Source organism: Kitasatospora sp. NPDC086009, assembly GCF_044540385.1.
In the GTDB taxonomy this organism is placed as follows: Bacteria; Actinomycetota; Actinomycetes; order Streptomycetales; family Streptomycetaceae; genus Kitasatospora.
In genome coordinates, this window is record NZ_JBITSA010000012.1 from 181696 (window position 1) to 239366 (window position 57671).

45 protein-coding genes (1 of these 45 running past the window's edge) are annotated in these 57671 nt (G+C 74.3%); 16 read left to right on the forward strand and 29 right to left on the reverse strand.

Going from position 1 to position 57671, the window contains the following annotated elements:
* Positions 1-202 precede the first annotated feature (202 nt).
* Both ACIF6L_RS25835 and ACIF6L_RS25840 read right to left on the reverse strand, forming a co-directional pair.
* Positions 203-1357, reverse strand: a complete 1155-nt coding sequence (locus ACIF6L_RS25835) for a hypothetical protein (protein ID WP_396488816.1) — start codon at positions 1355-1357, stop codon at positions 203-205.
* A 173-nt stretch (positions 1358-1530) separates the two neighbouring features.
* Entirely contained in the window at positions 1531-2907 is a 1377-nt protein-coding gene (locus tag ACIF6L_RS25840) for a transcriptional regulator (RefSeq protein WP_329489213.1), read from the reverse strand.
* 306 nt (positions 2908-3213) lie between these two features.
* Between ACIF6L_RS25840 and ACIF6L_RS25845 the strand changes: the two genes are divergently transcribed.
* Positions 3214-3921 carry a bifunctional DNA primase/polymerase gene (locus tag ACIF6L_RS25845; protein ID WP_380382238.1) on the forward strand — a complete coding sequence of 236 codons (708 nt, stop codon included), beginning with the start codon at positions 3214-3216 and terminating at the stop codon, positions 3919-3921.
* 576 nt (positions 3922-4497) lie between these two features.
* On the opposite strand, the gene ACIF6L_RS25850 is transcribed toward ACIF6L_RS25845, so the two are convergent.
* Positions 4498-5190 (reverse strand): metal-dependent transcriptional regulator, encoded by a 693-nt coding sequence (locus ACIF6L_RS25850; protein ID WP_396488818.1) that lies wholly within the window; start codon positions 5188-5190, stop codon positions 4498-4500.
* 220 nt (positions 5191-5410) lie between these two features.
* Between ACIF6L_RS25850 and ACIF6L_RS25855 the strand changes: the two genes are divergently transcribed.
* From ACIF6L_RS25855 to ACIF6L_RS25865, 3 genes are all read left to right on the forward strand, one after another.
* Complete coding sequence (locus tag ACIF6L_RS25855; RefSeq protein ID WP_396488819.1) at positions 5411-6175, forward strand: sugar isomerase domain-containing protein; 765 nt, start codon at positions 5411-5413, stop codon at positions 6173-6175.
* A gap of 175 nt (positions 6176-6350) precedes the next feature.
* Positions 6351-7286: a DUF4231 domain-containing protein gene (locus ACIF6L_RS25860; protein ID WP_359835561.1), complete on the forward strand. Its 936-nt coding sequence runs from the start codon at positions 6351-6353 to the stop codon at positions 7284-7286.
* 56 nt (positions 7287-7342) lie between these two features.
* On the forward strand, positions 7343-8287 hold the full coding sequence (locus ACIF6L_RS25865; protein ID WP_396488938.1) for an alpha/beta fold hydrolase: 945 nt from the start codon (positions 7343-7345) through the stop codon (positions 8285-8287).
* 45 nt (positions 8288-8332) lie between these two features.
* Here the strand turns inward: ACIF6L_RS25865 and ACIF6L_RS25870 are convergent, their stop codons facing one another.
* From ACIF6L_RS25870 to pdxH, 12 genes are all read right to left on the reverse strand, one after another.
* Entirely contained in the window at positions 8333-9301 is a 969-nt protein-coding gene (locus ACIF6L_RS25870) for a 2-hydroxyacid dehydrogenase (protein WP_396488821.1), read from the reverse strand.
* Between the two features lie 48 nt (positions 9302-9349).
* Positions 9350-13342: an FxSxx-COOH system tetratricopeptide repeat protein gene (gene fxsT, locus ACIF6L_RS25875; protein WP_396488823.1), complete on the reverse strand. Its 3993-nt coding sequence runs from the start codon at positions 13340-13342 to the stop codon at positions 9350-9352.
* A gap of 150 nt (positions 13343-13492) precedes the next feature.
* Positions 13493-14860 (reverse strand): TIR-like protein FxsC, encoded by a 1368-nt coding sequence (locus ACIF6L_RS25880; RefSeq protein ID WP_396488825.1) that lies wholly within the window; start codon positions 14858-14860, stop codon positions 13493-13495.
* Between the two features lie 209 nt (positions 14861-15069).
* Positions 15070-15780, reverse strand: coding sequence for an aminoglycoside N(3)-acetyltransferase (locus ACIF6L_RS25885; protein ID WP_396488827.1), 711 nt, complete (start codon positions 15778-15780; stop codon positions 15070-15072).
* Between the two features lie 134 nt (positions 15781-15914).
* A complete protein-coding gene (locus ACIF6L_RS25890) occupies positions 15915-18302 on the reverse strand; it encodes an FxsB family cyclophane-forming radical SAM/SPASM peptide maturase (protein WP_396488829.1) in 2388 nt (795 codons plus the stop codon).
* Between the two features lie 61 nt (positions 18303-18363).
* Entirely contained in the window at positions 18364-18549 is a 186-nt protein-coding gene (fxsA, locus tag ACIF6L_RS25895; protein ID WP_329489205.1) for an FxSxx-COOH cyclophane-containing RiPP peptide, read from the reverse strand.
* A 467-nt stretch (positions 18550-19016) separates the two neighbouring features.
* Complete coding sequence (locus ACIF6L_RS25900; protein ID WP_396488831.1) at positions 19017-20054, reverse strand: aKG-HExxH-type peptide beta-hydroxylase; 1038 nt, start codon at positions 20052-20054, stop codon at positions 19017-19019.
* A 3-nt stretch (positions 20055-20057) separates the two neighbouring features.
* Complete coding sequence (locus ACIF6L_RS25905) at positions 20058-21230, reverse strand: FxsB family cyclophane-forming radical SAM/SPASM peptide maturase (protein WP_396488833.1); 1173 nt, start codon at positions 21228-21230, stop codon at positions 20058-20060.
* Between the two features lie 44 nt (positions 21231-21274).
* Entirely contained in the window at positions 21275-25288 is a 4014-nt protein-coding gene (gene fxsT / locus ACIF6L_RS25910; protein ID WP_359803796.1) for an FxSxx-COOH system tetratricopeptide repeat protein, read from the reverse strand.
* Complete coding sequence (locus ACIF6L_RS25915) at positions 25278-26615, reverse strand: TIR-like protein FxsC (protein ID WP_352291451.1); 1338 nt, start codon at positions 26613-26615, stop codon at positions 25278-25280. Before ACIF6L_RS25915 ends, fxsT (ACIF6L_RS25910) begins: the two co-directional genes overlap by 11 nt.
* A 106-nt stretch (positions 26616-26721) precedes the next feature.
* On the reverse strand, positions 26722-26907 hold the full coding sequence (gene fxsA / locus ACIF6L_RS25920) for an FxSxx-COOH cyclophane-containing RiPP peptide (RefSeq protein ID WP_396488836.1): 186 nt from the start codon (positions 26905-26907) through the stop codon (positions 26722-26724).
* Positions 26908-27108: 201 nt separating this feature from the next.
* Positions 27109-27741: a pyridoxamine 5'-phosphate oxidase gene (gene pdxH, locus ACIF6L_RS25925; protein ID WP_329492207.1), complete on the reverse strand. Its 633-nt coding sequence runs from the start codon at positions 27739-27741 to the stop codon at positions 27109-27111.
* A 416-nt stretch (positions 27742-28157) separates the two neighbouring features.
* Here pdxH and ACIF6L_RS25930 point away from each other — a divergent pair, with 416 nt between their 5' ends.
* Together ACIF6L_RS25930 and serC are read left to right on the forward strand one after the other, a co-directional pair.
* Positions 28158-29258 (forward strand): citrate synthase 2, encoded by a 1101-nt coding sequence (locus tag ACIF6L_RS25930; RefSeq protein ID WP_329489199.1) that lies wholly within the window; start codon positions 28158-28160, stop codon positions 29256-29258.
* A 133-nt stretch (positions 29259-29391) separates the two neighbouring features.
* Positions 29392-30510, forward strand: a complete 1119-nt coding sequence (serC, locus tag ACIF6L_RS25935; protein ID WP_329489198.1) for a phosphoserine transaminase — start codon at positions 29392-29394, stop codon at positions 30508-30510.
* A gap of 209 nt (positions 30511-30719) precedes the next feature.
* On the opposite strand, the gene ACIF6L_RS25940 is transcribed toward serC, so the two are convergent.
* A complete protein-coding gene (locus ACIF6L_RS25940; RefSeq protein ID WP_329489197.1) occupies positions 30720-31487 on the reverse strand; it encodes an SDR family oxidoreductase in 768 nt (255 codons plus the stop codon).
* 84 nt (positions 31488-31571) lie between these two features.
* On the opposite strand from ACIF6L_RS25940, the gene ACIF6L_RS25945 reads away from it, so the two are divergent.
* Positions 31572-32222 (forward strand): TetR/AcrR family transcriptional regulator, encoded by a 651-nt coding sequence (locus ACIF6L_RS25945; protein ID WP_359803798.1) that lies wholly within the window; start codon positions 31572-31574, stop codon positions 32220-32222.
* Between the two features lie 62 nt (positions 32223-32284).
* On the opposite strand, the gene thpR is transcribed toward ACIF6L_RS25945, so the two are convergent.
* Positions 32285-32872 (reverse strand): RNA 2',3'-cyclic phosphodiesterase, encoded by a 588-nt coding sequence (thpR, locus tag ACIF6L_RS25950; protein ID WP_396488839.1) that lies wholly within the window; start codon positions 32870-32872, stop codon positions 32285-32287.
* A 45-nt stretch (positions 32873-32917) separates the two neighbouring features.
* Between thpR and ACIF6L_RS25955 the strand changes: the two genes are divergently transcribed.
* Positions 32918-33436 carry a GNAT family N-acetyltransferase gene (locus ACIF6L_RS25955; RefSeq protein WP_396488841.1) on the forward strand — a complete coding sequence of 173 codons (519 nt, stop codon included), beginning with the start codon at positions 32918-32920 and terminating at the stop codon, positions 33434-33436.
* Between the two features lie 48 nt (positions 33437-33484).
* Here the strand turns inward: ACIF6L_RS25955 and ACIF6L_RS25960 are convergent, their stop codons facing one another.
* From ACIF6L_RS25960 to ACIF6L_RS25990, 7 genes are all read right to left on the reverse strand, one after another.
* Positions 33485-34987 (reverse strand): MFS transporter, encoded by a 1503-nt coding sequence (locus ACIF6L_RS25960; protein ID WP_352291454.1) that lies wholly within the window; start codon positions 34985-34987, stop codon positions 33485-33487.
* A gap of 134 nt (positions 34988-35121) precedes the next feature.
* On the reverse strand, positions 35122-35556 hold the full coding sequence (locus ACIF6L_RS25965) for a MarR family transcriptional regulator (protein WP_329489192.1): 435 nt from the start codon (positions 35554-35556) through the stop codon (positions 35122-35124).
* A 41-nt stretch (positions 35557-35597) separates the two neighbouring features.
* Positions 35598-37418, reverse strand: coding sequence for a hypothetical protein (locus tag ACIF6L_RS25970; RefSeq protein WP_396488843.1), 1821 nt, complete (start codon positions 37416-37418; stop codon positions 35598-35600).
* 66 nt (positions 37419-37484) lie between these two features.
* Positions 37485-38321: a nucleic acid/nucleotide deaminase domain-containing protein gene (locus ACIF6L_RS25975; RefSeq protein ID WP_396488845.1), complete on the reverse strand. Its 837-nt coding sequence runs from the start codon at positions 38319-38321 to the stop codon at positions 37485-37487.
* A 16-nt stretch (positions 38322-38337) separates the two neighbouring features.
* Entirely contained in the window at positions 38338-38898 is a 561-nt protein-coding gene (locus ACIF6L_RS25980; protein WP_329489189.1) for an SUKH-4 family immunity protein, read from the reverse strand.
* 36 nt (positions 38899-38934) lie between these two features.
* Positions 38935-39924 carry a nucleic acid/nucleotide deaminase domain-containing protein gene (locus tag ACIF6L_RS25985; protein WP_359803803.1) on the reverse strand — a complete coding sequence of 330 codons (990 nt, stop codon included), beginning with the start codon at positions 39922-39924 and terminating at the stop codon, positions 38935-38937.
* Positions 39921-40643 carry a WXG100 family type VII secretion target gene (locus tag ACIF6L_RS25990; RefSeq protein WP_329489187.1) on the reverse strand — a complete coding sequence of 241 codons (723 nt, stop codon included), beginning with the start codon at positions 40641-40643 and terminating at the stop codon, positions 39921-39923. Before ACIF6L_RS25990 ends, ACIF6L_RS25985 begins: the two co-directional genes overlap by 4 nt.
* Before the next feature lie 246 nt (positions 40644-40889).
* On the opposite strand from ACIF6L_RS25990, the gene ACIF6L_RS25995 reads away from it, so the two are divergent.
* Together ACIF6L_RS25995 and ACIF6L_RS26000 are read left to right on the forward strand one after the other, a co-directional pair.
* Complete coding sequence (locus tag ACIF6L_RS25995; RefSeq protein WP_396488848.1) at positions 40890-41303, forward strand: VOC family protein; 414 nt, start codon at positions 40890-40892, stop codon at positions 41301-41303.
* A gap of 373 nt (positions 41304-41676) precedes the next feature.
* Positions 41677-42459: an MHYT domain-containing protein gene (locus ACIF6L_RS26000; RefSeq protein WP_396488850.1), complete on the forward strand. Its 783-nt coding sequence runs from the start codon at positions 41677-41679 to the stop codon at positions 42457-42459.
* 80 nt (positions 42460-42539) lie between these two features.
* On the opposite strand, the gene ACIF6L_RS26005 is transcribed toward ACIF6L_RS26000, so the two are convergent.
* A complete protein-coding gene (locus ACIF6L_RS26005) occupies positions 42540-44252 on the reverse strand; it encodes a hydrogenase maturation protein (RefSeq protein WP_359803804.1) in 1713 nt (570 codons plus the stop codon).
* Positions 44253-44438: 186 nt separating this feature from the next.
* A complete protein-coding gene (locus ACIF6L_RS26010) occupies positions 44439-45362 on the reverse strand; it encodes a DUF4231 domain-containing protein (RefSeq protein ID WP_329489183.1) in 924 nt (307 codons plus the stop codon).
* 131 nt (positions 45363-45493) lie between these two features.
* Between ACIF6L_RS26010 and ACIF6L_RS26015 the strand changes: the two genes are divergently transcribed.
* A complete protein-coding gene (locus tag ACIF6L_RS26015; protein ID WP_329489182.1) occupies positions 45494-45943 on the forward strand; it encodes a VOC family protein in 450 nt (149 codons plus the stop codon).
* Between the two features lie 76 nt (positions 45944-46019).
* On the opposite strand, the gene ACIF6L_RS26020 is transcribed toward ACIF6L_RS26015, so the two are convergent.
* Positions 46020-47480 (reverse strand): NCS2 family permease, encoded by a 1461-nt coding sequence (locus ACIF6L_RS26020; protein WP_359803806.1) that lies wholly within the window; start codon positions 47478-47480, stop codon positions 46020-46022.
* Between the two features lie 314 nt (positions 47481-47794).
* On the opposite strand from ACIF6L_RS26020, the gene ACIF6L_RS26025 reads away from it, so the two are divergent.
* Genes ACIF6L_RS26025 through ACIF6L_RS26035 form a run of 3 tightly spaced genes read left to right on the forward strand, consistent with a single transcriptional unit; the run spans position 47795 to position 51062 of the window.
* A complete protein-coding gene (locus ACIF6L_RS26025) occupies positions 47795-48097 on the forward strand; it encodes a DUF2530 domain-containing protein (protein WP_359803807.1) in 303 nt (100 codons plus the stop codon).
* A gap of 52 nt (positions 48098-48149) precedes the next feature.
* Complete coding sequence (locus ACIF6L_RS26030; protein WP_396488854.1) at positions 48150-50642, forward strand: HAD-IC family P-type ATPase; 2493 nt, start codon at positions 48150-48152, stop codon at positions 50640-50642.
* Between the two features lie 18 nt (positions 50643-50660).
* Entirely contained in the window at positions 50661-51062 is a 402-nt protein-coding gene (locus ACIF6L_RS26035; protein ID WP_329489178.1) for a hypothetical protein, read from the forward strand.
* Here the strand turns inward: ACIF6L_RS26035 and ACIF6L_RS26040 are convergent.
* A complete protein-coding gene (locus ACIF6L_RS26040) occupies positions 51007-54312 on the reverse strand; it encodes a sacsin N-terminal ATP-binding-like domain-containing protein (protein WP_396488856.1) in 3306 nt (1101 codons plus the stop codon). The two genes, ACIF6L_RS26035 and ACIF6L_RS26040, sit on opposite strands and share 56 nt — an antisense overlap.
* Before the next feature lie 183 nt (positions 54313-54495).
* Positions 54496-55374, reverse strand: coding sequence for a DUF3027 domain-containing protein (locus tag ACIF6L_RS26045; RefSeq protein ID WP_359803867.1), 879 nt, complete (start codon positions 55372-55374; stop codon positions 54496-54498).
* Positions 55375-55928: 554 nt separating this feature from the next.
* On the opposite strand from ACIF6L_RS26045, the gene ACIF6L_RS26050 reads away from it, so the two are divergent.
* A complete protein-coding gene (locus ACIF6L_RS26050; protein ID WP_396488941.1) occupies positions 55929-57293 on the forward strand; it encodes an MFS transporter in 1365 nt (454 codons plus the stop codon).
* Between the two features lie 93 nt (positions 57294-57386).
* A protein-coding gene (locus ACIF6L_RS26055) for a hypothetical protein (RefSeq protein ID WP_329489176.1) crosses the window boundary here: on the forward strand, positions 57387-57671 show its 5' portion. Its footprint extends 249 nt past the window's final position; only the first 285 of its 534 coding nucleotides appear in the window; the start codon lies at positions 57387-57389; its stop codon lies off the right edge, out of view.

The following is a 57671-nucleotide window of genomic DNA, read 5'->3' on the forward strand; positions in this document are numbered from 1 at the left end:
GGCGGCCCCTCCCCCCGCGGGGTTGGGTGGCCGCCCGCGGGGGGCCCCCGGGGCGCGGCCCGCCGCCCCCCCCGCCCCCCCGGGGGCGGGGGGGGGGCGCGCCCGGGCCCCGGGGCCCGCCCCCGCCGCATGTCCGGGCCGGCCCCGCCGGGGGGCGGGCCCCGTCGCCGTCAGAGGCCGCCGCCGTCAGAGGTCGCCGCCGTCAGAGGTCGCCGTCGCCGCGGGTCGGCAGGCCGGTCTGGCCGGCGATGGTGTTCCACAGGCCGGAGGCCTGCTTCTTCGCGAGGGTGGCGGTCCCGCTGGCCTGGACCGCGTTCTTGTAGTGCTGGTTGTCGATCTTCTTGGGGTCGCAGGCGCTCTGCGCGTCGGCGGCCCAGGCCGCGTACTCGTCGTCCGCGGTCGCCGAGGCCTGCCAGGCCGCGTTGAGCTGCTCGACCAACTGCGGGCCGCCGGGCAGCTTGTCCGTCTTGAGCGCGGCGAGCTTGGTCTGCAGCTCCCGGCGCTTGCCCGCGGCCTCGGTCAGGGCCTGCTGGGACTCGGGGAGCTTGTCGCACTTCTGCACCGCGGCGACCGCGCCGATCACCGCCTGGCGGCTGTCGTTGGCGGTGCCCAGCAGGTCGGAGAGGGGCTGGGCCTGGGCCTTGACTTCGGGGCTGACGGCAGCCGCCGAACCGCTCGCGGGCGGCGGGCTGCCGGCCGTGCTGCTGCCGGTGGCCGCCGGGGCGGCCTTCTTCCCCGGGTCCGCCGTGTCGTCGTCCCCGTTCATCAGCACGACGACCAGGAGGCCGGCGGCCACGCAGCCGGCCACCACCCCGCCGATGATCAGCTTGCCGGACGACCGCCCGCCACCGCGGTTGCCGGCCTGGGTCGGGAAGTCCTGCCCGGGGTACCCCTGCTGCGGGGCCGGGTACTCCGGCGGGGCCTGCTGGTAGGCCGGGTAGCCGTGGTCAGGCTGCTGCGGATAGCCGGGGGCGGGCTGCTGGTGCCCGGGCCGCGCCGGGTAGCCGGCCGCCTGCGGGTCCCCCGAGGGGTAGGGCGGCAGGTACTGCGTCTCCGGCGCCTGGGCGGCCTGCGGAGCGCCGTTCCACGGGGCGCCCTGGGCGGGCAGCGGCTGGCCGCCCCACGAGGCGCCCTGGGCCGGCAGCCCGTGCCCACCGCCGCCGAGGTACTCCGGCTGCCCGGAGGGCTGTCCGGGCGGCTGCTGCTGCCCCTGGAGCCCGGCCGGCGGCTGCTGGCCGGGCATCGGGGGCGGCAGCTGGCCCTGGGCGTCCGGCCCCGGGGGCTGACTCGGCTCGGGACGGAAGAGATCGTCCAGGTTGAAGTCACCCGAGTTGGGGTACGAGCGGCGCTGGCTCAACGCGATTCCTCACCTGTGCACGACCGCGCGCTGACGGCGGACCACATCTCGTCGGTTCTTGGGGGCATCACAGTTCCTTGGACGTCGCGCCCACGCTACCGGTTCACCGAACCGGGTGACCACGTGGGCGGTCCATCCCTCACCGGCCCCTCACGCGCCGCTCCCCGCCCCGGTCAGGCGGCCTCCGCCTCGGCCCGCGCCTGGAACTCGCGGACCACCCGCTGCTCCCGGTACGGCTCCAGCCGCCGCCGGAACTCGTCCAGGTACTCGACGCCCCGGTTGGACCGCAGCCCGCTCAGCAGCCGGACCGCCTGCGCGCCCGTCTCGCAGGCGCGCTCCAGGTCCCGCTGCTGCAACTGGGCCGTGGCCAGCAGCACCAGGTCCACCGCGCGGCGCCGCACCCTGGTCGGCGGGTGCAGGTCGAGCGCCCGGCGGGCGTAGTGCTCGGCCTGGCCGGCCTGCTCCAAGTCCCGGTGGCAGTGGGCCAGCTCGTCCGCCAGGTAGGCGTCGTCGAAGTGGACGATCCAGTCCGGGTCGTCCTCCGGACGGCGCCGCTCCATCGCCTCCAGCGCCTTGGCGGCCACCGCCTCGCAGGAGCGGGCGTCGCCGAGCAGGGCGTGGCCGCGGGCCTCGGCCGCGTAGAACATCGCCATCGCCGTCGGAGTGGCCACCGAACGGGCGCCCTCCTGCGCGGCGCGGGCGAGTTGGGCGATCTCCCGCGGGTTGCCGAGCGTCGCCGCCAGGTGGCTCATCGAGGCAGCCAGCACGTACCCGCCGTAGCCGCGGTCGTCGGCCGCCTGGGCGAGGCGCAGCGCCTGGATGTAGTAGCGCTGGGCCAGCCCCGGCTGCCCGGTGTCCACCGCCATGTAGCCGGCCAGCTCCGTCAACCGGGCGACCGCCGCGAAGAGTTGCCGCCCGGTCTCCTCCCGGTAGGCGCCGCCGAGCAGGCCGGAGACCACGCTGTTGAGGTAGTGGACGACCACCGGGCGGACGTGCCCGCTGCCGAACCGGTGGTCCAGGTCGACCAGCATCGCCGTGGTCGCCTTGATGGCGGCGACGTCCGTCGGACCGACCCGCGGGCCGCCGGTACGCGCCACCACCGGGTCGGGCGGGGTGATCAGCCAGTCACGGCTGGGTTCGACCAGGGCGGAGGCCGCCACCGTCGCCCCGGTGAGGAAGTCCCGCCGGCCGACGTCGCTGCGCCAGAGCTCGCAGACCTGCTCCAGCGCGGCGTTGAGCGTCGGCGCGAACTGCAGCCCGATCCCGGAGCTGAGGTTCTTGCCGTCGGCCATGCCGATCTCCTCGACCGACACGCCCCGGCCGAGCTTGCGCCCGAGCGCTTCGGCGATCACCGCCGGCGCCTGCCCGCGCGGCTGCTGGCCACGGAGCCAGCGCGCGACGGAGGTCTTGTCGTACCGCAGGTCCAGGCCGTGTTCGGCCCCGCAGAGGTTGACCCTCCGCGCCAGGCCGGCGTTCGAGCAGCTGGCCTCCTGGATCAGCTGCTGCAGACGCTCGTTGGGCTGTCGTGCGACAAGTGGTCTCGCGGCCATTGGCTTCGCCTCCCCACACCCTCCGGTCCCGGCCGGCGGGCGACGATTCTGCTGATCTGTTGCCGACTGTCCGACCGTCCAAGGAATCTGACACCAGGTTAGCGATCAGCAACGCCACCGGGATACCCACGGTGACGATCCCCACCCCCCACGCGCCCTGGTAAATGCTCCCGTGCGCCCCCACTGCGCCCACCGTCGCCCGCCCCAACTCGGTTGCCTCACCGGTTCGGGTGACAATCGGTGCCGCCGGGCAGACCCGCTCGCGCCGGGCCGTAACCAGCCTCACGCACGGTAGTTGAGCAGCGCGTGGAAGACATCCCAGACTCCCCCGACCAGGGCGGCGACGCCGGCCTCCCTCCGCTGCTCATCGAAGCCGTCAGCTATGCCGAGAACCGCCACTGGGAGGTCGCCCCGGGAGCCTGGCTGATCGACGGCGACGGGCCGGCCCGCTGCTCCTGCGGCGACGGCCGCTGCCCGCTGCCCGGTGCGCACCCGATCGACGCGGACTGGGCCCGCAAGGCGAGCGCCGGTCCGGGTGCGGTGCGGCGCTGGTGGACCGAGCGCCCCGACGCCTCGATCCTGCTGCCCACCGGCCGGTCCTTCGACGTCCTGGACGTGCCGGAGGTGGCCGGCTGTCTCGCGCTGGCCCGGATGGAGCGGATGGACCTCCAGCTCGGCCCGGTGGTGGCCGTCCCGGCCGCGCCCGGCCGGGACGGGCGGCGGCTGCACTTCCTGGTACTGCCCGGGGTGGCGGCCAAGCTGCCGGAGATGCTGCGCCGGCTCGGCTGGCCGCCGGGCCGGCTGGACCTGGTGGCCCGCGGCGAGGGCGACTGGACGGTGGCCCCGCCGTCCCGGGTCGGTCCGAGCGGCTTCGCGCAGTGGGCCCGCTCGCCGTCCGCGCTGAACCGCTGGCTGCCCGACGCCGCGGAGCTGATCAGCCCGCTGGCGTACGCGTGCGGCCGCGAGGCGCCCTCGGTCCGCCCCCGGCCGGCCCAGCCGGCGGCGGTGCGCTGAGGCCCGCCAACCGCCCGGACCCGCGCCCGGACCCGCGCCCCGGGCCGGGACGGGCCGGTGATCGGGCCGGTGATCGGCCGAATGATTCACCACCCCGTGGACAGCCGCCCTACGCCTATCGGGTGAGGGCGTGCGATGCGCGACACCCCGCGCGCGACTGACGGGCCTTGCCCCCCACCGGAGGCGGGGCCCGTCAGACGCATGTGCGGATAAGGCTTCGATGTACCCGCTGGTCAACGGCGAAAGCCCCTCGTACGAGTGACAACGCTCAAGGATTGCCATGATCTGCCGAGGGGAGGAATTCCACCGTGAGGGGACGCCGGAAGGGTCGCTCGGACGGGGAAGCCGGGTGAGGCGGTCGGGAGGGAGCGGAGGGGAACCGGGAGGGGAGCGGGAGGGAACAGGAGGGGAGCGGGAGGGGCCGTGGCACCGGCCGGGTTCGGGGAGGCCGGTGCCGCGGGAGCGGGAGGGACGGGGAGGGCGAGCAGGGCCCGGTGCTTCGGGAGCACCGGGCCCTGCTCATCGCTTCGCGTCGCACGGCCGGCGAGGCCGTCACGGCCGCGCACCGCGCCGTGGTCAGGGCTGCGCGACGAAGACGTGCGCCGCGATCTCCTTGCCCAGCTCGGCCGCGTTGTCGCCGCTGCCCACCAGCACCCCGCCGACCCCGGCGGAGACCCGCACCGTGGAGCCCGGCCGGATCCCGGCCCGGCGCAGCGTGCGCATCAGCTCGCCGTCGGTCTGGATCGGCTCGCCGATCCGGCGGACCACCACGTCGGCGCCGCCGTCACCCGGCCGCACCGAGTCCAGCGGCACGAGCGCGGCGTCGAAGCCCTCGCCCTCGGCCTTGGCGTCCCCCAGCTCGTCCAGCCCGGGGATCGGGTTCCCGTACGGGGACTGGGTGGGGTGGCCGAGCATGGCGAGCACCTTGCGCTCGACCGTCTCGCTCATCACGTGCTCCCAGCGACAGGCCTCCTCGTGCACCTGTTCCCACTCCAGCCCGATCACGTCGACCAGCAGGCACTCCGCGATGCGGTGCTTGCGCATCACCCGCACCGCGAGCCGGCGCCCCTCCTCGGTGAGTTCGAGGTGGCGGTCGCCCGCGACCTGCAGCAGCCCGTCCCGCTCCATTCGCCCGACCGTCTGGCTGACCGTGGGGCCGCTCTGCTCCAGGCGCTCGGCGATCCGGGCGCGCATCGGGGTGATGCCCTCCTCCTCCAGTTCCAGGATGGTGCGAAGGTACATCTCAGTGGTGTCGATCAGCCCAGACATCGCCGCTGGCTCCGTTCCTCGGTGTCCTCATCGCCAATTCTGACGTACCGGGCAGGCAACCGGGCCCGCGCAGGGGCTCCGGGGGCGGGTTTTCGTTCCTGTTGACAGCGGCACCGGTGAGGCAGCACCGTGCTCGCCGTAGCTTTCTCCATCGGCGGCCCGGTCGGCGGGCCGTCCCACCCGGCCGGCGGCCCCCACCGGCAGAGAGCGAAGGCAACAGATGAGCGACCTGGTCGGCCGGTACTTCGACGCCGCGATCGAGCACCTGCGGCGGGTCCGCGCCGAGGAGGCCGGGACCATCGAGGCGGCCGCCGCGCTGCTCGCCGGGGCGGTCCGCGAGGGGCGCCGGATCTTCACCTTCGGCTCCGGCCACTCCTCGCTGGCCGCCCAGGACGTGGTCTACCGGGCCGGCGGACTCGTCCCGGTCAACCTGCTGGACGTCCCCGGGATGGCCGGGGTGACGGTGATGCCGGCCCCGCTGGCCAGCGCGCTGGAGCGGGTCTCCGGACTGGCCACCACCACCCTGGACCTCACCCCCGCCACCGCCGGGGACCTGCTGTTCGTCATCTCGCTCTCCGGCCGCCAGGTGATGCCGGTCGAGCTGGCCCAGTACGCCCGGTCCCGCGGCCTGAAGGTGGTGGGGGTGACCTCGCTGGCGTACCCGGCGGAGGTCCCGTCGGCGCACCCGTCGGGCACCTATCTGAAGGACCACTGCGACGTCGTGCTGGACAACAAGATCGCGGTCGGGGACGGCGAGCTGACCCACCCGGCGGCCGAGACCACCTTCGGCCCGGTCTCCACCATCGTCACCAGCGCGCTGATGCAGGCCGTGGTCGCCTCGGCGGTCGGCTGGCTGGCCGACGCGGCGGCCGCCGGCGACGGCGCCGCCCCGCCGCTGTTCCGCTCCGGCAACGTGCCCGGCGGCACCGAGTGGAACGCCAAGCAGATGGCCGACAACGCGGAGCGGATCTTCTACACCTACTGAGCCGCCCGGCCCGGCCGCCCCGGACCCTCACGATATGGGACAACCTCCGGCGGCATCCCGGCCAATGCGGCCGGGCCCGGCCCCGGCCGGGCGTGCCGGGCGGGCGGGCTGGGCAGGAGGACGGTGCGACCGGAGCGACGGGTGGGGGCCGAGGATGGCGTCGGGTGCGGATCCGATGGGGTGGGCGCGCGAGGAGGACCTGCTGCCCGAGCTGTTCCGGGTCGCCGACACCGCCTCGCTGCGGGGCCAGCGGCGGTCGGTCCTGCTCTCCGCCTGGGAGCTGGCGCTGCTGGTGGCCGCCGCCGCCGCGGGCTCGGCCGACGGCGAGCCCTGGGCCTGGCCGGCCGCCGTCGCCTACCTCGGCGCGATCGTCCTCGCCCTGGTGATCAGCCGGCAGAACCCGCAGGGCCTCTGGTACGAGGGCCGGGCCGCCGCCGAGTCGGTGAAGACGCTCGCCTGGAAGTTCGCCGTCCGGGCCGACGCGTACCAGCCGCCGCCGCGCAGCCTGCCGGACGCCGAGGGCCTGTACCGGTTCCAGCTCGGCCGGGTGCTGAACGCCTTCCGGGGCAGCGGCGCTCTCGGCCCGGCCGCCGGGGGCGCCGACCCGGACGGCGGCGACGGCACCGGGGTCACCGAGGCGATGCGCGGCCTGCGCGGCCAGCCGCTGGCGGTGCGCCGCGAGGTGTACCTGCGGCAGCGGATCCAGGTGCAGCACGGCTGGTACCGCGCCAAGGCCCGCTACTGCGCCCGGGCCGGCTTCTGGACCGGCGTGCTGGGCGTGGTGCTGCCGCTGCTCGGCCTGGTGCTGGCCGTCCTGCGGGCGATGGGCTGGTTCCGCTACGACGCGCTCGGCACGGTCTCCGCGGTGGCCGCCTCGGTCACCGCCTGGGCCCAGCTGCGCCAGTACCGGCCGCTGGCCGCCGCCTACCGCCTGGCCGCCGACGAACTGGAGCTGATCCGCCGCCAGCTGGCCGGGCTGGACGTCGCCTCGGCCGACGCGGAGGAGATCTGGGCCCGGCTGGCCCGCGACGCCGAGGACGCGGTGTCCCGGGAGCACACCACCTGGCAGGCCCGCCGCGAGGTGCGCGGGACGACCGACCGGGACCACTGACAGGGGCCAAGCAGAGCCCGGACCGGAGCCTGAGGAGGCCGCGCGTGTCATTACGGATGGTCAAGGCGGCCGACGGCCGTGCCCTCGCCGTCGAGACCGTGGGCGACCCGCGCGGCCGGCCGGTGTTCCTGATGCACGGCATGCCCGGCAGCCGGGTCGGCCCGCACCCCCGCAGCACCGTGCTCTACCGGCTGGGGGTCCGGCTGATCTCCTACGACCGGCCCGGGTACGGGGACTCCACCCGGCTGCGCGGCCGCCGGGTGAGCGCGGCCGCCGCCGACGTGCGGACCATCGCGGACTCCCTCGGGCTCAGCCGGTTCGCGGTGCTCGGCCGCTCCGGCGGCGGACCGCACGCGCTGGCCTGCGCGGCGCTGCTGGCCGAGCGGGTCAGCCGGGTGGCCGTCCTGGTCGGCCTCGCCCCCAGGAACGCGACCGGCCTGGACTGGTACGGCGGGATGACCCCCTCCAACGTGCGGGCGTACCGGGAGGCCGAGCGCGGGCACAACCGGATGGCCGACACCATGCGGTTCCGCTCCGAGCAGATCCGGGCCGACCCGGGCCGGCTGCTGCGGGGTCTGCGGCCGGAACTGCCGCCCACCGACCGCGAGGTGGTCGCCGACACCGGGCTGCGCCGGATGCTGCAGAGCAACTACCGCGAGGCCTTCCGGCACGGCGCGGACGGCTGGATCGACGACGTGCTGGCGTTCACCGCCGACTGGGGCTTCAAGGTGGAGGACATCACCGTGCCCACCTGGCTCTGGCACGGCGCCGACGACCAGTTCTCCCCGGTCGACCACTCGCGCTGGCTGGGCGACCACATCCCCGGCGCCTCGCTCTTCCTGGAGCCCGGCGCCGCGCACTTCGGCGCCTTCCGGGTGATGACCGCCGCGCTGGCCTGGGCGGCGGGCCAGACCTCCACCGGGCTGCCCTCCACCGGGCTGCCGCCCTCCTCCGGGCTGCCCTCGGCCGGCCTGCCGCCGGGCGGCCCGCTCAGGCCCTGACGCGGCCTCCCGGCGCCCCGGGAGCCCGCGGGAGACCGGAGCCGTTCAGACCCCGACCGGGGTGACCGGTTCGCCGCCCGCCAGCACCGCCAGCACGTTCTCCACCGCCAGGCCGCCCATCGCCTGCCTGGTCCGCACGGTCGCGCTGCCCAGGTGCGGGGCCAGCACCGCCCGCTCCTGGGCGAGCAGCGCGGCGGGCACCGCCGGCTCGCGCTCGAAGTTGTCCACCGCCGCGGCGAACAGCGCGCCCGACTCCAGCGCGGCGGCCAGCGCCTCCTCGTCCACCACCCCGGCGGTCATCGAGACCACCACCGCGCCGGGCGGCAGCAGCGCCAGCCGCCGGCCGTCCAGCAGGTGCCGGGTGGCGGGGCCGAGCGGGCAGGTGACCACCAGCACGGTGGACCGCGCCAGCAGCTCATCCAGCGGCAGCCACTCGGCGCCCTCGGCCTGCTCCGGGGGCAGTTCGCGGCGGTTGTGGTAGCCGACCGGCATGTCGAACGCGCGGGCCCGGCGGGCCACCGCCTGCCCGATCCGGCCCATGCCGAGGACACCCAGCGGGGTACCGGCCAGCTCCAGGCCGAGCAGGAAGTTCGGCGCCCAGGCCCACGGCCGGCCGGACCGCAGCAGCCGCTCGCCCTCGCCGAGCCGGCGGGTGGCGGCCAGCAGCAGCGCCCAGGCCATGTCGGCGGTGGCGGCGGTGAGCACCCCGGGGGTGTTGCTGACCGCGACGCCCCGCTCGGCGCAGGCGGCGAGGTCGACGTTGTGGTGGCCGACCGCGTGGTTGGCGACGATCCGCAGGCCCGGCCCGGCCGCGTCCAGGAAGGCGCCGTCCACCACGTCGTCCAGCGTGGTGATCACCGCCGACCGGCCGCGGACGGCGGCCAGCAGCTCTTCGCGGGCCATCGGCAGGTCCGAGTCGTGCCGCGTCACGGTGTGCCGTGCGGTGAGCCGCTCGATCACCCCGGGAGCGAGGCGTCGGGTGACCAGGACCGGGGGCGGGGGCTGCTCGCTCATAGGGCCCGAAGCATACGCTCCGGGCCCTATGAGCGAGCAGCGCTCTGGTCACACCGGCTGCGGTTCCAGGTCCCGGTTGATCCGCTTCCAGCCGCGGGCCGCGACGGTGTTGGGGTGTTCCTCGCCGAACTGGCGGATCAGCTCGGCGATCGCCCGGGCGCGCAGGTCGGCGGCCTGCCCGTGCCGGCCGGCGGCCCGCAGGGTGACGGCCAGGTTGGCCTCGCAGGCCACCGCGTCCGGGTGGCGGGGCGTGTAGCGCTCGCACAGTCCGGCGTAGGCGCGGCGGCCCAGCTCCTCGGCGAGTCCGACCTGGCCGGCGTCCCCGTGGGCGTTGGCCAGGTTGATCATCGCGTTGAGGGTGTACGGGTGCTCCGGGCCGACCGAGCGGGTGAGCCCGTCCACGGTGTCCCGGCCGCGCTCGATCGCCCCCGGGACGTCGCCGCTGCCCCGCAGGTAGATGCCGAGGTTGTTGGCGCAGGCCAGGGTGAACGGGTGCTCCTCGCCGAACAGCCGGCGGTGGCCCTCGTACACGGTGGTGCAGAGGTCGCGGGCGGCCTCCTTGTCGCCGGAGGCGCTGTGGTCGGCGGCCAGGTTGAGCGCGCAGGCCAGCGCGTCGGGCGCGTCGGCGCCGTACCGCTCCAGGTAGCGCTCGTAGGTCTCCTTGGTGATCCGCCGGGCCTCGGCCAGCTGACCGGTCCGGCGCAGCGAGACGGCCAGCGACTTGGCGTTGCGCAGGTTCTCCGGGAGGTCCGGGTCCAGCACGTCGCCGAGGTCGTTGGTGACCTCCTGGAGCAGCTCCACCGAGCCCCGGTAGTCGCCGAGTTCGCGCAGGTCCCGGGCGAGGTTGGACTTGGTGGAGAGGGTGTAGGGGTGGCGCGGGCCGAGCACCGCGGTGCGCCGGTCCAGGGTCTCCTGGTCAAGTTCGCGGGCGGCCTCGCTGTCGCCGACCAGCCGGTAGTCGATGGCCAGGTTGTTCGCCATCGAGAGGGTGCGCGGGTTGTCGTCGCCGAACAGCTCCCGGAACTGGTCCAGGATCTCGCGGTCCAGGTCGAGCGCCTCCTGGAACCGGCCGAGGGCCCGGCGGTCGGCGCCGAGCGAGCCCGCGGTCATCAGGGTGTAGGGGTGGTGCTCGCCGAGCAGGGCCCGCTGGCGCTCCAGGGTGGACTCGTCCAGCGCCAGCGCGTCGGCGTAGTTGCCCTGCGAGCGGAGCACGTTGGCGAGCTGGAAGCGCAGCAGCAGGGTCTGCCGGTCGTCCTCGCCGAGCTTGCCGGTCCACTCCGCGTCCAGCGCGTGGCCGAGGTCCCGGGCGCGGTCCAGCTCGCCGCGCTTCCAGAGGTAGCGGACGCGGTCGATGAGCAGCTGCCGGGTGTCCGCCTCGTCGCAGTTGTGCGCCCTGGAGGGCGACAGGTGCGGCCAGATCTCGTCGAAGGCCGGCCAGTTCGCCGGGTCGTCGGTGTCCCCGAGGACGGGCCGGGCGCCGGTGAGGATGCGGTGCACCTCGTGGACGGCGACCTCCTGCTCGTCCTCGGTCATCTCGGCCCGGATCACCGCCTGGACCAGCCGGTGCACCTGGAAGCTGTTGGTGCCGGCGTCGACCTTGGCGAGCGCGTACCGGCCGATCGCCTGGATCACCTTGCCCAGCATGAACTTGTCGCTGAGGTCGGCGTCGTACTGCACCAGCGCGCGGATCATCTGGTCGCTGTAGAACAGGTTCATCGAGATCGGCTCCGGCGCGAAGAACGCGCAGAGCTGGAGCAGCCGGACCGCCGCCGGGGACTGCGTGCGCAGCCGGCCGATCGAGACGTTCCAGGTCGCGCCGACCGGCGTCGGGTAGTCGGCCGGACGGGCACCCGCCAGCGCGCGGGCGGCCTCGGCCTGCAGCTGGGTGACGTAGGTGTCCACCGGCGTGCCGGTGGTGTCCAGCCAGGCGGCGGCGACCTCGACGGCCAGCGGCAGGTCTCCGACCGCCTCGGCCACCCGGTCGGCGTCCGAGCGGGAGAGCCCGCGGGCGCGGCGGCAGAGGTGCTCGACGCTCTCGCCGCGGGTGAAGACGTCGACCTCCAGCGCCTCCGCGTGCCCGGACCAGGCCTGGTTGCGGGAGGTGACCAGGATGTGGCCGGAGCCGCCGGGGAAGAACCGGCGGATCTCGGCGGGTTCGTCGGCGTTGTCGAAGATCAGCAGCCAGCGCGAGGTGGGCACCCCGCGGCGCAGCGCCTCCCGGGCCGCCTCGGCGGCCTCGGTCACCGAGTCGCCGACCCGCAGACCCAGCCGGCGGGCCAGGTCGGCCAGCGCCGGGGCGACCAGCTCGGTCTGTTCCGCGTCGATCCACCAGACCAGGTCGTAGTCGGACATGAAGCGGTGCGCGTACTCCAGCGCCACCTGGGTCTTGCCGACGCCGCCGAGCCCGTACAGCGTCTGCGGGGTGGGCAGCACGGCGGCCATCCCGCCGCGCAGCTGGTTGCGCAGCTGCTCCAGGACGGCGGCCCGCCCGGTGAAGGAGGGGTTGCGCGGCGGCACGTCCCAGACCTGCGGCTTGCTGCCGGGGAAGCGCGGGCCCGTCCCGGTGGTCTCGGCGAGCGGCACGTCGGCCCGGCCGAGGGCGCGCAGCAGCGTCTGCACGGACTGCGTCTCGTCCCGTCCGACCAGGTCGACCGGGTTGCGGTTGCTGAACGGCGCGGTGAGCCGGACGTCGCCGACCCGGACCGGGACGAGCTGGCGCCGGGTACCGGACGGATCGGAGCTGACCACCGACTCCCAGAGCGCGCGGGCCTGCGGCGAGCGCTGGTAGGCGGGCGAGAGCACGGCGACCGTGCGGTAGGCGGCGTCGATGCCGCGCTCGGTCTCCTGGCGCGGGTCGGAGCCGGCGCTCAGGTCCCGGGGCAGCACCCGGAAGCCGGCCCGGGTCAGCACCGACTCGATCCAGTCCGCCCACATCCGGTCCTCGGGGACGTAGGAGAGGTAGAGGTCGGCCGGGACGGACGGACGGCGCCGGGTGAAGGCGTCGACGTAGCGCAGCCGGACCTCCTCGTCGACCGTCGGCAGCGAGGTGACCCGGCCGTTGGTGATCTCGCCGGTCAGCCGTTCGCAGGCGGCCAGCATCGAGGTCTGGGTACCGCCCTGGTCACCGAAGGTCGCCAGGATCTCCTCGTAGGCGTAGAACGGCCGGTACGGGATCTCCACCGAGCCCCAGTAGTGGGCCAGTTCCTCGCCGGACAGACCGGCCGGCAGGCCGTCGAAGCGGATCCGGGCCAGCGCCCGGCCGGCGTCCGCCTTCTCCTTCTCGCCCTCGTCGATGCGCATCGGCACCGGCAGGATCCGGATGCCGCGCTCGCGGTAGCGGTCGTGGATGTGCTGGGCGATCCGGGAGGCGCCGTCGATGGACTGGTCGCTCAGGGTGAAGCAGACCACCAGGTCGTCGGGCATCTGGACGGTGCAGATCTCGGCGATGTCGGACAGGCCGGTACGGGAGTCGATCAGTACGTAGTCGTAGCGCTTGCTCATGTCGGCCTTGAGCGCGTCGAAGAACTGCCCGCCGTCGAAGCGGTCGTAGAAGATGTCCCAGTCCAGGTGGGTGACGGCCTCGGAGTAGTCCCGGTTGAACTGGCCGGCGGAGAGGAAGTCCAGGCTCCCGCCGCCGGGGAACAGCGGCCAGGAGAGCGAGAGCGCGTGCGGGTGCACCCGGGCGAAGTCGAGGTGCCAGCCCTCCTCGTGCTCGACCGGCCGCAGCGCCTCCTCCCGGTACTCGGCGATCAGGTCCATCATCCCGGTGGTGCCGGCCAGCACCGCCGGGTCGAGGAACGGGTGGAAGAACTTGGCCAGGCCCGGCGCCTCCAGGTCCCAGTCCACGGTGAGCACCCGGAAGCCGTTGGCCGCCAGGATCCAGGCGGTGTTGGCGAGCGCCATGGTGCGCCCGGTGCCGCCCTTGTAGGAGTAGAAGGTGATGACCCGGCCCTGCCGGTCCTGCTCCGCCTCGCGCTGGGCGGCGAGTTCGGCCGCGGTCAGGCCGCCGATGCGGAGGTTCCTGGTGCGGTTCTCGCTCATGCGCCCACCTCGCTGCCCTCGGCGGTCGCTTCGCGAGACGCGCCGCCCCCGATGATTCGCTCGCTGCGCTCGCTCATACGCCCACCCCGCCGCACTCGACAGCCGCCTCGCGAGACGCGCCGCCCCCGATGATTCGCTCGCTGCGCTCGCTCATGTGATTCCTCCCCCGGGCGGCGTCCCGTGGTCCGGGCGGTCGCCTAAGTCGCTGGCTGAGTGGTCGTCGTCGCCGAAGGAAGCGGGGACCGGCCCGTCCCGGCCGCGTCCCTGGCGGAAGGCGTCGCGCAGATTGGGCCGCGGTGGTGCCGGTTCGTCGGGCTCGGTCCTGGTCCGGCCCTCGAACGCGTACTTGGCCTTCATCGCGGCCCGCGGCAGCGCGTCGTCGAACTCCTCCAGACTGCCCAGCCCGGGGGTCCCGCCGACGGCGCCGAGGAAGCTCGGCCGGGCCGACCGGTGGGTGATCCGCAGTATCTGGTCGCTGAGTTCGCCCATCTCCCGGTGCCGCTCCACGCAGTCCGGGTCGTCCTGGTTCCACGGCTCCAGGACGCTCACCCAGGTGGAGTCCGAGCGGTCGAAGCGGCGGACCAGCTCGCGCCGCCGCTCGTCCTGGAGCGCCCAGCGGTCCAGCAGCAGCAGGCCGGGGGCGCTGGGTTCACTGCCCGCGATGATCGCCTCGGCCTCGTCGTCGAACTCGTGCACGGTGGCCTGGAACCCCAGCTGCCGGGCGAGGCGGACGGCGTGCTCGGCGAGCGGGCGGGTGGCGGCGGGCCGGTAGGGGTGCCAGTCGGTCCGCTTGGCACCGTAGTAGTCGGGGTTGCGGTCGCCCGGCAGCTCGCCCCGGTGGTAGGAGAGCACGGAGATCCGCAGCTGCTTGGTGGGCGCGGTGACGTCGAACGCGCTGGGCAGGGAGTTGAAGTCCAGTCGGCGCCCGACCGGGATCACCGTCTCCTCCGCCACCTCCACGATCCGCCGGGCCAGCCGGTGCACGGCGAGCTCGTAGGCGGAGCGGAAGTAGGTGAGCTTCATCAGCGCGTAGAGGCCCTCGGTGGCGTAGTCCGGCCCGAAACTGGTGTGGTTGAACTGGAGTTCGCTCGCCACCCGGGGCAGCCGGTAGCGGCTCATCGGCGCCCAGAGCACCGGGACGATCCCGCTGGTCCGCTCCGAGTCGAGGTTCGCCGGGTACACGGGGCGGCGGGTGAAGGAGTGCCACTCCTGGCCGCACGGAACGCTGTTGAAGTAGCGCGGCGAGTACAGCGGCACGAAGACCCGGCAGGTGGCCAGCTCCTCGGAGAGCCGCTCGGCCCACAACTCCCCCTGGTGCATGGACTCGTCCATGAAACCGACCGGGACTCCCGCCGGCACCGTGGTGAGCTGGAGCACCGCCTCGCAGAGGTCCCGGTACAGCTGCCGCACCCAGTGGTTGGGATCCCCCGCACCGCGTGCCCCCGATCTCGGGGTGTGGGCGTAACTGAGGAAGAAGTACGGCCGGGCGGCGTCCTCGTCCCAGCCATGGTCGTTCACACGCGCCTCCCCCTGGCCCGCCGGCAACCTCTTTACCGCGAGTCCCCGTACGCGGGGCTTCAGTGTAGGAACGACTGCGGGACTAATGGAATAGCACCTCGCCCCGCACGAATTGACATGACCGAAACGAACCGGGTGCGACGGCGGCCCGGCCCGGGGGCGGCGCCACGGCGCGCCCGGCGGTCAGGGCCGCCGCTCAGGTCCGCCGCTCAGGCGCGGGTGCGGCGGAGGATCCGCTCGGCGAGGTCGACGGCCTCCCGAACCGGGACGAGCCGGCACGGCGCGCCGCCGATCTCGCCCGCCGTCACGCCCTCGGCCTCGCGGAGGACCTGTGCGCCCAGCGCGCCGAAGTGGAGGTCGTCGAGCTCGGGGGCCTTGAAGGAGATCCAGCCTTCCGCGCCGCGGCAGCGGTACTCGCGCAGCGGGACGTCGGGCATCCGCAGGTCCGCCAGGTGGAAGGCGGTGAAGTTGGCCATCGGGACGCCCAGCATCAGCACCCGGGCGTCGAGGTCGTAGAGCCGGCCGAGGGGGGAGTCCGGGCCCAGGTGGCAGTCGTACGGGTGCCGTTCGGTGATCCGCCGGGCGTGCCGGCCGATGGCGGCCCAGGAGGTCTGGGGGTGGCGGCTGCGGTGGGCGTCCCGGTGGGTGCGGATCGCCTCCGAGAGGGCTCCCATGGTCGGGGAGCAGGGGGTGGTGGCCGGGTCGAAGGGCGGCATCAGGGCGCGGTAGGCGGCGACCTCGGCGGGCGAGAGGCCGGCGGTGGCGGTGGCGTGGATGCGGGAGGTGGCCGAGTTCTCGGGGGTGGCCGTGTACCCGACCAGGGTGCCGCGGTCGCCGACCGCCGCCAGCAGCGCCGCCACCACCGCCGCGGCCCCGCCCGTCACCGGGCCGAGCGACCGCAGCGACGCCTGGACGTGCACGACCGCGCCGGGGCGGACCCCGAGGGCCGTGACGTGCTCGGTCAGCCGGGCCTCGGTGAGGGCACGGAGTTCGGTGAGGATGACGGCTCCCCGGGGGTGAGGGCGGCGGACGGTGGACGCGGGTGGGGGGAGGCTCAGCCGCCGGCCATCGCGCGCTCCTCCCGGGCCAGCCTGGCCGCCCGCTCGGCGGCGTCGGGCAGCGCCAGCGCGAGCCAGGGGGCGACCGCCTCCCGCATGCCGTCCGCGAAGCGCAGGCCGAGCGCGGTCAGCGAGCCGGACCCGGCCAGCCGTTCGACCGCCTCCGCGGTGTACTGCCGCCAGAGCGCGAACTGCAGCCGCGCCCGGTCGGCGGCCTCACCCGGCAGGCCGTCGTACGCGAGCGTGCGGGTGCCCCAGTACTCGGTGACGGCCAGATGGGCGTAGGTGCCCTGGAAGAGGCCTTCGAGCGGCCTCGGGTCGGGCCGCCAGGGGGCGAGGTACAGCGTGTGATCGTTCCGGTCGTACAGGTCCAGCAGGTCCAGCACCGCGCCGAGCTTCACGTGCTGGAACTCGTGCGCGAGCAGCAGGGCGAGGGTCGGCGCGGTGGCGGGCCGGGCGATGGCGACCACCCCGAACGCCTGCCGGGCAGCCGAACTGACGTCCCGCCCGGCCGGGCCCGGGCGCAGCGGGGTGATCGCCGTCAGCCCCACCCGGATGCCGTCCGCGTACCCCGGCAGGTCGTGCCCGAGCAGCTCCCAGGCCTCGCGCAGCGCACCGGTCCAGTGGAGCAGTTCGCCGTCCGGCAGCCGCTCCGCCACGGCGTGGTCGTGGCTGTCGCGCAGCGGGTCGACGTCCTCCAGCGCGACGGTCCACCCCCCGGCCAGCCGGATCCGCCGCAGCGGCTCGTCCAGGGCCGTGCGCACCGACCCGTCGGCCGCCCGGACGGTGAACCCGTCGGCCCGGCCGGTGACGACCGCCTCCCCGTCGGGGAGGGCGATCCGCCCGAGCGTCGGCAGGTGCAGCCACCCGCCGCGCACCGGTACGGCGACGGCGTCGCCCCGCCCGGCCCGCACCGCCGCGGCGGCGGCCAGGCCCGCCAGCGGGCCCAGCCCGGTCCCCAGGTCGCCGGCCAGCTGCCGGGCGGCCCAGGCGCGGGCGTACGGGTGGGCGAGCACGGTGTCGACGGCGGCCGGAGCGGCGGCGTCCAGCTCGGACAGCAGCGCCCACGCCTCCAGCCGCCCCTGGCCCGAGGCGTCCCAGGCGGCGGCCAGCATCGCCCGGGTGAGGGCGAGCTGGGAGCGGCCCAGCGCGCGCACGGTGTCCGCGCCGCCGTATCCGCGGGCGAGTTCGTCGAGCTGCGCCGGGGCGAGCGCCGCCGGCACGACCGGTGCGGCGACCTGGGCCGGCAGGGCGACCGGCCCGCTGCGCGCCGTGATGCCGTTGATGAGCGTCATGAGGTCCCCGCAGTAGACGGAGGGGTTGTCGAAGCCGCCGCCACCATCGTGGCCCCGATAGCGGTGGGCGTACAGGCCGCCTCCGCAGGTGCGCACGACGGGACAGCCGCGGCAGGTGGCGGCGAGCCCGGCCAGGCCGGACTGGCGGGCGACGATGCCGGGGTGCCGGGCGACGTCGTCGAGGCTGTGCGCGAACACGTCGAAGCCGGTCGCGGGGGCGCCGTCGAACGCGGTCTTGAGGCTGTCGACCTGCTCGAAGGTGCCGTCGGTCTCCAGCACGACCAGGTCGGACGGCTCCAGGCCGAGCGACTCGGTGAGGCTGGTGAACCCGCGCAGCGTCCGGTGCACCGACTCGAAGGTGCGGACGGCGAAGCGCCGCCCGTCGGCCTCCCAGTGGTCGTGCACGGCGAGCAGCCAGTCGGCGTACGGGTGCTCGCCCCGGCCGGCGGGGCGTTTCGGCGGATCGTCCCAGGTGGCGTGCGGCAGCAGGAAGTCGACCGCGGGGGGCTGGAGTTCGGCCAGCGCGCGGTAGACGGCCACCGGGTCGTTCTCGACATCGATGGTGCAGAGCAGTCCGGCGAAGAGGTGCTGGAACTCCGGTTCGCGCAGCAGTGCCACGGCCCGCAGCACCTGGGGGTGGCTGCTGCGCCCGTCGGCGAACCGGCGGTGCCGGTCGTTGGCGGCCCGGTCGCCGTCCAGCGAGATGCCCACCCCGACGCCCAACTCGGCGAACAGGGCGCAGAATTCACGGTTCAGCAGGACGCCGTTGGTGTGGATGCGCAGGTCGAGGGCGCACCCGGGCGGGAGCGCCGCCCGGAGCGCCTCGGCCACCCCGCGCAGCCGGTCCGGGCCGGCGAGCAGGGGTTCTCCCCCGTGCAGGACGACCCGGACGCCGGGCAGCCGGTGCGCGGCCGCGTGCGCGCCGATCCGTTCGGCGGCCTTGGCCAGGACCTCGTCGCCGATGACCTTCGGCCGGGTGCGCCAACTGGTGTCCGCGTGCTCGTAGACGTAGCAGTGGTCGCAGGCGAGGTCGCAGCGGCTGTGCACCTTGACCACGAATTGCGAGAAAGGCAGCGGAATTCGCTTCATCGTAGATCTGGTGAATTCGGGCCCGGTCGGACGGAAATCCGGTCCGGCATTCCCGGACCGGTCAGATCGAGGAATTGAAGGCGGCGACCGCGACGCGACCGGCTTCCGCGCCGGGCAGGGCGCGCTGCAGTCGGGCGGCGAGCTCCTCCGCGCCGAGGGCGGCGAGCGCGGCGAGCGAGGGGCCTCGGTCCAGGTCCTGGGGGTCCGTCAGCTCGGTGCCTGGCCTGGTGCTGATTACCGGTGTCATATTCGTTCCTTAGGCGCGGTTAGGACCTGCCGGGGGTGGGTAAGCCACCCGATTGCGACCAATGTAGTGCCAGCGCGACGTCCGCGCGGCACCTTGCGGTCTCAAGTTGGTCTCCACGCCCGGTCGACGCCCTGTGGCGGCGCCCGGAGCCTCAAGAATTCACCCGTCCGGCGGTCGCGCACTTCGCCGTGGCGCGCGCCGAAGCGTTCCCTCGGCCCTTGCGGCGACTCGGCGGCCCCGGTTCCTCGCCGCCCCCGCCCACCGGCGCGCCCGGCGGGTCGCCCGCGACCCGGACCCCGGTAGGCCCCGGCGCGGCCCACGCGGGGCACGGCTCCCGGGGAACCCCGCGACGGGCCGTCCGAACGCCTGAGCGTTCGTCAATAACATTTCCCTTGTTCATTCTTACGGCAATCATCAATACCGCGTGGCAGACCGGCGCCCCGCCGTGGCGCGGGGCGACCCGCACGCTATCGAGGACCGCCCAATTCGCGTACGGTGCGCACGAGTTCCTCGGTGAACTCGCGGCCGTGCCCGGTGAGTTCCGCGCTGTCCAGCAGGGTGGCGCCCGCGGTCAGGGCGTGGCCGCGCCACCGGGTGAACTCCCCGGCGGCGCGGCGCGCGTCCCCCGCGCCGGCGGCCAGCTCGGCGCACCAGAAGTCCACCACCCCGAGGTGCGCGTAGGTGCCCTGCAGCAGGGCGCCGACCGGGCGCGGGTCGGGGCGCCAGGGAGCGTGGTGGACGGCGGCACCGTTGGGGTGGTGCAGCGGCACGAGGTCGAGCAGCGCGCCGAGTTGGAGGTGCAGGAACTCGTGTGCCAGGGCGAGCGCGAGCAGCACCGGATCCCCCGGTCGCGAGGCCGCCACCGCGCCGAACGCCCGGCGGGCGGCGGCGCTGACCGCCTCGCCGCCCGGGGCCGGGCGCAGCGGGACGATCGTGGTGACGCAGGCCGCGACGGCCTCCGCGTACGGCCGGTGGCGGCGCACCAGGACCTGCCAGGCGAGGGCCAGTTCGGTGCGCCAGTGGGCGAGTTCCCGCTCGTCGAGGGGCCCGGCCGGCGGCCGGCCGTAGTCCACCTGGCGCGGACCGGCGTGGTCGATCGCCGGCGTCCACCGCAGCCCGTCGCACTCCAGCCGGAGCGGCTCGCCCGGCGCGGCCCGGAGGAACTCCGCCAGCCCGTCCAGGCGGACGGTCTCACCCGCCACGCGGGCGCGCAGCCGGTCGGCCGCCCAGGCGTCCAGCTCCGGCCGCAACAGCACCTCTTCCCACCGCGCCCGGTCGGCCCGTTGCGACGTCCGGAGCTCGGCGTAGGCCGCCTGGTAGGCGGTGTCCTCGGGCGCCGCCCGCCGCAGGGCCAGGAGCAGCAGCGCGCGTTTGCTCAGCTGTCCGGCGCGCAGCAGCCGGACGGCCTCCGGCCCGCCGCGCGCGGCCGCGATCGCCCGGAAGGTCGCCCGGTCCACCCCGTGCCGGGGCAGTCCGTCCGTCGTCCGCCCACCCGTACCCGCCACCGGTCATCCTCCTCGCGTCGCAGCGGCCGTGTCCGCCCGCAGCCTCCCCGCGATGTGGCGGATCAGCCGGTCCAGGTCCGCGCAGTACACGGACGGGTGAGCGAAGCCGCCCCCGGCATCCGGCCCGGGGTAGCGGTGCGCGTACAGGCCGCCTCCGCACACGCGGACCAGCGGGCAGGCCGCGCAGACCGGCCCGAGCCCGGCGAGGCCGCGCTGGCGGCCCCGGAACGCCGGGTGGGCGGCGGCCTCGCCGAAACCGTGCCGGAACACGTCCAGCCCCGTCCCGGCGGCGCCGTCGGCCACCACCTTGAGGCTGTCGGCCTGTTCGATCGTGCCGTCCGTCTCGACCACCACGAGGTCCACGGGGGCCAGCCCGACCGCCTCGCTGGCCGCACGGCCGCCGAGCAGCAGCACCGCCAGCTCCTCGAAGAGCCGTACCCCGGTCTCCCGCCGCGAGGCGCCGTACCAGCGGTCGAAGGCGGCGATCAGCCACTCCCCGTACGGCGCCGCGTCCTCGCCCGAGGGCGGGCGGGTCGGCAGCGACCGCCGCACCCCGGCCGGCTGGGCCGCCCAGGTCCCGTGCGGCAGCAGCAGATCGACGCGCGGCGGCGCGAACTCCAGCAGCGCCTCGTAGGTGGCGACCGGATCGGCGGCGAGGTCCACCACGCAGAGCAGCCCGGCGAACAGCTCCCGGTGCCGGTCCGAACCCAGCAGCCGCAGCGCCCGGGCCGTCCGCTCCCAGCTGCCGCCGCCGGACGGCAGCCGCCGGTGCCGGTCGTGGTCGGGGGCGGCGCCGTCCAGCGACACCCCGACGGCGACCCGGTGCCGGTGCAGCACCTCCAGCAGCGCCGGCTCGTCCAGCAGCCGAAGTCCGTTGGTCTGCAGGCTGAACCGCACCCTCGGCGCGACTCCGGCCAACTCCGCCAGCAGCGCGTCCAGATGGCCGGCCCCGACGAGCAGCGGCTCACCGCCGTGCAGGATCACCCCGACCTCGTCGAGCCCGCACCCGGCCGCGTGCTCGGCGATCCGCCGGGCCACCCGGCGGACCGTCGCCAGCTCCATCCGGCGCGGCCGCCGGCGCCAACTCTGGTCCGCCGCCTCGTACATGTAGCAGTAGTCGCAGGCCAGGTTGCACCGGCTGTGGACCTTGAGCAGGAACTGGCGGAACGGCACCATGCCCGCGAGCCTAGTCCGCCGCGGACCGGCCGCCGCGGTGGAGTTCACACCGACGGCGGCTCGATGTCGGAGTCCAGCCGCAGCCCCGCCTTGACCGCCACCGTGGTCGGATGCTCCTCGCCGAGCGTCTGCCGGGCCCGGCGGATGCAGTCGCCGCGCAGCTGGGCCGCGCGCTCGCCCTCCCCCGCCGCGGCCAGCGACAGCGCCAGGTTGGAGTTGACCCCGATCGAGTCGTAGTGGTCCGGCCCGAGGGTCTCGGCCATCAGCGGCGCCGCCTGCTCCTCGAAGGCCAGCGCGGCCGCCGGCTCCCCGGACAGGACGAGGTCGTTGGCGTGGTTCATCATCGCGATCGGTATGTACAGGTGCTGGTCGCCGAGGACGGCCCGGAACTGCGCCAGGGTGCGCCCGGACAGCTCCCGCGCCTGCGCCGTCCGGCCGGCCAGCCGCAGGTAGACGGAGAGGTTGTTGGCACCGGCCAGCGTGACCGGGTGGTCCTCGCCCAGGTAGTCCCGGTAGCGGGCGAGGGCGCGCTCGGCGAGCTGGATGGCCCGGTCGGTGTCGCCGAGCGCGCTGAGGTCGCTGGCCAGGTTGGTGGCGGCCGCCAGGGTGTCGGGGTGCTCGGCGCCGTTGATGTCCAGGTAGCGCTGGTAGATGTCCTCGTCGATCTCCAGCGCCTCGTTGTACCGGCCGGCCCGGCGCAGCGCCACGGCGAGGTTCTTGCGGGCGCGCAGGGTGTCGGTGTGGCCGTCGCCGATGGTCTGCTGGTAGATCCGGACGGTCTCCTCCAGCAGGTCCAGGGCCTCCCGCAGCCGCCCGGTCTCGCGCAGGTCGCGGGCGTAGTTGGAGGCGGAGGACAGCGCGTAGAGGCTGTGCGCCCCGAGGGCGTCGCGCTGCTGGAGGTAGTTGCTGCGGTGGCGCTCCAGGGCGGCCCGGCGGTCGCCGGCGAGGTAGTCGGAGACCGCCAGGTTGTTGGTGATCATGAGGGTGCGCGGGTGGTCCGGGCCGAGGGTTCGGCGGGCCGCGTCCAGGGTCCTGCGGTCGCGCGCCCTGGCCTCCTCGTACCGGCCGAGGAACCGCAGGTCGGCGCCGAGGCTGTTGGCGACGGCGAGGGTGTGCGAGTGCTCGGGGCCGAGCGTGGCGGTGAAGCGGTCCAGGATGTCCTGGTCCATCGCGTACGCCTCGTGCAGGGCGCCCTGGGAGCGGCGGATGTTGCTGAGCTGGGTGCGCAGCATCAGGGTCTGGGCGTCGTTCTCGGCGTCGAAGCCGGCGCCGCCGTAGTCCTCCTGGCGCCAGATCTCCAGGGTGCGCTCGGCGAGGTCGCGGCCGGACTCGTGCAGGCTGCGCTTCCACTGGTAGCGGACCGAGTCGATGATCCACTGCCGGACGTCCTCGTCACCGCTGCCGGCCGCGCCGGAGGGCCACAGGTGCGGCAGGAGTTCGGCGTACTGCGGCCAGTTCGCGGGGATGTCCGGGTCACCGGGGTTCGCGGTGGCGAGGGCGGCGTGCACCACCGCCCGCAGCCCGGTCCGCTGATCCTCGTCGACCTGGTCCCGCAGGACGGCCTGGACCAGCCGGTGCACGGTGATGGTCTCGCTGCCCTGGTCGGTGCGGGCCAGGCCGAACCGGTTGATGGCGCGCAGGAACTCGCCGATCGCCAGCTTGTCGCGGGGCGCGCGCGGCGGCAGCCGCAGCGCGTGGGTGACGGCCCGGCTGTAGAGCAGCCGCATCGGGATGGCGTCGGGCCCGAAGAACGCGCAGATCTCCAGGATCTGGGCGGCGGGGCCGTTCATCCGGCGCAGCTCCTCGACCGAGATCCGCCAGGTGGCGGCGGCCGAGTGCGGGTACTCGGCGGTGCGCAGCCGGGTGCGCTCCAGCATCTCGGTGAGCTCTTCGTCGAGCAGTTCCAGGTAGGTGGCGATCGGCATCGAGGTCTCCTGCAGCCAGACCGCGGCCTGGCCGACGGCGAGCGGCAGGTCGCCGAGCCGGTGCGCGACCTGGTCGGCGTCGTCCGGGGCGAGGCCGCCGTTGAAGCGGCGCAGCAGCCGGACGCTCTCCTCCCGGGTGAAGACGTCGACCTCGACCAGGCCGGCGTGCTTGGACCAGCCCTGGTTGCGCGAGGTGATCAGCACGTGCCCGCCGGAGGAGCCGGCCGGCAGCCAGGGCGCCAGCTCCTCGGGGGTGCCGGCGTTGTCGTAGACCAGCAGCCAGCGGCGGTACGGCTCGCCGCGGCGCAGCGCGTCCAGCACCGCGACGGCGGTGTGGGCGACGTCGTCGCTGCTCTGCACGCCGATCCGGGGGGCGAGTTCGGCGAGCTTCTGCGGGATGTTGGCGGGCTCCTCGGCGGGCACCCACCAGATCACGTCGTAGGCGGCCTTGAAGCGGTGCGCGTACTCGGCGGCGATCTGCGACTTGCCGGCGCCGCCGAAGCCGTAGAGCACCTGGCTGAGCACCGCGCCGGGGCCGCCGGTGAAGCGGTTGCGGAGCAGCTCCAGCAGCCGGCCGCGCCCGGTGAAGGAGGCGTTGCGCGAGGGCGCCTCCTGGATCTTGGGCGCGGTGCCGGGGAAGCGCGAGGGGGCGGCGTGCTCCCCGCTGTCCCCGTCCGGCCGGCTGCTGCTGCCCGGCGGCGGCCCGAGCTCGCTGTACAGCTGGGACTCGGCGAGCACGGCCGAGGAGCGGACCAGGTCGGGGACGGCCGGGCCGACGAACGGGCGGGGCACCGGCTCGTCCGAGTCCTGCAGCCGCAGCGCCACCAGGGCCGGCGAGCCGGAGCTCAGTTCGCGCCCGCTGAGGAGCTGCCAGGCCTCGGCCGCGCGGGGCAGCGCGGTGTACTCGGGCGAGAGCAGCGCGAGCAGCCGGCCCTGGCCGTCCAGCGGCCCGGCGGCCTCCGGCGGACGGCCGCCGGGGTAGGGCTCGGCGGCGTTGTGCAGGGAGGTCTGGTAGCCGAAGCCGGTGAGGGTGGCGGCGGCCCACTCGGCCCACATCCGGTCCTCGGGGGCGTAGCTGACGAAGACCTGGCGGGGCATGGTGCGGGTGGAGCGCAGGTAGGCGCCGTACAGCCGGCGGCGGGCGTCCCCGGTGAGCGGGCGCAGCGTGCGGACCCGGCCGTCGGTGATCCACCCGGCCAGCCGTTCGAAGGCGTTGAGCAGGCTGCGCGCCTCCTGCGGCCGGTCGGCGACGGTGGCGGGCACCTCCTCGTAGGCGTAGAAGGGCTTGTACGGGACTTCGACGTCGCTCCAGTAGGCGGCCCGCCGCTCGGCCCCCAGCCAGCGGCCGAGGTAGGGCGCGAACGCCTCGCGGGCGTAGTCCCGGCCCGCTTCGAGCCGCTCCTGCTCGGCGTCCTCGACCCGCATCGGCACCGGCAGGACGCGGATGGCCCGCTCCTCGGCCTCGGCGATCGTGCGGGCCGCGTCCACGCCGCCGCGGATGTTCTGCGCGCTGAAGGTGAAGCAGTCGACGACGGAGTCGGGCATCAGGACGGTGCAGATGCCCGAGGTGTCGCTGACCCCGGTGCGGCTGTCGATCAGCACGTAGTCGTAGGCCCGGGCCCAGCGGTCGCGCAGTTCGCGCAGGAACTCGCCGCCCCGGATGTCCCGGCCGTGGTAGAAACTGCGCCAGTTGAAGCTGGTGACGGCGGCGGGGTAGGCGGCGTTCTGCCGCCCGGCCGGCAGGAAGTCGAGGCGGCCGCCGGGCGGCAGGTCGAGCGCCAGGCCGCAGATGTAGCCGCCCAGCCGGCCCGGTTCGTCCAGCCAGTCGGCGGGGGCGAGCCCGCCCGGACCGGCGGCGGTGGGCAGCGCCTGCTTGACGTACGCCCGCAGCAGGTCGATCAGGCCGTCGGTGGCGTGCAGTTCGGGGTCGACCAGCAGCGGGTGGTAGTAGCGGTGCAGGCCGGGCGCCTCCAGGTCCCAGTCGACCACCAGGACGCGCAGGCCGCGGCTGGCCAGGATCCAGCCGACGTTGGCCAGGGCCATGGTCCGGCCGGTGCCGCCCTTGAACGAGTAGAAGGTGACGACCGACCCCGGTCCGGTCCGCTCCGGGTCAGTTCCGGGCTCAGTGAACATCGTCCTGTTCCCTCCTCGACGGCACCGCCGCGCCGTCCGGGCTGCGGCGCGGTCCTGGCGGCCCGGCCGGAATGGCCAGCCCGGGCATCGCCGGGGCGGCGTCCTCGCCGTCGGGGCCGAAGCCGAAGGCGGCGCCGTCGACATCGTCCCCCCAATCGAAGTTGTCGTCCATGAGCTTGTTCTGAGCGACCGTCACCATGATGGTGAGGTCCGTGTCAAAGCTCTCCCGGCCCACCGCGACGCGGAACAAGTGCTCCAGGTCGCTCCGGCGCAACCAGTTGCGCCGGAACACGCTGCGCACGCCGGTCCACAGCGCGTCGCGCTCCGGCCCGGCCGGCGGGTCGTCCGTACCGGCCGGCACCATCACGCCGGTGACCGGGTGGTTCTGGTCGTCGTACTCGCGCAGCGCCGGCCGGTAGACCTCGCCGCCGGCCATCCACGGGTCCACCAGCAGCACGCTGACCTGGTTGTCCTCACGGGCCCGGTCGAGCTTCTCGCCGAGGCCGGGCCCGACCTCCTCCAGGGTGGTGGTGTGCCCGGCGGAGGTGATCACCTGCTGGGCGCGGACCGCCAGCGACGGCTGCGTCGGCGGGTGGTAGGGCGCCCACTGCCACGGCTTGGCCCCGTACCAGCCGCCGCGGGACGAGCCGCCCGCCTCGGCGGCGGCGGCGTCGGAGGAGCGGCCGGCGGCGATGAACAGCCGGACCATCCCGGCGGTGGGCGCGGGCCGCATCGACGGCACCACCGGGAAGTAGCCGCGGACGGCGCCGAGGTCGAACTCGGGCAGCTCGCCCAGCCGCCGGGCGGCCGCGTCCCGGATCCGCTCGGCGACCACCCGGACCACCCGCCGGTAGTCGGGGCCGAGGGGGTCGGTGCGCAGCAGGTCGCGCAGGCCCGAACGGGCGTAGGCGTCGCCCATGCCCTGCTGGACGAACTGGATCTTCCGCACCTCGTCCGGCAGCTCCCCCGGCAGGGTCTCCCAGAGCACCGGGATCAGGGCCGGGACGACCTCGCCGGCCAGCTCCTCGTGCCGGCGGACCCGCCCGCGGAACGCCGTCCACTCCTTGCCGCAGTAGAGGCTGGCGAAGTAGGCCGGGGAGTAGAGCGCGACCATGGCCCGGCAGCGGGCCAGCATCTGGGCGAGCTGCTGCTCCCAGTTGTCGCCCAGGCGCAGCCGCTCGGTGTCGCGGTAGGCGAGCTCCTCGGCGCCGGCGGCGGGCTCGATCCGGCCGAGCTCGTCCCGCAGGTCGTTGAAGAACTGGTCGACGAAGGCGTCCCCGGCCTCGTAGTCCCGCCGGGCGTAACTGAAGAAGAAGTACGGCCGCACTGATCCCCCCGGGCCCGACGGTGCCGCGACTGCGCTGCTGTCCTCCCCAGCATGTCGCGAACTCCGCGGTCGCGCCCGGGAGTCGGCGAAGCTCGTGGCTCCGGGACTACAGGGCCGACTGGAAGGCCGCGACCGGCTCCGCGCCGGGGGCCAGGACGTCCGCGACCACCCGGCGCAGCAGGTCGCCGAGGACGGTGTCGGGCAGGGCGTCGATCTCGTCCAGCGGCAGGGCGGTGACGTCGACCAGGTCAGAGCCGAGTCCAACGGCGGTTCCCGCACCGGTGACGCCCATCAGTCCCTCACTCGATCTGCTCGGCCCAGCGGGCTGGTGGCCCCGGGGAGTCGACCCGGTCCGCGACGCGCATACTACACCCGCGCATGACGGGCCATCAGCTGTGCTGCGCCGCCGCGCCAGGCCCTTTCCCGGCCGGGGCGGGGTCGACGACACCCAGCGCGGCGGCCACGACGGCGGCGTCGGCCCGCCCCCCGGCGGTCAGGGGCAGAGCCGCTCGACCCGCCAGCCGGTCGGCGCCGACGGGTCGGCGAGGAAGCGGAGCCGGTCGTGCAGCCGGTTCTCCCGGCCCTGCCAGAACTCCACGCTCTCCGGGACCACCCGGTACCCGCCCCAGAACGGCGGGACCGGCACCCCCTCGCCCTCCGGGTAGCGGCGCTCCAGCTCCGCGTACCGCTGCTCCAGCACCTCGCGGCTGCCGACCGGGCTGGACTGCTCGCTGGCCCAGGCGCCGAGCTGGGAGCCGTGCGGTCGAGTGCGGAAGTAGGCGGCGGTCTCGTCCCGGCCGACCTTCTCCACCCGGCCCTGCACGATCACCTGGCGGGCCAGCGCCACCCAGGGGAAGAGCAGGGCCGCCTGCGGGTTGACGGCCAGCTCGGTGCCCTTGCGGGAGCCGTAGTTGGTGAAGAACACGAAGCCGCGCCGGTCGAAGCCCTTCAGCAGCACCGTGCGCGAGCTCGGCCGCCCCCCGGCGTCGGCGGTGGAGAGCACCATCGCGTTGGGTTCCACCACGCCGGCGTCGTCCGCCTCGTGGAACCAGCGGGTGAACTGGGTGACCGGGTCGGCCGCGAGCTGCCCCTCGACCAGGCCCTCGTGGGTGTAGTGCTTGCGCATCACGGTGAGGTCCGGCCCGGGCCGGGCCTCCTCGGCCAGGATCCGGGAGGCGGGGCTCGGGGGCGTCGACTGGGCGCGTTCCGGGGTCTGCACGTCAACATCATCCCGTACGACAAGCAACCGGCACCGCTACCTCCGGACAAACCCCCGTGGGAGATAAGGTGTCTCGCCACCGCTCGGCCGTCCGAGCTACAGGCAATTGTCCGGAAACCGATGATTGATTCCGGAGAATCGCCGGGCGCGACCGGCCCTCAGGTGAAGGTCGAGCGGTCCTGCGGGAAACATCACCACCGTGGTGTATGGCGCAATGCACCCCGTGCCTGTCAGGCTGGCACCGAGTGCCAAACACCATTCGGTCACTGGCGTACCGCCCCACCACGGCGGCCCGCCGATCACAGAGCTGAAGGAGCCGTCGCATGTCCGACTTCGTACCCGGGCTTGAGGGAGTCGTCGCTTTCGAGAGCGAGATCGCCGAACCCGACCGTGAAGGCGGCGCCCTGCGGTACCGCGGAGTCGACATCGACGACCTGGTCGGCCACGTCTCCTTCGGCCACGTCTGGGGCCTGCTGGTGGACGGCAAGTTCAACCCCGGCCTGCCGGCCGCCGAGCCCTTCCCGATCCCGGTCCACTCCGGCGACATCCGGGTGGACGTGCAGTCCGCCCTCGCCATGCTCGCCCCGGTCTGGGGCCTCAAGCCGCTGCTCGACATCTCCGCCGAGCAGGCCCGTGACGACCTCGCCCGGGCGGCCGTGATGGCCCTCTCGTACGTGGCGCAGTCCGCCCGCGGCCAGGGCCTGCCGATGGTCCCGCAGAGCGAGATCGACAAGGCCGAGACGGTCGTCGAGCGCTTCATGATCCGCTGGCGCGGCGAGCCGGACCCGAAGCACGTCAAGGCCATCGACGCCTACTGGACGTCCGCCGCCGAGCACGGGATGAACGCCTCCACCTTCACCGCCCGCGTCATCGCCTCCACCGGCGCCGATGTCGCGGCCGCGCTCTCCGGCGCCGTCGGCGCGATGTCCGGCCCGCTGCACGGCGGCGCGCCGTCCCGGGTGCTCGGCATGATCGAGGAGATCGAGCGCACCGGCGACGCCAAGGCCTGGGTGAAGAACGCGCTGGACAAGGGCGAGCGCCTGATGGGCTTCGGCCACCGCGTCTACCGCGCCGAGGACCCGCGCGCCCGCGTGCTGCGCCGCACCGCCAAGGAGCTCGGCGCGCCGCGCTTCGAGGTCGCCGAGGCGCTGGAGAAGGCCGCGCTGGAGGAGCTGCACAACCGCCGCCCCGACCGCGTGCTGGCCACCAACGTCGAGTTCTGGGCCGCCATCATGCTGGACTTCGCCGAGGTCCCGGCGCACATGTTCACCTCGATGTTCACCTGTGCGCGCACCGCCGGCTGGTCGGCGCACATCCTGGAGCAGAAGCGCACGGGCCGGCTCGTCCGCCCCGCCGCGCGCTACATCGGCCCCGCCCCGCGCAGCCCGCGCGACATCGAGGGCTTCGAGGCCATCGCGCACTGAGAAACCGCTGGTGAGCAGCGGGTCCGACGCTCCGTCGGACCCGCTGTTTCCGCAGCTCGCAGCCGTGAAGATCGCATCTCAGCGGGCGGACTGCCGTAACACTTCCGCAATCGCGGCCGGTAGGCTGCCGCCCGTGGCTCAGATCCAGATCCCCGCTGACATCAAGCCCGCAGACGGCCGTTTCGGCTGCGGCCCGTCCAAGGTGCGCCCCGAGGCCCTGAGTGCCCTCGCCGCCACCGAGACCTCCCTGCTCGGCACCTCGCACCGCCAGGCCCCGGTGAAGAACCTGGTCAAGCGCGTGCGCGAGGGCGTGAGCAGCCTCTTCTCCCTCCCCGAGGGGTACGAGGTGGTTCTCGGCAACGGTGGCTCCACCGCCTTCTGGGACATCGCGGCCTTCGGCCTGGTGCGGGAGAAGTCCCAGCACCTCGACTTCGGCGAGTTCTCCTCCAAGTTCGCCTCCTCGGTCAAGGCGGCGCCCTGGCTGGGCGAGCCGACCGTGATCAAGACCGCCCCGGGCACCCACCCGCTGCCGGTCGCCGAGGCGGGCGTGGACGTCTACGCGCTCACCCACAACGAGACCTCCACCGGTGTCGCGATGCCGATCGGGCGCCCGGCCGGGGCGGACGAGGGCTCGCTGGTCCTGGTGGACGCCACCTCGGGCGCCGGCGGCCTGCCGGTCGACATCACCGAGACCGATGTCTACTACTTCGCGCCGCAGAAGTCCTTCGCCGCCGAGGGCGGCCTCTGGCTGGCGACGTTCTCCCCGGCCGCCCTGGAGCGCGCCGCCGAGATCGCCGGCTCCGGCCGCTACATCCCGCCGTTCTTCGACCTGCCGACGGCCATCGACAACTCGTCGAAGGACCAGACGTACAACACCCCGGCGATCTCCACCCTGTTCCTGCTGGCCGACCAGCTGGACTGGCTGAACGGCAACGGCGGCCTGGACTGGGCGGTCGCCCGGACGGCCGACTCCTCCTCCCGGCTGTACGGCTGGGCCGAGAAGTCGTCGTTCGCCACCCCGTTCGTGGCGAACCCGGCGGAGCGCTCCCAGGTGGTCGGCACGATCGACTTCGACGACGCGGTGGACGCCTCCGCCGTCGCCAAGGCACTGCGTGCCAACGGCATCGTCGACACCGAGCCGTACCGCAAGCTCGGCCGCAACCAGCTGCGCGTCGCGATGTTCCCGGCCATCGAGCCGGCGGACGTCGAGGCGCTCACCGCCTGCATCGACTACGTGGTCGAGCAGCTCTGAGCACCGGCACGGTCGCGCGGCCCTGAGCGGGCCGGCACACGCGTGAGGGCCACCGCCTGCGGGCGGTGGCCCTTCCGTTTGTTCGCGCTACCTGTTGACGAGCGAGCTGATCAGGACGACCACCAGCAGCAGCACCAGGGCGCCGGTCACGATACGCATGCGAGTCTTGGGATCCACGGTCATCGAGCGTACCCGCGACCCGTCGGCGGTCAGACCCCGAGGTTGGATCCGCCGGTGGCGTCCAGGTTCTGCCCAGTGATCCAGCGGGCGTCGTCGGAGGCCAGGAAGGCCACGATGTCCGCCACGTCGGCCGCCTCACCGACCCGGTCGAAGGCCGAGTGGCCGGCCGCCCCGGCCCGGGCCGCCGGGTCGGCCAGCCAGGGGTTGATGTCGGTGTCGACGATGCCCGGCAGCACCGCGTTGACGGTGATCCCGCGCGGCCCGAGCTCCTCGGCGAGCGTCAGTGTGAGGGTGTTCAGCGCCCCCTTGGTCATCGCGTAGGAGACGGCCGACGGGAACGCGACCCGGGTGACTCCGGACGAGACGTTGACGATCCGGCCGCCGTCCCGCAGCCGGCCCAGGCCGTGCTGGACGATGAAGAACGGCGCCTTGGCGTTCACCGCGAACACCCGGTCGAAGTCCGCTTCGGCGACCTCGTGGATCCGCCCGTTCTGACCGATCCCGGCGTTGTTCACCAGGATGTCCAGGCCCTCGCCGCCGCCGTGCGCGGCGAGCCCCGCGTCGAAGGCCGCCCAGAGCGCCCGCGCGTCACCGGGCACCCCCAGTTCGGTGCCGATCGCGAAGGCCCGGCCGCCGGCCCGCTCGATCACCCCGACGACCCGCGCCGCCGCCTCGGCGTCACGGCCGTAGTGGACGGCGACCAGCGCCCCGTCGCGTCCCAACCGCTCGGCTATGCCTCGCCCGATCCCCCGGCTGCCGCCCGTCACCAGAGCCGTCCTGCCCGCAAGCGTGCCCATGGCCACGCCCCCTATTTCTGTAGCGGTCGCTAATCAAATGAACCGTACCAGAGCTTCTGTAGTGCTCGATATAGAATGACGGGCATGGCCCCCGACCCAGCCACCCCAGCCGCCGCAGCCGCCGTCCCGCCCTCCGACGCGGGCACCGGCACAGCGCGGCGCGGACGCCCCCGCTCCTTCGACCGCGAGGCCGCCCTGGAGCAGGCACTTCGGCTGTTCTGGGAGCGCGGCTGGGAGGCGACCTCGGTCGCCGACCTCACCTCCGCCATGGGCATCCGCCCGCCGAGCCTGTACGCGGCCTTCGGCGACAAGCGCGCGCTCTTCGCGGAGGTCGTCGCCCGCTACCGGGAGAGCCACGGCGCCTACTCGACCCGCGCGCTCGCCGAGGAGCCCACCGCCCGGGCCGGCATCGCCCGGATGCTCCATGAGGCCGCCGCCGAGGCCACCGACCCGGAGCACCCCTGGGGCTGCCTGCTGATCAGCTCGGCCGTGAACTGCACGTCCCCCGAGGTCGAACAGGCGCTCCGGGAGATCCGCAACGCCAACGTCCGCGCGCTGGAGTCACTGATCCGGGCGGACATCGCGGCCGGCCGCGAACCCGCCGGGGCTGACGCGGCGGCGCTGGCGCAGTTCACCGCCACCGTGCTCCAGGGGATGTCCCAGCGGGCCCGCGACGGCGCCGACCGGGCCGAGCTGGAGCGGGTCGCCGCCGACGCGATGCGGGTCTGGCCCTGAGCGGGCCACCACGCACGCGCCGGCGGCCCGGCCCCCAGCGGGCCGCCACCCCCGGGCCCGCCTCAGCTCCAGCGGGCCAGCGGCCAGGAGGCGACCGTCTCGTAGTGCGCGAAGCCGCCGTCGAGCTCGCTCTTCATCAGGTGCAGCTCCGCGGCCTCCCAGTCCGGCCCGCGGTACCCGCCGAGCGCCGACTCCAGCGCCTCCAGCTCGGCCACCGCTCCCCGCTGCGCCGCCCGCCGGTGCCCCCGGGAGGAGCCGGCCCGGGCGAGGGTGAGGTGCGGGTGGAAGGTGAACGCGTCGACCTCACCGGCCACCTCCGCGGTGGCCTCGTGCACGGCCTCGGCGAGCCGCCGCAGCGCCCACGCCTGGCCCTCCACCCCGGCCCAGAGCACCCGGTCGCCGAACCGCCCGGCGCCCGCGAGCCGCAGCCGGTGCACCCCGTGCACCCCGGCCACCGCCGCCAGCCCGGCCTCCAGCTCCGGCAGCCGCTCCACCGGCACCTCGCCGAGGAAGGCCAGGGTCAGGTGCCAGCCCTCGACGGCTGTCCAGCGCAGCCGGTCCGCCCCCGGCAGGGCCCGCACCGGGGCGACCGCGTCGGCGAGCCCCTGCAACGCCTCGACCGGCGGCAGTACCGCCACGAAGAGCCTCATGGGCTCATCTTCCCCCGCCGCCCGGTTTGGGTTAGAACCTTTTTCATGAAGATCCGTACCGGCGGCCGCGCCGACACCGCCGACATCCTCGCCCTGCTCGACGGCGCGGTGGCCTGGCTCGCCGCGCGGGGCCGCGCCGACCAGTGGGGCGACCGGCCCTGGAGCAGCGTCCCGGCCCTGATCGACCGCATCGACGGGTACACCGCCGAGCCGTTCCTGATCCGGCTCGCGACGGACGACGAGGGCCGCACCATCGGCTGCTGCGTGCTGTCCGAGCAGGCCAGCGCCTACGCCACCGCCGTGGACGAGCGCGAGCTGTACGTCCGCAACCTGGTCACCGACCGCTCCCTGAAGGGCTCCGGCATCGGCGCCGCGCTGATCGCCGACGCCCTCGACGAGGCCCGCCGGCGCGGTATCGGCCTGCTCCGGGTGGACTGCTTCGCGAGCGAGGACCGCCGTCTGGTCGAGCAGTACCGGGCGCTCGGCTTCACCGAGACCGAGGCCTTCGAGTCCGAGTACAAGGGCAGGTCCTGGCGGGGCCAGATCCTGGAGATCCGGCTCTGACCCCGCGCCCGGGGCGCACCACGCGGTGCGCTCCGGGGTGACGAGTCGTCAGCAGGCCGGTGCCAGCTCGGACTTGGCCGGGGCGACGGTGCGCGGGACGAAGGCCACCACCCGCCCGCCGCGACCCGGATGCAGATCGACCCGGACCTTCAGGTCCGCACTGCGGGCCAGCACCAGACCGACCGTGCCGGCCGCCAGCGCCGAGACCACCCCGCAGGCCAGCAGCCCGAGCCGGGGCCCGTACGAGGCCGTCACCCAGCCGACGACCGGCGCGCCGATCGGCGTGCCGCCGGTGAACACCAAAACCAGCAGGCCCATCACCCGGCCCCGCATCGCCGGGTCGGTGCCCAGCTGGAGCATCGAGTTGACCGAGGTGTTGAAGCTCAGCCCGAAGACCCCGATCAGGGTCAGCAGCAGCGCGAACGACCAGTAGTCGGGCGCGAAGGCGGCCAGCACCTCCAGCGCGCCGAAGGCCAGCGCGGCGGCGACCAGCCGGCGCAGCCGGGGCGCGCCACGCCGGGCCGCGAGCAGCGCGCCGGCCAGCGAACCGACCGCCATCGCGGTGTTCAGCAGGCCGTACTGCCCGGCGCCGACCTTGAAGGTGTCGTGGGCGAAACCGGAGAGCAGCGTCGGGAAGTTGAACCCGAAGGTGCCGATGAAGCCGGCCAGCACCATCGGCCAGAGCAGCTCGGGCCGCTCCTTGACGTACCGCAGCCCCTCCCTCAACTGCCCCTTCTCGCGGGCGATCGGCGCGGTGGGGCGCAGTTCGGACGACCGCATGGCGAGCAGCCCGCCGATCACGGCGGCGAAGGAGAGCGCGTTCACCGCGAAGGCCCAGCCACTGCCGACCGCGGCGATCAGCAGGCCCGCGACGGCGGGGCCGACCAGCCGGGCGGTCTGGAAGTTGGCGGCGTTCAGGCTGACCGCGTTGGCCAGGTCCTTGGGACCGACCATCTCGGAGACGAAGGCCTGCCGGGTCGGGTTGTCGACCACCGTGACGAGGCCGAGCAGCAGCGCGAACGCGTACACGTAGTAGGGCGTCACCACGCCGCCGACGGTCAGCACGGCCAGGCCCGCGGCGAGCAGGCCCATCGCGCCCTGGGTGTAGATCAGCAGCCGGCGCTTGGGCATCCGGTCGGCGAGCACGCCGCCGAAGAGGCCGAGCAGCAGCATCGGCAGGAACTGCATGGCGGTGGTGATGCCGACCGCGAGCGGGCTGCCGGTGAGGCTGAGGACCAGCCAGTCCTGGGCGATCCGCTGCATCCAGGTACCGGTGTTGGAGACCACCTGGCCGGCGAAGTAGTAACGGTAGTTGCGGACGCGCAGTGAGGAGAACATCCCTCCGGGCCGGGTGAAGCGGGCTCCGGTCGGGGATTCCTGAGCGGCGGGGGTGACCGCCGCGGTGCGTTCGTCGGGGTCGTCGTCGCCGTTGCCGGCCGGCCCCGTCGGGGCGGGTGCCTGGGCGTCGGCGGCCGCGGCGGTGGCCGCGGCGGGTTCGGTGGTCGGTTCGTCGGTGCGGATGGCGGCGCTGGCTGCGGCCGGCGGTGTCACGGTGCTCTCCCCTCGCGGCGCGACGACCCGGCAGGGGGTCGTCGCGCTCCTGGTTTCGGTGGTCGGTGCTGCGGTGATGCGGTTCTCCTTCGTCCTCCGGCGGCTGACCGGAACGGCTGGGCCCCGAGCGTGTCTTACAGGTGTGCGAGCTTGTAGAGCACCGGCGCGGCCGCCCGCAGGGCGGCCCACTCCTCCTCGTCGAGACCCTCGGCGAGTTCGGCGAGCCAGGCGTTGCGCCGGCGGCGGCTCTCCGCGAGGATCACCTCCGCCTGTTCGGTACTGCTGACGACCACCTGACGGCGGTCCTCCGGGTGCGGCTCCCGCCGCACCAGGCCCTTCTCCTCCAGCATCGCGACGATCCTGGTCATCGAGGGCGGCTGCACGTGCTCCTTCCGGGCGAGCTCACCCGGCGTGGCCTTCCCGCAGCGTGCGAGGGTGCCCAGCACCCCCATCTCGGTAGGGCTGAGCGACTCCTCGACCCGCTGGTGACGCAGGCGGCGGGAGAGGCGCATGGTGGACGACCGCAGCTGACTGACGGCTGCGAGGTCCTGCTCGGACATCTCGGGCATGTCCTTAGTCTATGTCATTACTCTCGCTAATGAAAATTGCTTCAGGCGCCGGCCCGCAGCCCGACGGCGGGGGCCGCGGCCCCGTGCGGCCGGGGCCGGGTGTCCACCGCGGCGAGGCCGTCCGGCATGCCCAGCACCAGCAGCGTTCCGGCCAGCGCCAGCGACCAGACCTCGGAGCCCGTCCGCAGGTCCAGCACCCCGCCGGTGCCGAGGTCGCGCACCCGGACCAGCCCGTCGGACCAGGCCGCGGCCACCACCGGGCCGGCCGCGGTCGCCCCGGCGGCCACCGCCGTCACCGGGCAGCCGCGCCGGTCGGACGGCTCGGGCATCGGCGCCGAGCGCGGGCCCCAGAGCCGGACGGCGCCGTCGAAACCGCCGCTGACCAGCAGCGGGATCTCCGGATCGGACAGCGGTCCGCCCCCGAGCGCGGCGCCGGCCAGCGCGGTGACCGGCCCCTGGTGCAACCGCTCGCTCACCACCGCGCCGTCCTGGTACCAGTGCACGGCGCCGGCCGCGTCGCCGAAGGCGGGCGCGGAGTCGGCCAGCCCGCCGATCGCGGCCACCGCGCTCAGCCCGCCGCCCGGACCGCCGGCCACCGCGCGGACCGCGTCCAGCGCCGCCATCAGCCCGTATCCGTCCAGCCCCGGCCGCGGTTCGGCCGGCACCACCAGCTCCGCCCGGCCCCAGGCGTCGAGCAGCACCACGGAACCGCCGGCCGTCACGGCCAGCCCCCGCAGCGGGCGCGGGGACGGCACCACCACGGCACCGACCCGGCGGCCGGTGGCGACGTCGAAGGTCCGCACCGCGCCGGTCGGATCGGCCACCAGCACCTGCGACAGGTACGGCCCGACCCCGGCGGTGACCGCGACGGCCGGGCCCGGCCAGTCCCGGTCAGTGCCCTCCCAGCGCGCCCAGCGCCCGGACCACGGCGCGGGCAACTGCGCGAGGACGGCCGCGGCGGCCGCGGCGGCGGTGTCCGCGCCCAGCAGCCTGGTCCGCAGCACGGCGGCCCGGACGGCCGGGTCGGGCTCCTCGATCACGGCCGGACCGGCGGCGCGCCAGGCCCGGCCGAGCGCGTCGTCCCGCCGCTCGACGGCCGCCGTCACCGGGACGGGGCGGGCCAGCGCGTAGAGCAGCGGATCGGCGGTCAGCGGGCCGGGGTCGCCACCGGCCGCGGCCGCCGTCCAGAGCGCGGACAGCGCCTCCTCGCCGGCGGACCGCAGATCGGCACCGGCCGGCACCACCGGCGGAGCGGCCGGCGTCCCGAGGACCGGGCCGGGCAGCGGGTAAGCGCCCGCGTCGCCGCCCCGGGCCGCCGCCCACTGCGCGAACCGCTCCCGGTCCGTCCACTGCGGATCGCCGAGCTCCAGCACCGCCGGCGCGGGCACCGCGGTGAACGCCGCGGCCGCCGCGCCCCCGGTCGTCGCCTCGACCACCAGGCGCACCCCGGGCAGCCGGAGCAGCGGGTCGAGCAGCCCGGTCACCAGGCCGGCCGGGTCGTCGGCCCTGTCCAGCTCGGGGACGCAGATCAGGGTCGGGCGGTTGTCCGCCGCGATCGCCTCGATCAGCGGACCCGGGGCGTGCGCCACCAGGTCGAGCTGGTGGCCCAGCGACCAGACGGCCGTCCGGAGGGTGGCCCCGGCGGCGGGCAGCACGGCGTGGATCCGCCGCTCGCCCGGCGCCTCGTCCGTCGTGCAGCCGCGGACCAGCCAGGCCAGCAGGTGCGACTTGCCGGCCCCGGGCGGCCCCGCCACCCGGCAGAGCCGCGGTGCCCGCATGTCGTCCAGCCAGCCGAGCAGTGCCAGTCCGGCCGCCCTGCGCCCCGCCCCCAGCGGCGGCATCCGTCGCCCGTCCCGCACCATTCCCGCTTCCCTCTCCTGGTTCCACCGCGGCCCGACCGCTCGGGCCTCCCCGCGCGGCCCGACCGCTCAGCCCTGCCGCTCGGCCAGGCTGATCATCAGTGCCTTGATCCCGCTCTCGCGCGACTCGGCCGTCTCCCCGTAGTCGAAGCCGTGGGTGAACTCCGCCTGCGGGAACTCCGCCGCCATCCAGCGCGCGCAGTAGTGCCCGGGCATCATGCACGGCTCCAGCTCGCAGTAGACCCGCACCACCTGCTCGGGCTCCACGCCCTCCGCCCGCAGGCGGTGCCAGAGCACCTCCTCGGGGTGCAGCAGGCCCGGGCCGCCGATGGCCGTCTCGATCCGCGTCCCGCCCTGCTCGTCGACCACCTCGAAGGCCGCCGAGGAGTCGACGTTCAGCGGGCGCCGCAGGTCGTCCAGCACCCGCGGCCACCAGCCCTCGCGGTCCTCGAAGGCGGCCGGGTCGGCCGCCAGCAGCCCCTGGCGCAGCTCCCGGTAGGCGGCGAAGGCCGCCTCCGGCCGGTCGGACGCGGCGACCGCCGGCAGGTACCGGTCCAGCAGCAGCAGCCCGGCCGCGAACGCCTCCACCGTCGAGGCGACCGGCAGCTCCGCCGGCTCGGACCCCAGCAGCAGCGCGCGGACGGACCGGTCCGGGGCGAAGAACAGCTCGGCCCCGCCGTCGGTGCCGATCCGCAGTTGGGCGGCCGACGCTCCGGCCTCCAGCCCGGCCCCGGCCGCGTACTCACCCAGCGACAGCGGGTCGGACTCCTCGGCGGCCCGGAAGTACGGCCCCACCTGGAGCGGCAGTCCGGGGTCGCGCAGCGGCCCGGCGGGCGCGACCGACAGGCTGCGCAGCCCCCGCGGCCCGAAGTGCGCCGTAAGCGCCGCCGTCAGCTCGTCGTCCATGTCCGCACCGGCCCTCTCACGTCGTCTGGTAGAAGTCGAGGAAGGAGTTCCAGAACTCCGCCTCGCTGCCGAACGGCAGATCGTCCCAGCGGCCCATGCCCTCCCGGATGTACTCCTCGGCATCGGCCCAGTCGTACGGCGTCGGCCGTTCCTCGGGCCGCGGCCGCTCGATGGCGATCTTGTACACCAGGTACGCCAGCGAGGAGATGTCACGGTGGATCAGCTGGTACTCCTCGTCGGCGTCCGGGTCGCAGACCCAGATCGTCCCGTCGTCGAGGTTGACGAACACGAACGCGCTGGACAACTCGCCCAACTGGCGCAGCGTGCCGTGCTCGGTCTCCACCAGCGAATCGGTCAGCGGCCGGGCGAACGCCCAGTCCGGGTTCTCGGGCCGCCGGTCCGCGAGCTCCTCCAGCAACCGGAACAGCCCGTTGGAGAACGGCACCCCGATCTCCGTCACGAAGCGGGCGCCGTCCCCGTCCGGCCAGATCCGGGCCGCCTCGTCGGGCTTGAACCTCAACAGGTCGCCGGGCGCGGCCTCGGCGACGACCCGGGGCCAGTCGATCCCTACCAGCACCGGTCATCCGTCCTCTCGGTCCGCCCGCCAACTGCCCTACTGTCCATGCTTCGCCTTCTTCGCCACGTGCTTCGTCTCGTGGGCCGCCTTGTCCTGCTGCCCCTGCGCGTCGAAGTCCTTCGTGCCCATCGTGCCACCATGCTGGCCCGCGGTGTGATCCTGGTGGAGCTGGTCCAGGTACGCCCGGTGGCCCCAGTCCCGGTTCTTCGTGGGGACCTTGCTGTCGTACTCCACGCCGTAGTTCACGTCGAGGTCGGGGTTCTTGGGCTGGAAGTGCCGACCGAGCCAGCGCTCGCAGTTCTCGTTGGCCTGACAGGGGGCCCGCTCGGTGTACAACTCGGAGACGTGGTCCTCCCGGCCGCCGAGCAGCGGTTTGCCGATGGACCGTTCGGAGTGGCTCCGGTCACCGCTGCGGCCGACCAGGATGATCTCGTCGCCGTCCGGGTGCTTGTACCGGAGCGCCGCGTAGTTCTTGCCGCCGTAGTCGCCCTGGGCCCGGCGGGCCTCCTCGACGGCCCGGGAGAGCGGGGTCGGAGCGTCGATCCGGCTGCTCGGGACCTTCTCGTCCTTCTTGGGGTTCCCGTCGTCGTCCTTGTCGGACTTCTTGTACTTCTTCGCGTGGTACTTGTCCTTGAGGTCGTCCGGGGAGGGGTCCTTGACCTTCTCCGAAGCCCCGTCCAGCAGGGTCTTCAGGGACTTGTCGCTCCCGTCGACGTCGACGAACTTGCCGTCCTTGATCTCCTGGACCCGGCCGTCGTCGTGGACGTAGTACTTCCGGGGCGGCGTCTTCGGCCCGTCGCCGCCGCTGCTGCCCGCCTTCGGCGGCGGCGCGGCCTTGTCCTTGTTCTTCTCGTCGAAGGTGTGGGCGTTGCCGGAGTCGTTGTCCTTGTGGTGCTTGGCGGCCTTCGACAGGTTGTCGCCGGCCTGCTTGTACATCTTCTTGGCGGCCTTGCCCATGTCGTCGGCGAGCGCCTTGCCGAGCTTCTGGGCGCCCTTCTCCAGGGCCTTGACGATCGGGTCCGTCACGCGAAACTCACCCCCGCGACCCGGCTGCTGAAGACCTGCGCGTGCTGGGCCACCTTCTCGGCCTGTTCGTGCAGGGCCTTGGCGTGCGCCTCCACCGCGTCAGGGTTGATCTTGAACTGGGTTCCCCCCGACCCGCCACCGCCGCTCAGCGCGGCCTCGGCGGCCTCGAACACCAACCCGGCCACCGCCCCGGAGACGATCTCCACCAGCGGGGTGATCGCCGCCTCGATCACCTCGGAGACGATGTGGTCCTCCAACTGGTGCGCCAGGTAGGACATCAGCTTGCGCCCGGCCTGCTGGATCGCGATCACCCCGGCCTCCGCCAGGCCGAAGGTCGCCACCGCGGCGGCCTGGGCGGCGACGAAGGAGGCGGCCAGCACGATGAGCTCGCCGAGCGCCTCCAGCTTCATCGCCACGATCACGTCGGCGGCGGTGTCCAGCGCCTTCGCCACCACGTGGGCCGCCTGGACGACCTCGTTGAAGTGCTTGTCGGACATCAGCGCCCACTTGGCGATGAGCGCCTCGTAGGACGCCCCCTCGTACGCCCCGCCGAGCTGATGGACCGTCGCCGTCGAGTCCGCGTGCAGGTCTTCGAGGCCCTTCGCGAACTCCTTGACGTGCTCCCCGAATTCACGGACCTTGTCCTCGTTGACCGAGGGCCAGTGGATGCCGATGAAGTCCAGGAGCGTCGCTACCTCGCTCGGCAGCTCGATCGCCATTGGAGAACCCCCCGGTTAACAACAATCCTTCGATATCGTCGAAAGTTTATACATCCCGCATCCCACCGACAGTGGCGGAAACGTCCTGATTCTGTAGCGATCCACCCGGCTCTACGGCGCACAGCGCCGGACACGAGCCCCCCGCACCACCGGCCGCGCCCTCCGTGACTCCCGGTGCGATGCTGGTTCTGGGGCCCGATCCACGCGGGCCCCGGCACCACCCCTCAGTAGAAGGGCCGACCAGAAATGACCGACGTCGCCGCTGAGCAGGCCGAGCAGGCCGAGCAGAACGACACCGGCTTCGCCCGCCTCGCCATGGTCACCATCGACTGCGCCGACCCGGTCGCGCTGGCCGCCTTCTACGGTGAGCTGCTCGGGTGGGAGACCAGGCACGTGGACGAGCGCTTCGCCATCCTGGACAACCCGGAGGGCGGCAGCCCGCTCGGGTTCGGACGGGTCGCCGGGTACCGCCAGGAGCCGTGGACCGAACCCGACGGAAGCAAGCACTTCCACCTGGACTTCTACGTCGACGACCTGGAGGAGGCCACCGCCCGGGCACTCGCGCTCGGGGCCACCGAGCCGCAGTTCCAGCACGGCCGCACGCTCAGGGTGCTGATCGACCCGGCCGGCCACCCGTTCGGCCTAGCCCCCCTGGAGTGACCGCGCCCCGGCGGCCGGACGCCGGCGCCGCGGCGGGCCCGGACGACACATGCGCAGGGCCCGGACGACACATGCGCAGGGCCCGTGTGCGTGCGCAGGCGGCGTCAGGGCTTGGTGGCGAGATCTTGCCGATCACGTGAAGGACGGCTCTGACCTGCGGTTTCACCAAATGATCGAACATTGTGCGACTCACCGGTAGTGGTTACTGTCCCCCGTTGTCAGGGGCACCACACGCCAGGCTTCCCCCGGGCAGGACCACGACGCCGCACGTGCCGCGTCCCGGCACTGCCGCCATCCATGACCGGCCGTTCCCGGCCGACGAGTCCGCCCGATCCTGGCGTCCGTCCTCCCCCAATCCGTCCAGGAGTTCCTCGTGGGTGAGATCCACCATGCCGACCTCGGCTGGGTGACGCCGGCGGTTTCGTACTTCGTCGCCTGTCTGGGCGCCTTCGTCGCCCTGCGCAGCGCCCGATGGGCCCTGGTCTCGTCGGGCCGCACCCGGACGTACTGGCTGCTGTTCGCGTCGACGTCGCTCGGCGCGGGCATCTGGTCGATGCACTTCATCGCGATGCTCGGCTTCTCCGTCACCGGGGCCGAGATCACCTACCGCCCGGGCCTGACCGTGCTCAGCCTGCTCGTCGCGATCGCGGTGGTCGGGCTCGGCATCTTCACCGTCGGCTACAGCCGCCACCCCCGCACCGCGCTGCTCGCGGGCGGTCTCACCACCGGCCTCGGGGTGGCCGCGATGCACTACCTCGGCATGGCCGCGATGGTCCTGCCCGGCCACCTCAACTACGACCACACCACGGTGGGGCTCTCGGTCGCCATCGCGATCTTCGCGGCGACGGCAGCGCTCTGGGCCGCGCTGAACATCAAGGGCACCGTCGCCGTCCTGGCCGCCGCCCCGGTGATGGGCGTCGCGGTGTGCGCCATGCACTACACCGGGATGGCGGCGGTCTCCGTCCGGCTCGACGCCGAACAGGGCACCCAGGGCGGTGTGATGGCGCTCCAGTTCATCTTCCCGCTGGTGGTCGGGCTGGGCTGCTACATCTTCTTCGGCTCGCTGGCCTTCGCGGTCTCGCCGAGCCGGGGGACCCTCAACGCGCAGCCGGTGCTGATCGGCCGGGCCGCCCCGCTGGCCGGCCGCGGGCGCTGAGCGCCCGGTCCGGTGGGGGCGCCGGCCCCGGCGCGACGCCCCCACCGGACCGTTCCGGCCGGTCGCACTGCGGCCGCCCGCTACTCCGGTCGGCCGAGCAGTCCCGTCAGGTGCTCCGGCGTCGCCACCGGGCAGACCTTGTGCACGAAGTCGCGCCGCAGCCGGTGGTAGGGCTCGCCCTCCCGGTAGAAGTTGCGGTGCATCCGCCGCAGCTCCTCCGTCCGGTGGTCGGCCAGCGGCCGCGCCTCCTCGTCCTCGGCCCGGCGGCGCTTCTTCTCCACCAGCCGGCCGGTCAGCTCCGGCGAGCCGGCCAGCGCGGCCGCCTCCCGCTCGACCCAGCCCCGGAACTCGGCCGCGTCGCCGCCCGCCGTCCGGTCCACCAGGCCGAGCCGCTCGGCCCGGGCCGCGCCCACCGGCAGCGTCTGCGTGGTCAGCTGCTCCGCCTGCTCGGCGCCGACCCGCCGGGGCAGCGTGTACGTCCAGTACTCGGACCCGTAGAGGCCCATCAGCCGGTAGTGCGGGTTGAGCACGGCCGACTCGCGGCACCAGACCTCGTCGGCGGCGATCGCCAGCATCAGGCCGCCGGCGGCCGCGTTCCCGGCCAGCGCCGCGACGGTGAGCTTGTCGGTGGTGGTCAGCACGGCCTCGACCAGGTCGTCCATCGCGTTGATGTTCTCCCAGGACTCCAGCGCCGGGAACGACGCCCCCTCGATCACGTTGAGGTGGATGCCGTTGGAGAAGAAGTCCCGGGCCGCGCCGAGCACCAGCACCGAGGTCGGCCGGTCGGCCGCCTCCCGGTAGGCGGCCAGCAGCCGGCGGCACTGCTCGGTGCTCATCGCCCCGCCGGCGAAGGAGAATTCGAGGAAACCGACGTCCTCCCGCTCGTGGTAGCGGATCTCCGCCCAGGTGTCCCGGCCGGCCGCCGAGGCCGGGGTGACCGGCACCTCGCGGACCCGGTGGAGGTGGTCGGCGAGCACCGTCGCGGCCGGCAGCTTGAAGGTGGCCGGCCCGCCGGGCGTCCGCCGCGGGCGCAGCTGCGGGATCCAGACCGCGCCGTCCGTGGTCGCCCGGCAGATCGCGCCGTCCCGCTGGGCGATCACCGCGCCGGGCCGGGCACCGCGCAGCTCGTCCTCGGGGTGGCCGCCGTGCAGGAAGTACTCGCGCCCGTACAGCTCGTCGAGCACGCCCGGCTGGGAGTCGCCCGCGCGCAGCTTGCGCAGCACGGTGGCGGTGTCGTCGGCCTCCCAGTCGATCCGGCGGGCCTCCTGCTTGAGGAAGGGCCGCAGCCGGCCGCCCACGTCCGGCCGGTCGTAGTCGAGCGGTTCGGGCGTGAACAGCCCGCCCTCGAAGCGGCTCACCGCGAGCAGCACCGCCTCCACGGCGGCGTCCGCGACCTCGCCCCGGTACAGCTCGCTCTTGCCGCAGGCCCGCACCGGGAAGTCCACGGACGCCCAGATGTCCCCGGCGTCCATCTCCTCCACCGCCTGGAGGACGGTCACCCCCCAGCGTTCGGCGCCTTCGGTGATCGCCCAGTCGAGCGAGGAGGGACCCCGGTCGCCCTTCGGGCCGGGGTGCACGATCAGGACGGTCCGGGTCGACCAGACGTCCTCCGGGATCGCCTTGGTGAGCATCGGGCAGATGATCAGTTCGGGGTCGGTCCGGGCCACGGCGGCCCGGACCGGCTCGTCGCCGAGCGCGAGCTGTACGGCCACCTCGTGACCGCGCTCGCGGAGTTCGGTGTGGACGCGCTGGGTCAGGCTGTTGAACGCGGTGGCGATCAGAAGAACGCGCAAAGGGGGCCTCCGGGCAGTGACTGACGTCGTGCGCGGAGGCGATGAAACCAGGGCATGGACACGTAACGATTACGGACGGCGCTTCTCCGGCCGACCCTCACCCACCTCGCACACCTGTGCCGACAGCACCCCGTACATTTCGCCCGATCTCCTCACGACCTCCCGATTCCACACCGGGTCGGCCGCTCACCGGGGGAAGGCGCGCCGGGCCCGCCAGGTGGTGTGCTCGCGCGAGACGGCGTCCTCCGCCTCGGCGGCCAGCCGGGCCCAGCGGGCCTCGGCGTCCGGGGCCTTCAGATCGAGGTCGGAGAGCTGGTTCCCGACGTTCTCCAGCTCGCGCGCGGCCAGCTGGTACGCGGCGGCCAGCGGGCGCAGCTGCTTCAGCTGGGTCCAGGCGATCACCGCGGCGGCCGCTGCCGAGCTGGCCCCGAACACGTGCACCGGCAGCGCGCCGACCGCCTGCGCGATCGCCGCCGCCGCCCCGATGATGATGAGGGCGGCGATCCCCAGCCCCCAGGAGACCGCCTGCGTCTCGCACGCCTCGGCCCGCGAGCGGTACCAGGTGCGCTGCCCCTCGACCCGGGTGCGCAGGTAGAACGTCCGCCGCGCGACCAGGCTCTCGGCGCGCACCCGGCGCATCTCCGGGGTGATCTCCACGGTGGTGTCCGGCGGCACGATCTCCGGGTCCTCGAAGGCGTGCAGCACGTCCTCCATCTGGAGCAGGTAGCCGCGGTCCACCTCCGCCGACTCCGCCTCGCCGTCGAACGGCCGGGCCCGCATCGAGTACTTCCAGGCGAGCGTCTTGACCGACTCGGCCGCCGCCCGGGCCTCGTACCACCGCCCCTGCGGGTTGCTGCGGCGCAGCCGTGACCAGAAGTAGCCGGCCACCAGGAACGCCACCACCGAGAAGAGCGGCGTGATGTCGCTGTCCCCCCGGTGCTCGGGCCCCGGCAGCGAGCCGACCACCGCGGCGATCACGAGCATCCCGATCAGCCCCCGGTACCAGCGCAGTGTCTCGCGCTGACCGTCCAGCGAGGCCTGGTCCGCCGTCCGGAACAGCTCCGGCAGCAGCCTCGCCTCGTCTCCCCCGGGCGGATCCTGTTGCACCATCGGTAGAGCCCCCTCCCCGTCTCCCGTCCAGGCAGTATGCCCACCGCCAACTGCCCTACACAGTGCCATTTTTGGCAGGCCCGTCAGGTCGGTCATTGATCGCGCGTCAGGTAACCTATATAACGGGTTACATGCCTCTGCACTGGAAGCTCGTCATCGACTGCGCCGACCCCCACCGCCAGGCCGCCTTCTGGGCCGCCGCCCTCGACTACACCGTCGAGGACCACAGCGCCCTGATCGCCCGCCTGCTCGCAGCCGGCGCCGTGACCCCCGACCTCGTCACGGAGACCGACGGCCGCGCCGCCTGGCGCACCCTGGCCGGCGTCCGCCACCCCGACGAGCCCTTCGACCCGGTCAGCGGCACCGGCCTCGGCCGCCGCCTGCTCTTCCAGCAGGTCCCCGAGGCGAAGACCGCCAAGAACCGCCTCCACCTCGACCTCCACCCCGGCCCCGACGCCCGCGACGCCACCGTGGAACGGCTGGAGGCCCTCGGCGCCACCGTCCTGCGCGCGGTCGACGAGCCCGGCGGCTCCTGGACGGTCATGCAGGACCCGGAGGGCAACGAGTTCTGCGTCCACTAGGGAGTGCACCGGCCCCCGCGAACGCACCGGGCCCCTCCCCGCACGAGGCGGGGAGGGGCCCGGCGGGCACTACGGCTCAGAGCAGGCCGAGGGCCGGCATCAGGTAGTAGAAGGCGAAGACGGCCGAGACCGCGTACATCGCGATCGGCACCTCGCGGCCGCGCCCGGCGGCGAGCCGCAGGACGCAGAAGGCGATGAAGCCGAAGCCGATGCCGTTGGTGATGGAGTACGTGAACGGCATCATCACGATGGTCAGGAAGGCCGGGATCGCGATCGTGTAGTCGGCCCAGTCGATCTCCTTGATCGAGTTGGCCAGGATCAGGAAGCCGACGGTGACCAGGGCCGGGGTGGCGGCCTGGGCGGGGACCATGGTGGCGAGCGGGGTGAGGAAGAGCGCGACCATGAAGAAGGCGCCGGTCACGATCGAGGCGAAGCCGGTACGGGCGCCCTCGCCGACGCCGGCCGTGGACTCCACGAAGCAGGTGTTGGCGGAGGAGGAGGTCGCGCCGCCGGCGGCGGTGGCGATGCCGTCCACCATCAGGATCCGGTTGATGCCGGGCAGGTCGCCCTTGGCGTCCAGCAGGTGGGCCTCGTCGGCGACGCCGAGGATGGTGCCCATCGCGTCGAAGAAGCAGGACATCAGGACGGTGAAGACGAAGAGGACGCCGGTGAGGACGCCGACCTTCTCGAAGCCGCCGAACAGGCTGACCTTGCCGACCAGGCCGAAGTCGGGCGCCGCCACCGGGTTGCCGGGCCAGCTGGGGACGGTGAGGCCCCAGCTCGTGGCCGGGATGTCGGCGACCTTGTCGATCACCACGGCGAGGCCGGTCATCACGACGATGGAGACCAGGATCGCGCCGGGCACCTTGCGGACCACCAGCACCAGGGTGAGCAGCAGGCCGAGCACGAAGACCAGTACCGGCCAGCCGAGCAGGTGGCCGTTGCCGCCGAGCTGGAGCGGGACGGTGGTGTGGGCGGCGTCCGGGATGCGGCTGACGAAGCCGGAGTCGACCAGGCCGACCAGGCTGATGAAGAGGCCGATGCCGATCGCGATCGCCTTGCGCAGGCCGAGCGGGACGGCGTTCATGACGCGCTCGCGCAGACCGGTGGCGACCAGGATCATGATCGCGAAACCGGCCAGCACCACCATGCCCATGGCGTCCGGCCAGGTCATCTTGGGCGCGAGCTGCAGCGCGACGATGGTGTTGACGCCCAGGCCGGCGGCGAGGCCGATCGGGACGTTGCCGATCACGCCCATCAGCAGGGTGGTGAGACCCGCGGTGAGCGCGGTCGCGGTGACCAGCTGGGCGCTGTCCAGGTGGGCGCCGGTCATGTCCGTGGCACTGGCCAGGATGATCGGGTTGAGCACCAGGATGTAGGCCATGGTGAAGAAGGTGGCGATGCCACCGCGGATCTCGCGCGGCAGGGTGGAGCCGCGCTCGGAGATCCGGAAGTAGCGGTCCAGCGCGCCGGCGGGGGGCTTCGGCGCGTTGGAGGCGGGCTCGGGCGACTCGGTGGTCGGCTGGGCCACAGGCATGCGTGCGTCCTCTGGTGGGGGCTGAGGAGGGGGACACCCGGAGCGACGGTGGTGGCCGGGCGGGCCCGGTGGGACGGGCACGAACACAGGCGTCCTGGGCATGGCGCGGCCAACCGGAATCACAAGTATGAGTTCCCCAATCGCACACGCGCTATCTTCGCGCGTAGAACGATCACACCCCAGGAACGGCGGGGTGGCCGCCGGCCCGGGCGCGCCCCCACCGCCGCGGCGACGCCGGGGCCACCCGCCGAAGGTGTCCGGGACCGGCCCGCGTGATGGCGGACAACCGCACCCCGCCCCGTACGCTAGGCCTCATGCCGAAGAGCCCGCTGCACCCCTCGCCCCCGCCGCTGGAGGCCAACGACGTCGCCATCGTCGGCGGTGGCACGGTGCTGTGGTTCGTCGCCTTCCTGGTCCTGCTCCCCTTCCAGGGCACCCTCTCCGACCACGGCCACGGCAGCTGGCCGTGGATCTGCCTGTCCGGCGCCGGCCTCGGCCTGATCGGCCTCTGGTACTGCCGCGCCCGCCGGGACGCCATCGCCCGCGACCGGGCCGCCGCGGCCGCGTCGCAGGCCGCCGCCGGTGACGGCGGCGACCCGGCCACCCAGTCGGACTGAATAGTCCTTTAGTAGCACGCATCGGACATAAGGCGCCCGTAGAGTCGGTGCCATGACGCACCCTGCGCAGCCTGCCGAAGAGACGCCCGGGGACCGGCACGACGGCGCCCACCCGCTCGGCCTGCTGCCCGGCCGGCGCGGCGGACTGAGCACCGCGGAGGTCGCCGAACGGGTCGCCCGCGGCGACGTCAACGACGTGCCGGTGCGGTCCAGCCGCTCCACCCGCGAGATCGTCCGGGCCAACGTCTTCACCCGGTTCAACGCGATCATCGGCGTGATGTTCGGCATCATCCTGGTCGTCGGACCGATCCAGGACGGACTGTTCGGCCTGGTCATCGTGGCCAACACGGCGATCGGCATCATCCAGGAGATGCGCGCCAAGAAGACCCTGGACAGCCTCGCGCTGATCGGCGAGGCCAGACCGCAGGTCCGCCGGGACGGCGCCGTCCAGCAGATCGCCACCGGCGAGATCGTGCTGGACGACACCGTGCTGCTCGGCATCGGCGACAAGGTGATCGTCGACGGCGAGATCACCGAGGCGGACGGTCTGGAGATCGACGAATCGCTGCTCACCGGCGAGCCCGACTCGGTTCTGAAGCAGCCGGGCGACCAGGTGATGTCCGGCAGCTTCGTGGTGGCCGGCGCGGGCGCGTTCACCGCCACCAAGGTCGGCCGGGAGGCCTACGCGGCGCAGCTGGCCGAGGAGGCCAGCCGGTTCTCCCTGGTCAAGTCGGAGCTGCGCAGCGGCATCGACAGCATCCTGCGGTTCATCACCTGGCTGCTGATCCCCACCGCGATCGGTCTGATCATCAGCCAGCTCGCGGTGGAGGGACGGGACTGGAGGGAGGCCGTCCGGCGGATGATCGCCGGCATCGTGCCGATGGTCCCCGAGGGTCTGGTGCTGCTGACCTCGGTCGCCTTCGCGATCGGGGTGGTCCGGCTGGGCCGCAAGCAGTGCCTGGTGCAGGAGCTGCCCGCGATCGAGGGCCTGGCCCGGGTGGACACCGTCTGCCTGGACAAGACCGGCACCCTCACCGAGGGCGGCATGGACGTCGTCGAGCTGCGCACCCTGCCGCCGGGGCCGGAGGCCGACGGCCGGCCGAGGGCGGACGCGCCGCCGGGCCGGCCGGTCCTCTCCGACCCGGAGGTCGTCAAGCAGGCGCTCGGGGTGATGGCCGGCGCCGACACCCGCCCCAATCCCTCCATGCAGGCCGTCATCGACGCGTACGGCAGGGGCGACACGGAGCACGGCAACGGCGGCGGCTGGCGGGTGATCGAGGCGATGCCCTTCTCCTCCGCCCGCAAGTGGAGCGGTGTGCAGCTGCTGGAACCGCAGGGCGGCGAGGCCAGCTGGCTGCTGGGCGCCCCGGACGTGCTGCTGCCCACCGGCCACCCGGCCCTCACCGAGGTGGACGAACTGGGCACCAAGGGGCTGCGGGTGCTGCTGCTCGGCCGCACGCCCGTCCCGCTGGACTCCCCGGACCCGGCCGCCGACCTCCAGCCGCTCGCCCTGGTGGTGCTCCAGCAGCGGCTGCGCGAGGACGCCGCCGACACCCTGCGCTACTTCGAGGGGCAGCGCGTCCGGGCCAAGGTGATCTCCGGCGACGCCGCCGTCTCGGTCGGCGCGGTCGCCTCGCACCTGGGCCTGCCCGGCGCCGACCACCCGCTGGACGCCCGCACCCTGCCGACCGATCCGCAGGAGCTCGCCGACACCGCCGACCGGACCAGCGTCTTCGGCCGGGTGACCCCGCAGCAGAAGCGCGACCTGGTCGGCGCGCTGCAGTCGCGCGGGCACACCGTGGCGATGACCGGCGACGGCGTCAACGACGTGCTGGCGCTCAAGGACGCCGACATCGGCGTGGCGATGGGCACCGGCAGCGACGCCACCCGGGCGGTCGCGCAGATCGTGCTGCTGAACGACTCCTTCGCCACCCTGCCGTCGGTGGTCGCCGAGGGCCGCCGGGTGATCGGCAACATCGAGCGGGTGGCCGGGCTCTTCCTGGTGAAGACGGTCTACTCGGTCCTGCTCGCCCTCCTGGTGATCTTCACCCACTCGCCGTACCCGTTCCTGCCCCGGCACTCGACGGTGCTCTCCACCCTCACCATCGGGATCCCGGCCTTCTTCCTGGCGCTGGCGCCCAACAACGAACGGGCCAGGACCGGCTTCGTCCGCCGGGTGCTGCGGATGGCCGTGCCGGGCGGGATCATCGCCGGCACGGCCACCTTCACCGCGTACGCGCTGGCCCGGGCCGACCACGCCACGGACCTGAAGTCCGACACCAGCGTGGCGACGCTGACGCTGTTCCTGGTGGCGTTGTGGGTGCTGGCGATCGTCGCCCGGCCGTACAACTGGTGGCGGCTGCTGCTGATCGCGACGATGGGCGGGGCGTTCACGCTGGTGCTGACGGTGCCGTGGCTGTCCGACTTCTTCCAGCTCTCGCTCTCCGGCACCCGGGACCCCTGGATCGGTGTCGGCATCGCCCTGGTGGCCGGACTCCTGCTGGAGGTCTCCTGGCGGATCATGCGGCGGAAGGCGGATGATTGACCCTGAAGGGGGTCCTGAATGGCGCGCAGGGGTGGGGACTTGGAGGCGTTCACCGCCTTCCTGGGGGGAATGCTGGCGGCCGGGGCGGCCGGGCTCGCCCTGGTCGGCGCCGATGCGCTGATCGAACCGGGGCCGTGGCTGCGCAAGGCCGCGCCGGTGGTGGTCGCGGTGCTCTGGCTGACCGTCACGGTCGGCCTCTACCGGTGGCTGGGCGCGGCCGCCCGGACCGGCTGGACCGGGGCACGGGCGCCCGGGCCCGGCTCCCGCCCCGCCGGCCGGGACGGGCACCGGGCGGGCCACCCGCGCCCGGCCGGAGCCGACCGGGCGCCGGCCCGCCGCCCCGGCCGCGGGCCCGCCAGCCCGGTCAGCCCTCGAAGTCCCGGGCGGCCGAGAGCTCGTAGGCGCGGTCCGGCTCGGTGAGCGCGGCCAGCACCTCGAACCGGCGGTGCCACTGCCCGACCGACCAGGCGAGACCGGCCGCCAGACCCTCCGGGGTCGCGGCGTGCAGCAGCCCCGGCACCGGCGGCAGCTCGAACTCGTCGTCCTCGTCCGCGGCTTCGGCGGCGTCCGGGTCGTAGGGCGCCTCCGGGGCGTCCGCCGCGGTGTCCCACCGCCAGTCCACGGCGGCCTCCTCGCCGTCCGGGCCGACCACCAGCAGCTCCTCGTGCTCCTCGTAGGCCACCGGGCAGCCGGGCAGCAGCTCGCGGACCACGGCGGGCACCCGGTGCAGCTGCCCCTCGGAGAGCACCCGGCCGCCGGCCACCTCACTGGCCAGCGAGACGTGCAGGCGCTCGGCGAGGTCGGCGGCCAGCGCCGGGGCGACCGGCAGCAGCGGGTACGGGTGGAGCAGCTGGACGAGGTCCGGGGCGTCGGCGACGACCGCCTCGGTGGCGTCCACCAGCACCGTGTGCGCGGGCCGGCGGCCGGTCTCCCGGTCCAGCGGCGGCAGCGCCCGGACGACGTCCAGCGGCTCGATCCGGTCCGCCGCCACCCGGGCCAACGCGCTGTGGATTCCGTGCAGTTGACGGTGCCCAATAACGGAGGCCGGGTCGGTGAGCCGGTCCAGCAGCTCGTCCGGCCCGTGCGGTTCGGCCAGCAGCGCGGTCAGCGTGGTGCGCACCCCGAGCGCGTGCAGGAACTGCTCGTCCAGCGTCGTCCGGGCCTCCTCGAAGAGGCCGCGCAGCAGCGGGTCGGCACCTGCCGCCCGCAGCCCGGCCGGCTCGCGGCCGTCCAGCACCGGGTGGTCGCGCAGCCACCACGCGGTGTACGGCGGCAGGTCCGCGTACGAGCCGTCGGGCAGCAGGGTGCGGACGGGGTTGACCACGGCCTCCCGGTACGGCGGGCGGGCGAGGGCGGCGAGCGCCTGCGGCCACGCGTCGTCGTCCACCAGGTCGAGGTCGCGGACGACCAGCAGTTCGGCCGCGACCGGCGGGACACCGACCGGGTCGGCGTCGTCGGCGTGCAGTGCCTCCAGGGCGTCCTCGGCCCACTCGGCGAGGCCGTCGGGCGCCTCGTCCAGCAGCCCGGTGGGGTGGCCGCCGGCCGCGCGGTCGGCGGGGGCGGTCGGGTCGAGCCGCTCCAGGTCGTCCGGGTCGAGCACCACGTCCTCGGCGCGGACCAGCACGAAGTCGGCCAACACCCCGACGGCGGTCAGGACTTCGGGGCCCCAGCGGTCCAGCAGCTCGTCGTCGATCCAGCCGGCGTCCTCCTCCCGGGCCAGTGCGGCGAACGGGCTGTCCGGCAGGATCAGCTCACCCGCGCGGGCCGGCTCGCCCTCGTCGTCCAGCAGCGCCAGCCGGGCCAGCCACGGGTGCTCGCCGACCGCCGGAGCGGCCGCCTTGACCAGGGCGAGCACGGACTCGGCGACGTCGGTGGCGGCGTCCAGGTCGTCCTCGGCCAGCTCGTAGGAGCGGGCCACGGCGGCCCGCACCTCGGGAGTGTCCAGCACCCCGGCCGGGGTGGCGGTGCCGGCGCCGAGCTTGGCCAGCAGCGGGTGCGCCGCCTCCGGGTGGGCCAGCCGCAGGTCGAGCAGGGCCAGCGCGCCGGCCAGCGCCTCGGGGTAGCCGGGGAAGGCCGCCCAGTCGGCGTCCTCCGAGGGCAGCAGGACCCGGCGCGGACCGGTGACCGTCCGGCCGTCGGCGAGCGGCACGGGCAGCGCGCCGAGCGCCTCCGGGTCGGCCGCGCCGAGCGCCGCGTAGAGGTTGCGCCACCAGGCGGGCTCGCGGTCCAGGCCGCCGAGCTGGTCGACCACGTCGGCCAGCGGCACCCGGCGCACGTTCAGCACCCGCAGCTCGGTGCGGCGCTCCAGGCCGGCCGGCAGCAGGCCGGGGAAGATCGGGGCCAGCGCCTCGACGACCGAGTGGTCCGCGCCCTCCAGCACCGTGGCGTCCCGGGGCCGCAGTGCGGGCGTGCCCTCCTCGACCGGTGCGGTGTGCGGCAGGAACGGCGTGCCGGGCAGCCGGGCGAGGATGCCGGCCCGCAGCGCGTTGTCCAGCGCGCCCTGGCCGAGCGGGCCGGGGACGAGCCCGAGCGAGCCGAGGTCGCCGCCGCGGGCGCGCAGCAGGTCGGCGTAGCTGTCGGCGGCGCGCTCGGTGACGAAGTCGGCGAGCGGGCCGGGGGCGACGTGCCGGCGGGTGGAGTCCAGCGGGTAGGAGGCGATCAGCAGCGCGGGCAGGCCGAGCGGTTCGTCGCTGGGGGTGGGCGCGTGCAGCACCGGGGCGATCCCGGTCGGCTGCGGGCTGCCGTCGGCGGCGACCGGGACGGCCCAGGTCACCGTCCAGTACGGACGGGCGCGCTCCTCGGTGGGGCGGTCGGCGAGCAGCGCGGCGTCCAGGGTGCCGGAGGCGCCGGCGGTCTGCCAGACGGCCTGCCGCAGCCGGCCGCCGGCGTCGTCGGTGACGGTCACCTCGGCGACGCCGTCGGGACGCGCCTCGGCGGCGCCGCGGGTGAGGGTGCGGGTGCCCTCCTCGGTCTCCACCACGATCTCGGCGAGCCCGGGCAGGGTGAGCAGCAGGGCGTCGTCGATCCCGGCCAGCAGCCGGCGGGTGAGGTCCTCGGCGGCGGCGTCGCGCAGCGGCAGCACGACCACCGTGTCGTACCCGGCCGGGGCCGGGCCCTCGGCCGAGAACGGCAGCCGCAGCAGCGGCACGTGGCCGTCGCGGCGGCGCAGCTCCTCGCCGAGCGCCGGCTGCGCCTCGGCCAGCGCGCGGGCCTCGCCGAGCGACCAGCGCACGCCGCCGGCGGCACCCAGCACGGCGGGCTCGTCGGTGACGGCGAGGACGGCGGCGAAGCCGACGCCGAACCGGCCGACGGTGGGCTGCTCGTCGGCGCGCTTGGAGGAGGCGCGCAGAGTGGACAGCGACTCGACGGCGGCCGCGTCCAGTGGCGCACCGGTGTTGGCGGCGGCCAGCACACCGTCCGCCAGGGTCAGCCGCAGCCGGCCCGGGGCACCGCCCGCGCGGGCCGCCGCGTCGGCCGCGTTCTGCGCCAACTCGACGACCAGCCGGTCACGGTAGCCGCCGAGGGCGAGCTCCTCCTCGGCGTTGGCGTCCTCCCGGAACCGGGCCGGGGAGGCGGCCCAGGCGTCCAGCACCCGGCGGCGCAGGACGGCGCTGCCGAAGGGGTCCGCGTGGTGCTCGTCCGTGCCGCTGCCGATGATCCGAGGTTCCACTGGAACTGCCACCCTCCGCCGCCCTGTACTTCGTACGGGGGGCATTCTCCCCCGCCCGGGCACCCCCTGCGGACCGGGCCCGGGCCGCGGCGCCGTTCCGCCCGGTGGGGGCGGTTCCGGGCCGCTCCCGGGCCCGGGAACAGCCGGGCTCGGGAACGCGGCCCGGCTCAGGAGCCACCGTGCTCAGGAGTGGCCGAGCTCCTCGGCCGGGGCGTCGGGCTCCACCGAACCGGAGGTGCGGTCGGGGTGCAGCTGGAGCGGCTCGATCACCAGCTCGTCCAGGATCAGCTCGGACGGCGCCGGCGGGGCCGGGATGACGGCCGCCTCGGAGTGCCCGCCGCAGCCGTACGCGAAGGAGACGATCTGACCGTCGGCCGGGCCGAACTCGTTGCCGCAGACGCCGAAGGCCTGACCGAGCGAGCCGCCGATCGGGACGAGGAAGCCGCAGCTCGCGCAGGAGGCCGGCGCGGCCTGTGCCATCGGGGTCTGCGGGCCGTGCGCCTTCTCCCAGCGGTCGGCGGCCAGGTGCAGCCCGAGCCGGGAGAGCACCCGGCTGCGGCCCAGGCCGAGCTCCTCGGCGAGGGCCCCGATCTGGGCGCGGGCCGGGGCCGGCTGGACCGACGGGTCGGAGACGACCACGTCCTCCTCGGCCAGCGCCACCACGGAGTTCGGGGCCGGCTCGTCCTCGCCGGTCCAGCCCGGCTCCAGGCGCAGGTCGTCGGCGTCGGTGGGCAGCAGGTCCCCGGGGCCCATGTCGCCGGGGCGCAGCCGCTCGCTCCACGGCACCCACTGCGGGGCCAGCACGGCGTCGTCGCCCGGCAGCAGCACGACCTCGTCCAGGGTCACGTTCTTGGCGCGGGGGGCGCGGGCCACGGTGACCGCCCAGTGCCAGCCCCGGTATGCCGCGTCCAGGCACTCGAAGGTGTGGGTGACGACGCGGTCGGCATCCGCCTGGACGCCGAGGTGCGCCCCTACGGTCTCTGCTCCGACGGCCTCGTCCGCTGCCTGCCGGGCGAGTTCGACGGCCTCGGCACAGAGCCGATCGGGGGTACGGCTTCGCATCGCAGCACTCACGGCGTCGATTCTCTCCCAGTTCTTCTGTTGCCCACGGCGTGTTGCCTGTTCCGTCGCGGCTCGGTTTCCCTCGACCATTCTGCGCGACCACGGGCCGCCACGGATACCGGCCGCGCCGCCCGTCCGGTCCTCCGGAGTCCGGCGCGCGTTCGGGCGGACCCTGGGCAGGCTACCCGCCGGTCGGCCACCCGGCACAGTCCGGGGCGCCCGCCGGCTCCGGAAGGGCCGCGCCGAGCGGAGCGGAATCCCGCGTCGCAGTACCGATTCTGGGGCAGGATGGGCTTGTGGCGGACGAAAAACCGTCGCAGCACGCACTGCGCGCCTCGCAGGCCGGCAGCCCCGACGAGGCGAACGCCGTGCCGCGACAGCAGGCTCCGGCCCCCGGTGCGGGCGAACCGCACCAGGTGGGCGCCTCGACGGTGCCCGGACGGGACGGCGACGGGCCGCCGGTGGATCTCGTGAAGCGCCCGGACCGGCCGGCCGACGAAGCGTCCGACGCCGCCGGAGAACTCGACGGCGCGCCCGAGGCCCGCCGACACTTCCTGGTCCGCACCGCCTCCGCCGCCGGCGCCCGAACCGGAAAGGTCGTACACGGCACCGGCCGGCGGATCCGCCGGGCGACCTCCGCCGAGGGCGCCGGGGAGTCCGGCCTGGCCAAGCTGATCGAGCTGCACGCGCTGAACTCCTTCGGCGACATGCTGATCACCGTGGCGCTGGCCTCGACCATCTTCTTCTCCGTCCCCACCGGCGAGGCGCGCGGCCGGGTCGCCCTCTACCTGCTGATCACCATGGCGCCGTTCGCGCTGCTGGCGCCGGTGATCGGCCCGCTGCTGGACCGCCTGCCGCACGGCCGGCGGGCCGCGATGGCGATGTCGATGCTGGCCCGCGCGGTGCTGGCGTGGACGATGGCCGGCACGGTGTCCGGCGGCGGGCTGGCGCTCTACCCGGAGGCGCTGGGCGTCCTGGTGGCGTCCAAGGCGTACGGGGTGGTGCGCAGCGTGGTGGTGCCACGACTGCTGCCGAGCCGGCTGTCACTCGTGAAGGCGAACTCCCGGGTCACCCTGGCCGGGCTGCTGGCCACCATGGTGGCGGCCGGGGTCGGCGGGGTGCTGCACCTGATCGGGCCGGGCTGGCCGCTGCGCGGCGCCTTCCTGGTCTTCGTGGTCGGCACCCTGATGGCCTTCCACCTGCCGCACGAGGTGGACTCCGCCAAGGGCGAGCAGCGGGCCGTCCTGCACGCCGAGGCGCACGGCGAGCCCGCCGCCGTGCCGGGCGCCGAGGAGGCCAGGAGCGCCGACACCCCGAAGGCGTCCCTGCGCACCGTCGGCCCGTCGGTGATCCTGGCCCTGCGGGCGATGTCGGCCCTGCGCTGGCTGGTCGGCTTCCTGGTGATGTTCCTGGCGTTCCTGCTGCGCGAGGATCCGGTCGGCGGGCTGCAGCCGACCCTGGCGCTCGGCCTGGTGGCGCTGGCCGCCGGCACCGGCAACGCGCTCGGCTCGGTGCTCGGCTCCTGGCTGCGGACCCGCGGCTCGGAGGCGACGGTCACCGCGATGCTGCTGCTGGCCACCTGCGCGACGGCCGCCGCCGCGCTCTGGTCCGGCGTGGTGACGGTGGTGGTGGTCGCCGCCGCGTCCGGGGTGGCGGCCTCGCTGGGCAAGCTGGCGCTGGACGCGCTGATCCAGCGGGACGTCCCGGAGTCGGTGCGGACGTCGGCCTTCGCCCGCTCGGAGACGCTGCTGCAGCTGTCCTGGGTGGCCGGTGGCGCGGTCGGCATCCTGCTGCCGCTGGACGGCGCGCTGGGGCTCTCGGTGGCGGCCGGCGTGGTCGGCGTGGTGCTGCTCTGGACGGTTCGCGCGCTGTTCAAGGTGGGCACCCGGCGCCGCGCGACCGCCCCGCGGGTGGCCTAGCCCCGCGCCGCCCCCCGCACCGCCCCCGGGCCGCAACACGCGGTTGCCGACCCCCGCGTAGCGTGATCGGCAAAGCCCGGTAGCCTCTGACGCATGAGCCTCAGCACCCGTGTCATCGCCGCCGTCGGCGCCGTCGTCGTGATCGGCGCCGGCACGGTCGGCGGGTCCATCGCCTACGCGACGGGCCAGGAAGAACCCTCCAGCCACCGTGTCACCCTCACGGTCGGCCGGTCCTCCATGGAGGTCGGGCCGTTCTGCTTCAACGACGGCAAGCCGCTGACCGACGAGCAGCAGGAGGAGTGCCAGAACCGGGCGAGCAAGGCGCTGGACGAGGGCAAGCTGCCCTCCTCCGACGTGGTCGCCAGCGACCAGCTCGGC

What these genes read in the sequence shown, in the direction of transcription:
- ACIF6L_RS25840 (WP_329489213.1), bottom strand. Translation starts at nt 2,907, where the DNA reads ATGGCCGCGAGACCACTTGTCGCACGACAGCCCAACGAGCGTCTGCAG.
- ACIF6L_RS25850 (WP_396488818.1), bottom strand. Translation starts at nt 5,190, where the DNA reads ATGTCTGGGCTGATCGACACCACTGAGATGTACCTTCGCACCATCCTG.
- ACIF6L_RS25855 (WP_396488819.1), top strand. Translation starts at nt 5,411, where the DNA reads ATGAGCGACCTGGTCGGCCGGTACTTCGACGCCGCGATCGAGCACCTG.
- ACIF6L_RS25860 (WP_359835561.1), top strand. Translation starts at nt 6,351, where the DNA reads ATGGGGTGGGCGCGCGAGGAGGACCTGCTGCCCGAGCTGTTCCGGGTC.
- ACIF6L_RS25865 (WP_396488938.1), top strand. Translation starts at nt 7,343, where the DNA reads ATGGTCAAGGCGGCCGACGGCCGTGCCCTCGCCGTCGAGACCGTGGGC.
- ACIF6L_RS25870 (WP_396488821.1), bottom strand. Translation starts at nt 9,301, where the DNA reads ATGAGCGAGCAGCCCCCGCCCCCGGTCCTGGTCACCCGACGCCTCGCT.
- fxsT (WP_396488823.1), bottom strand. Translation starts at nt 13,342, where the DNA reads ATGAGCGAGAACCGCACCAGGAACCTCCGCATCGGCGGCCTGACCGCG.
- ACIF6L_RS25890 (WP_396488829.1), bottom strand. Translation starts at nt 18,302, where the DNA reads ATGAAGCGAATTCCGCTGCCTTTCTCGCAATTCGTGGTCAAGGTGCAC.
- fxsA (WP_329489205.1), bottom strand. Translation starts at nt 18,549, where the DNA reads ATGACACCGGTAATCAGCACCAGGCCAGGCACCGAGCTGACGGACCCC.
- ACIF6L_RS25905 (WP_396488833.1), bottom strand. Translation starts at nt 21,230, where the DNA reads ATGGTGCCGTTCCGCCAGTTCCTGCTCAAGGTCCACAGCCGGTGCAAC.
- fxsT (WP_359803796.1), bottom strand. Translation starts at nt 25,288, where the DNA reads ATGTTCACTGAGCCCGGAACTGACCCGGAGCGGACCGGACCGGGGTCG.
- fxsA (WP_396488836.1), bottom strand. Translation starts at nt 26,907, where the DNA reads ATGGGCGTCACCGGTGCGGGAACCGCCGTTGGACTCGGCTCTGACCTG.
- pdxH (WP_329492207.1), bottom strand. Translation starts at nt 27,741, where the DNA reads ATGCGCAAGCACTACACCCACGAGGGCCTGGTCGAGGGGCAGCTCGCG.
- ACIF6L_RS25930 (WP_329489199.1), top strand. Translation starts at nt 28,158, where the DNA reads ATGTCCGACTTCGTACCCGGGCTTGAGGGAGTCGTCGCTTTCGAGAGC.
- ACIF6L_RS25940 (WP_329489197.1), bottom strand. Translation starts at nt 31,487, where the DNA reads ATGGGCACGCTTGCGGGCAGGACGGCTCTGGTGACGGGCGGCAGCCGG.
- ACIF6L_RS25945 (WP_359803798.1), top strand. Translation starts at nt 31,572, where the DNA reads ATGGCCCCCGACCCAGCCACCCCAGCCGCCGCAGCCGCCGTCCCGCCC.
- thpR (WP_396488839.1), bottom strand. Translation starts at nt 32,872, where the DNA reads ATGAGGCTCTTCGTGGCGGTACTGCCGCCGGTCGAGGCGTTGCAGGGG.
- ACIF6L_RS25955 (WP_396488841.1), top strand. Translation starts at nt 32,918, where the DNA reads ATGAAGATCCGTACCGGCGGCCGCGCCGACACCGCCGACATCCTCGCC.
- ACIF6L_RS25965 (WP_329489192.1), bottom strand. Translation starts at nt 35,556, where the DNA reads ATGCCCGAGATGTCCGAGCAGGACCTCGCAGCCGTCAGTCAGCTGCGG.
- ACIF6L_RS25970 (WP_396488843.1), bottom strand. Translation starts at nt 37,418, where the DNA reads ATGGTGCGGGACGGGCGACGGATGCCGCCGCTGGGGGCGGGGCGCAGG.
- ACIF6L_RS25975 (WP_396488845.1), bottom strand. Translation starts at nt 38,321, where the DNA reads ATGGACGACGAGCTGACGGCGGCGCTTACGGCGCACTTCGGGCCGCGG.
- ACIF6L_RS25990 (WP_329489187.1), bottom strand. Translation starts at nt 40,643, where the DNA reads ATGGCGATCGAGCTGCCGAGCGAGGTAGCGACGCTCCTGGACTTCATC.
- ACIF6L_RS25995 (WP_396488848.1), top strand. Translation starts at nt 40,890, where the DNA reads ATGACCGACGTCGCCGCTGAGCAGGCCGAGCAGGCCGAGCAGAACGAC.
- ACIF6L_RS26010 (WP_329489183.1), bottom strand. Translation starts at nt 45,362, where the DNA reads ATGGTGCAACAGGATCCGCCCGGGGGAGACGAGGCGAGGCTGCTGCCG.
- ACIF6L_RS26015 (WP_329489182.1), top strand. Translation starts at nt 45,494, where the DNA reads ATGCCTCTGCACTGGAAGCTCGTCATCGACTGCGCCGACCCCCACCGC.
- ACIF6L_RS26020 (WP_359803806.1), bottom strand. Translation starts at nt 47,480, where the DNA reads ATGCCTGTGGCCCAGCCGACCACCGAGTCGCCCGAGCCCGCCTCCAAC.
- ACIF6L_RS26025 (WP_359803807.1), top strand. Translation starts at nt 47,795, where the DNA reads ATGCCGAAGAGCCCGCTGCACCCCTCGCCCCCGCCGCTGGAGGCCAAC.
- ACIF6L_RS26030 (WP_396488854.1), top strand. Translation starts at nt 48,150, where the DNA reads ATGACGCACCCTGCGCAGCCTGCCGAAGAGACGCCCGGGGACCGGCAC.
- ACIF6L_RS26035 (WP_329489178.1), top strand. Translation starts at nt 50,661, where the DNA reads ATGGCGCGCAGGGGTGGGGACTTGGAGGCGTTCACCGCCTTCCTGGGG.
- ACIF6L_RS26045 (WP_359803867.1), bottom strand. Translation starts at nt 55,374, where the DNA reads ATGCGAAGCCGTACCCCCGATCGGCTCTGTGCCGAGGCCGTCGAACTC.